Origin of the sequence: Pseudomonas caspiana (assembly GCF_002158995.1) — a bacterium.
Taxonomy (GTDB): domain Bacteria; phylum Pseudomonadota; class Gammaproteobacteria; order Pseudomonadales; family Pseudomonadaceae; genus Aquipseudomonas; species Aquipseudomonas caspiana.
The window spans coordinates 87,658-144,618 of the sequence record NZ_LOHF01000016.1 but is presented as its reverse complement, the minus strand read 5'-3'; the positions used below and the strand labels follow the sequence as shown (position 1 = coordinate 144,618).

General features: G+C 57.1%; 51 protein-coding genes. 25 read left to right on the top strand and 26 right to left on the bottom strand.

Going from position 1 to position 56,961, the window contains the following annotated elements; all coding sequences use genetic code 11:
- Positions 1-169: 169 nt before the first annotated feature.
- Both AUC60_RS18525 and AUC60_RS18520 read right to left on the bottom strand, forming a co-directional pair.
- A complete protein-coding gene (locus AUC60_RS18525) occupies positions 170-850 on the bottom strand; it encodes a COG3650 family protein (protein WP_087270766.1) in 681 nt (226 codons plus the stop codon).
- Positions 851-910: 60 nt separating this feature from the next.
- On the bottom strand, positions 911-1,510 hold the full coding sequence (locus AUC60_RS18520) for a short chain dehydrogenase (RefSeq protein WP_087270763.1): 600 nt from the start codon (positions 1,508-1,510) through the stop codon (positions 911-913).
- A 114-nt stretch (positions 1,511-1,624) separates the two neighbouring features.
- On the opposite strand from AUC60_RS18520, the gene AUC60_RS18515 reads away from it, so the two are divergent.
- A complete protein-coding gene (locus AUC60_RS18515; RefSeq protein ID WP_087270760.1) occupies positions 1,625-2,548 on the top strand; it encodes a LysR family transcriptional regulator in 924 nt (307 codons plus the stop codon).
- A 335-nt stretch (positions 2,549-2,883) separates the two neighbouring features.
- Here AUC60_RS18515 and AUC60_RS18510 read toward each other — a convergent pair whose 3' ends face one another.
- The 5 genes from AUC60_RS18510 to AUC60_RS18490 all read right to left on the bottom strand — a co-directional run bounded on the left by AUC60_RS18510 (position 2,884) and on the right by AUC60_RS18490 (position 7,876).
- Complete coding sequence (locus AUC60_RS18510) at positions 2,884-3,585, bottom strand: ABC transporter ATP-binding protein (RefSeq protein ID WP_087270757.1); 702 nt, start codon at positions 3,583-3,585, stop codon at positions 2,884-2,886.
- A complete protein-coding gene (gene livG / locus AUC60_RS18505; RefSeq protein WP_087270754.1) occupies positions 3,586-4,353 on the bottom strand; it encodes a high-affinity branched-chain amino acid ABC transporter ATP-binding protein LivG in 768 nt (255 codons plus the stop codon).
- Positions 4,350-5,606, bottom strand: coding sequence for a high-affinity branched-chain amino acid ABC transporter permease LivM (locus AUC60_RS18500; RefSeq protein WP_087270751.1), 1,257 nt, complete (start codon positions 5,604-5,606; stop codon positions 4,350-4,352). The genes livG and AUC60_RS18500 overlap by 4 nt, the downstream gene beginning before the upstream one ends.
- Positions 5,603-6,532: a high-affinity branched-chain amino acid ABC transporter permease LivH gene (livH, locus tag AUC60_RS18495; RefSeq protein ID WP_087270748.1), complete on the bottom strand. Its 930-nt coding sequence runs from the start codon at positions 6,530-6,532 to the stop codon at positions 5,603-5,605. Before livH ends, AUC60_RS18500 begins: the two co-directional genes overlap by 4 nt.
- Before the next feature lie 216 nt (positions 6,533-6,748).
- Positions 6,749-7,876 carry a branched-chain amino acid ABC transporter substrate-binding protein gene (locus AUC60_RS18490; protein WP_087270745.1) on the bottom strand — a complete coding sequence of 376 codons (1,128 nt, stop codon included), beginning with the start codon at positions 7,874-7,876 and terminating at the stop codon, positions 6,749-6,751.
- A 326-nt stretch (positions 7,877-8,202) separates the two neighbouring features.
- Here AUC60_RS18490 and AUC60_RS18485 point away from each other — a divergent pair, with 326 nt between their 5' ends.
- Positions 8,203-8,508, top strand: coding sequence for a DUF2288 domain-containing protein (locus AUC60_RS18485; RefSeq protein ID WP_087270742.1), 306 nt, complete (start codon positions 8,203-8,205; stop codon positions 8,506-8,508).
- Positions 8,509-8,645: 137 nt separating this feature from the next.
- Here AUC60_RS18485 and AUC60_RS18480 read toward each other — a convergent pair whose 3' ends face one another.
- Positions 8,646-10,715 (bottom strand): hypothetical protein, encoded by a 2,070-nt coding sequence (locus tag AUC60_RS18480; RefSeq protein WP_405624574.1) that lies wholly within the window; start codon positions 10,713-10,715, stop codon positions 8,646-8,648.
- 371 nt (positions 10,716-11,086) lie between these two features.
- Entirely contained in the window at positions 11,087-13,321 is a 2,235-nt protein-coding gene (locus tag AUC60_RS18475; protein WP_087270735.1) for a bifunctional diguanylate cyclase/phosphodiesterase, read from the bottom strand.
- A gap of 285 nt (positions 13,322-13,606) precedes the next feature.
- Here AUC60_RS18475 and AUC60_RS18470 point away from each other — a divergent pair, with 285 nt between their 5' ends.
- Positions 13,607-14,962: a spinster family MFS transporter gene (locus tag AUC60_RS18470; protein WP_087270732.1), complete on the top strand. Its 1,356-nt coding sequence runs from the start codon at positions 13,607-13,609 to the stop codon at positions 14,960-14,962.
- A 103-nt stretch (positions 14,963-15,065) separates the two neighbouring features.
- Here the strand turns inward: AUC60_RS18470 and rapA are convergent, their stop codons facing one another.
- The gene (gene rapA, locus AUC60_RS18465) at positions 15,066-17,912 is read right to left on the bottom strand and encodes an RNA polymerase-associated protein RapA (RefSeq protein ID WP_087270729.1); all 2,847 of its coding nucleotides are present in this window, start codon (positions 17,910-17,912) and stop codon (positions 15,066-15,068) included.
- 215 nt (positions 17,913-18,127) lie between these two features.
- On the opposite strand from rapA, the gene AUC60_RS18460 reads away from it, so the two are divergent.
- On the top strand, positions 18,128-18,466 hold the full coding sequence (locus AUC60_RS18460) for an aspartate-semialdehyde dehydrogenase (RefSeq protein WP_087270725.1): 339 nt from the start codon (positions 18,128-18,130) through the stop codon (positions 18,464-18,466).
- Here the strand turns inward: AUC60_RS18460 and AUC60_RS18455 are convergent.
- From AUC60_RS18455 to AUC60_RS18445, 3 genes are all read right to left on the bottom strand, one after another.
- The gene (locus AUC60_RS18455; protein ID WP_087270721.1) at positions 18,463-19,677 is read right to left on the bottom strand and encodes an aminotransferase class V-fold PLP-dependent enzyme; all 1,215 of its coding nucleotides are present in this window, start codon (positions 19,675-19,677) and stop codon (positions 18,463-18,465) included. The two genes, AUC60_RS18460 and AUC60_RS18455, sit on opposite strands and share 4 nt — an antisense overlap.
- Entirely contained in the window at positions 19,674-20,144 is a 471-nt protein-coding gene (locus AUC60_RS18450) for a RidA family protein (protein WP_087270716.1), read from the bottom strand. The genes AUC60_RS18455 and AUC60_RS18450 overlap by 4 nt, the downstream gene beginning before the upstream one ends.
- 88 nt (positions 20,145-20,232) lie before the next feature.
- Positions 20,233-21,117, bottom strand: a complete 885-nt coding sequence (locus AUC60_RS18445; RefSeq protein ID WP_087270713.1) for a LysR substrate-binding domain-containing protein — start codon at positions 21,115-21,117, stop codon at positions 20,233-20,235.
- A 220-nt stretch (positions 21,118-21,337) separates the two neighbouring features.
- Between AUC60_RS18445 and AUC60_RS27975 the strand changes: the two genes are divergently transcribed.
- Positions 21,338-21,499, top strand: a complete 162-nt coding sequence (locus AUC60_RS27975; RefSeq protein ID WP_087270709.1) for a hypothetical protein — start codon at positions 21,338-21,340, stop codon at positions 21,497-21,499.
- A gap of 254 nt (positions 21,500-21,753) precedes the next feature.
- Positions 21,754-21,864 carry a cytochrome c oxidase subunit CcoM gene (gene ccoM / locus AUC60_RS28345; protein ID WP_338014036.1) on the top strand — a complete coding sequence of 37 codons (111 nt, stop codon included), beginning with the start codon at positions 21,754-21,756 and terminating at the stop codon, positions 21,862-21,864.
- 190 nt (positions 21,865-22,054) lie between these two features.
- Here the strand turns inward: ccoM and AUC60_RS18435 are convergent, their stop codons facing one another.
- Positions 22,055-22,525, bottom strand: a complete 471-nt coding sequence (locus AUC60_RS18435; protein WP_087270706.1) for a MaoC family dehydratase — start codon at positions 22,523-22,525, stop codon at positions 22,055-22,057.
- Between the two features lie 87 nt (positions 22,526-22,612).
- A complete protein-coding gene (locus AUC60_RS18430; protein ID WP_087270703.1) occupies positions 22,613-23,557 on the bottom strand; it encodes an alpha/beta hydrolase in 945 nt (314 codons plus the stop codon).
- 211 nt (positions 23,558-23,768) lie between these two features.
- Here AUC60_RS18430 and fadD2 point away from each other — a divergent pair, with 211 nt between their 5' ends.
- The 4 genes from fadD2 (at position 23,769) to AUC60_RS18405 (ending at position 33,119) form a co-directional block, all read left to right on the top strand.
- The gene (fadD2, locus tag AUC60_RS18425) at positions 23,769-25,457 is read left to right on the top strand and encodes a long-chain-fatty-acid--CoA ligase FadD2 (protein ID WP_087270699.1); all 1,689 of its coding nucleotides are present in this window, start codon (positions 23,769-23,771) and stop codon (positions 25,455-25,457) included.
- A gap of 404 nt (positions 25,458-25,861) precedes the next feature.
- Positions 25,862-27,553, top strand: coding sequence for a long-chain-fatty-acid--CoA ligase FadD1 (fadD1, locus tag AUC60_RS18415; RefSeq protein ID WP_087270693.1), 1,692 nt, complete (start codon positions 25,862-25,864; stop codon positions 27,551-27,553).
- Positions 27,554-27,785: 232 nt separating this feature from the next.
- Positions 27,786-31,697, top strand: coding sequence for an ATP-dependent RNA helicase HrpA (gene hrpA, locus AUC60_RS18410; protein ID WP_087270690.1), 3,912 nt, complete (start codon positions 27,786-27,788; stop codon positions 31,695-31,697).
- A gap of 300 nt (positions 31,698-31,997) precedes the next feature.
- Positions 31,998-33,119, top strand: coding sequence for a beta-ketoacyl-ACP synthase III (locus AUC60_RS18405; RefSeq protein WP_087270687.1), 1,122 nt, complete (start codon positions 31,998-32,000; stop codon positions 33,117-33,119).
- 272 nt (positions 33,120-33,391) lie between these two features.
- On the opposite strand, the gene AUC60_RS18400 is transcribed toward AUC60_RS18405, so the two are convergent.
- A complete protein-coding gene (locus AUC60_RS18400; protein WP_087270793.1) occupies positions 33,392-34,690 on the bottom strand; it encodes a putative porin in 1,299 nt (432 codons plus the stop codon).
- 270 nt (positions 34,691-34,960) lie between these two features.
- Between AUC60_RS18400 and AUC60_RS18395 the strand changes: the two genes are divergently transcribed.
- On the top strand, positions 34,961-36,082 hold the full coding sequence (locus tag AUC60_RS18395; protein ID WP_087270684.1) for a GNAT family N-acetyltransferase: 1,122 nt from the start codon (positions 34,961-34,963) through the stop codon (positions 36,080-36,082).
- Between the two features lie 344 nt (positions 36,083-36,426).
- Here the strand turns inward: AUC60_RS18395 and AUC60_RS18390 are convergent, their stop codons facing one another.
- The 4 genes from AUC60_RS18390 to AUC60_RS18375 all read right to left on the bottom strand — a co-directional run bounded on the left by AUC60_RS18390 (position 36,427) and on the right by AUC60_RS18375 (position 40,791).
- Positions 36,427-38,259 (bottom strand): ABC transporter ATP-binding protein, encoded by a 1,833-nt coding sequence (locus AUC60_RS18390; protein WP_087270681.1) that lies wholly within the window; start codon positions 38,257-38,259, stop codon positions 36,427-36,429.
- Positions 38,260-38,371: 112 nt separating this feature from the next.
- On the bottom strand, positions 38,372-38,938 hold the full coding sequence (locus AUC60_RS18385) for a peptidylprolyl isomerase (protein ID WP_087270678.1): 567 nt from the start codon (positions 38,936-38,938) through the stop codon (positions 38,372-38,374).
- Between the two features lie 127 nt (positions 38,939-39,065).
- A complete protein-coding gene (locus AUC60_RS18380; RefSeq protein ID WP_087270675.1) occupies positions 39,066-39,854 on the bottom strand; it encodes an alpha/beta fold hydrolase in 789 nt (262 codons plus the stop codon).
- Positions 39,855-39,867: 13 nt separating this feature from the next.
- Positions 39,868-40,791 carry a LysR family transcriptional regulator gene (locus AUC60_RS18375; protein WP_087270672.1) on the bottom strand — a complete coding sequence of 308 codons (924 nt, stop codon included), beginning with the start codon at positions 40,789-40,791 and terminating at the stop codon, positions 39,868-39,870.
- Positions 40,792-40,850: 59 nt separating this feature from the next.
- Between AUC60_RS18375 and AUC60_RS18370 the strand changes: the two genes are divergently transcribed.
- From AUC60_RS18370 to AUC60_RS18345, 6 genes are all read left to right on the top strand, one after another.
- The gene (locus AUC60_RS18370; protein ID WP_087270668.1) at positions 40,851-41,165 is read left to right on the top strand and encodes a 3-phosphoglycerate kinase; all 315 of its coding nucleotides are present in this window, start codon (positions 40,851-40,853) and stop codon (positions 41,163-41,165) included.
- Between the two features lie 275 nt (positions 41,166-41,440).
- Positions 41,441-42,040, top strand: a complete 600-nt coding sequence (locus tag AUC60_RS18365) for an FMN-dependent NADH-azoreductase (RefSeq protein WP_087270665.1) — start codon at positions 41,441-41,443, stop codon at positions 42,038-42,040.
- Positions 42,041-42,294: 254 nt separating this feature from the next.
- Positions 42,295-43,509 (top strand): aldose 1-epimerase family protein, encoded by a 1,215-nt coding sequence (locus AUC60_RS18360; RefSeq protein ID WP_087270662.1) that lies wholly within the window; start codon positions 42,295-42,297, stop codon positions 43,507-43,509.
- A 195-nt stretch (positions 43,510-43,704) separates the two neighbouring features.
- Positions 43,705-44,571: an EamA family transporter gene (locus AUC60_RS18355; RefSeq protein WP_087270660.1), complete on the top strand. Its 867-nt coding sequence runs from the start codon at positions 43,705-43,707 to the stop codon at positions 44,569-44,571.
- 81 nt (positions 44,572-44,652) lie between these two features.
- Positions 44,653-45,222, top strand: coding sequence for a type IV toxin-antitoxin system AbiEi family antitoxin (gene abiEi / locus AUC60_RS18350; protein WP_238599602.1), 570 nt, complete (start codon positions 44,653-44,655; stop codon positions 45,220-45,222).
- A complete protein-coding gene (locus AUC60_RS18345) occupies positions 45,209-46,105 on the top strand; it encodes a nucleotidyl transferase AbiEii/AbiGii toxin family protein (RefSeq protein ID WP_087270657.1) in 897 nt (298 codons plus the stop codon). The genes abiEi and AUC60_RS18345 overlap by 14 nt, the downstream gene beginning before the upstream one ends.
- A gap of 49 nt (positions 46,106-46,154) precedes the next feature.
- Here AUC60_RS18345 and AUC60_RS18340 read toward each other — a convergent pair whose 3' ends face one another.
- Entirely contained in the window at positions 46,155-47,426 is a 1,272-nt protein-coding gene (locus tag AUC60_RS18340) for a mechanosensitive ion channel family protein (protein WP_087270654.1), read from the bottom strand.
- A 180-nt stretch (positions 47,427-47,606) separates the two neighbouring features.
- Between AUC60_RS18340 and AUC60_RS18335 the strand changes: the two genes are divergently transcribed.
- Entirely contained in the window at positions 47,607-48,953 is a 1,347-nt protein-coding gene (locus AUC60_RS18335) for a DEAD/DEAH box helicase (RefSeq protein ID WP_087270651.1), read from the top strand.
- 198 nt (positions 48,954-49,151) lie between these two features.
- Positions 49,152-49,547, top strand: a complete 396-nt coding sequence (locus AUC60_RS18330) for a transcriptional regulator (protein WP_087270648.1) — start codon at positions 49,152-49,154, stop codon at positions 49,545-49,547.
- 164 nt (positions 49,548-49,711) lie between these two features.
- On the opposite strand, the gene AUC60_RS18325 is transcribed toward AUC60_RS18330, so the two are convergent.
- The 4 genes from AUC60_RS18325 to AUC60_RS18310 form a co-directional block, all read right to left on the bottom strand.
- Positions 49,712-50,581 (bottom strand): DUF6279 family lipoprotein, encoded by an 870-nt coding sequence (locus tag AUC60_RS18325; protein WP_087270645.1) that lies wholly within the window; start codon positions 50,579-50,581, stop codon positions 49,712-49,714.
- Between the two features lie 63 nt (positions 50,582-50,644).
- A complete protein-coding gene (locus tag AUC60_RS18320; protein WP_087270643.1) occupies positions 50,645-51,370 on the bottom strand; it encodes a TorF family putative porin in 726 nt (241 codons plus the stop codon).
- Between the two features lie 144 nt (positions 51,371-51,514).
- On the bottom strand, positions 51,515-52,027 hold the full coding sequence (locus AUC60_RS18315; protein WP_087270640.1) for a hypothetical protein: 513 nt from the start codon (positions 52,025-52,027) through the stop codon (positions 51,515-51,517).
- A 171-nt stretch (positions 52,028-52,198) separates the two neighbouring features.
- Positions 52,199-52,387: a hypothetical protein gene (locus AUC60_RS18310; protein ID WP_027898056.1), complete on the bottom strand. Its 189-nt coding sequence runs from the start codon at positions 52,385-52,387 to the stop codon at positions 52,199-52,201.
- Positions 52,388-52,750: 363 nt separating this feature from the next.
- Between AUC60_RS18310 and AUC60_RS18305 the strand changes: the two genes are divergently transcribed.
- Both AUC60_RS18305 and AUC60_RS18300 read left to right on the top strand, forming a co-directional pair.
- The gene (locus AUC60_RS18305; protein WP_087270638.1) at positions 52,751-53,587 is read left to right on the top strand and encodes a CvfB family protein; all 837 of its coding nucleotides are present in this window, start codon (positions 52,751-52,753) and stop codon (positions 53,585-53,587) included.
- Positions 53,588-53,704: 117 nt separating this feature from the next.
- Positions 53,705-54,106, top strand: a complete 402-nt coding sequence (locus AUC60_RS18300; protein WP_087270636.1) for a DUF2177 family protein — start codon at positions 53,705-53,707, stop codon at positions 54,104-54,106.
- Between the two features lie 222 nt (positions 54,107-54,328).
- Here the strand turns inward: AUC60_RS18300 and AUC60_RS18295 are convergent, their stop codons facing one another.
- Complete coding sequence (locus AUC60_RS18295) at positions 54,329-54,709, bottom strand: hypothetical protein (protein WP_087270633.1); 381 nt, start codon at positions 54,707-54,709, stop codon at positions 54,329-54,331.
- A 1-nt stretch (position 54,710) separates the two neighbouring features.
- Here AUC60_RS18295 and AUC60_RS27885 point away from each other — a divergent pair, with 1 nt between their 5' ends.
- The 4 genes from AUC60_RS27885 to def all read left to right on the top strand — a co-directional run bounded on the left by AUC60_RS27885 (position 54,711) and on the right by def (position 56,923).
- The gene (locus AUC60_RS27885) at positions 54,711-54,884 is read left to right on the top strand and encodes a hypothetical protein (protein ID WP_158099139.1); all 174 of its coding nucleotides are present in this window, start codon (positions 54,711-54,713) and stop codon (positions 54,882-54,884) included.
- A gap of 75 nt (positions 54,885-54,959) precedes the next feature.
- The gene (locus AUC60_RS18290) at positions 54,960-55,151 is read left to right on the top strand and encodes a CsbD family protein (RefSeq protein WP_087270630.1); all 192 of its coding nucleotides are present in this window, start codon (positions 54,960-54,962) and stop codon (positions 55,149-55,151) included.
- 221 nt (positions 55,152-55,372) lie between these two features.
- Positions 55,373-56,335, top strand: a complete 963-nt coding sequence (locus AUC60_RS18285; protein ID WP_087270624.1) for a YihY/virulence factor BrkB family protein — start codon at positions 55,373-55,375, stop codon at positions 56,333-56,335.
- A 48-nt stretch (positions 56,336-56,383) separates the two neighbouring features.
- A complete protein-coding gene (gene def / locus AUC60_RS18280) occupies positions 56,384-56,923 on the top strand; it encodes a peptide deformylase (RefSeq protein WP_087270621.1) in 540 nt (179 codons plus the stop codon).
- Positions 56,924-56,961 lie beyond the last annotated feature (38 nt).

The window sequence follows — 56,961 nt, the reverse complement described above, 5'->3', positions numbered from 1 at the left end:
ATGCTTACTTTTGGGCTCCTTTCAAAAGTGAGGCGCCGTAAGGGCGCAACCAATACCAGCCGTAACGCAACAATGGATATGTACAAAAACATCCCTGCATGGAAAAGTTGTGCAGATACCTAGTCCGCGATATGGGAGCAGTAATCCTCGAGTTTTAACTCAACCGAGATCAGTCATCCCGCGAACCACCGTAATACCCGCAACCGCGCACGGTCTCGCCGTTGATCCGCAACTCAGCAGTCAAATGCTGCACCGAGCCATCCACGCTATCGACGCAACGTTGTGGCGCAACCCAGAGCTCCATCTTGTTGCCGTTGGCCTCACTGCTGACGCTGAACCGGCCGTCTGGCAGTTGTTCCTCCACATAAGGGACAGCAATGGAGTCTTTGCCCAGACGCTCAATGACCATGCCTTTGCCACTGACGTTAACGTTCCACGCGGGTTTGTTGCCGTTGACGTGCAAAGTCAGGCGCTTGAAGTTGGGGTCTTCACAGGCCTGGCCGGCACGTTCGACGCGGTACACCTGACGCAGGTCCAGTTGACCATCGCTGTTGACGGCTTTACTGGCAACGAACACACCACGCAGGTCGGCGAAGACCTTGCCGGAACTGTCCGCCAGGGGAGTCGCTTCTTGCAGGATGCCTGTATTGCCACCGTCCTTGACCACGTAACGACGCTGCTCATTGCACGGCTGAAACATCAGCTTGCCGCCATCGCCGGTCAGATTACCCTGCATGCGAATCCAGCCAGCCTTCGAGACAGGGGCTGAACTGGATTGAGAGCCAAGCATCTGGCAGCCAGCGAAGAGGGGCAACAGGGCAACGAGCAGAGCGGAACGAACAGCAAACATTGAGTGGTCTCCAGACAAGTGTCGCCACGTTACTCAGCCTGCGGCGCCATCACAAGAGGATTAACCAACGTGATACGTCTGACCGGTTTGCAGGCCCTCTACACTTTTTGCGTAAGCCAGAGCCACTTCTGCCGCATGAACTGGCTTGAAGCCCCGAAAATAGGGCGCATAGTTGTCCATAGCTTCAACCAGTACGTTAGGGCTGACCGAGTTGACCCGCATGCCGCGTGGCATTTCTATGGCTGCTGCCCGAACAAAGGCGTCGATGGCACCATTGACCAGGCTGGCCGACGCCCCTGCGCGTATCGGGTCGTGACTGAGGATACCGGTGGTAAACGTAAATGACGCGCCGTCGTTGGCGAACTCGCGGCCGATCAGCAGCAGGTTGACCTGGCCCATCAGCTTGTCCTGCAAGCCGAGGGCGAAATCGCTTTCAGTCATTTCGGCCAACGGCGCGAACTTCACATTGCCAGCGGCGCAAACCACTGCATCGAATCGGCCTATCCGTTCGAACAGTTTTCGGATCGATGCACTGTCACTAATATCCACATGCTCTTCTCCACTATTGCGGCCGGCGCGAACAATCTCGTGACGTTGGGCCAGTTCCTGGGCGATGGCCGAGCCAATGGTGCCACTTGCACCAATCAATAAAATTTTCATGCTGTCACTCCGAAGATTCATTCATGGATGTCGAGTGGGCAGTGTAGGGTCGCTATTTGCCGTCGATAAGCGTGCTAATAGGCAACCTTTGGTTCTCATAGGGAAACAATAACAGTGAGCGAAATCGATGACCTTGCAGCCTTTGCGGTCTTGATCGACGCAGGCAGTTTTACTGCAGCAGCAGTTCGCCTGGGTTGCAGCAAAGGTTACCTGTCCAAGCGGATCAGCCAGATGGAGCAGGCTTATGGCGTGATGCTGCTGCACCGCAGCACCCGCAGTCTGAGTCTCACGTCGGCTGGCGCGGCGTTGTTGCCGCAAGGGCAGCAGTTGTTGGCCAGCATGGAGCGGGCGCGCAACATCGTTGAACTGATGCGCGATGACATGGTGGGTCAGGTGCGTGTCACTGCCCCCGTTTCTTTGGGGGAGACATTCTTCGAAGGCCTGCTGATGGAGTTTTCGGCGCAGTACCCGCAGGTGAAAGTCGAGCTGGAGCTCAACAACGCCTTTCGTGACTTGCGCCGTGACGGCTTTGATCTGGCCATTCGTTCCCATGTGGCCAGTGATGAGCGACTCGTTGCCAAGCCGTTGCTCGCCATGCAGGAGCTGACCTGTGCCAGCAACGCCTATTTACAACTTCATGGACAGCCGAACAGCCCCCATGAATTGATTGCCCACAGTTGCCTGCTCAATAGTCATTACAGTGGCCGCAACGAATGGCTTTATCACCAGAACCATGAGCTGACCCGTGTTCAGGTCAACGGTACGTTCGCCAGTAACCATTACGGGTTGCTGAAGAAGGCAGCGCTTGTCGGCGCGGGAATCGCCCGATTACCGTCGTACATGGTGCATGCGGAAATCAACGACGGTCGGCTGCACTGGCTGTTCCGTGACTACCAGACGAGTATTTCGCCGCTGTTTCTGGTGCATCCGTACGAAGGGGAATTACCCAAGCGTATGCAGGTGCTGGCCGATTATCTGTTGGGCTGGTTTCAGCGCAGCAGTGCGGCGCTGGAGCGGTTGGGGGTGAGAGAAGAGTAAGTGATCGTGCTGTAGGAGATTGCCCTGTGACACTGACACCGTGCTGTCTCGCGGCGAACACTGATCTGTAGGAGCGCACGAGCAACGCGAGGCCGCGATAGCGATGTGTCTGACAGGACGCTATCGCTGCCTCGCGTTGCTCGTGAGCTCCTACGGAAAAGCATTCCAATTCAGGCGGCTATGTTTTTTTTTGATGAGCGCCAGCTTGTTTGGGAGACGGCATTGCTGATTACGCAGGACCATCGGCTCGCCAACAAGTTGGCTCCTACAGGTCCTTTGCAGGCTGTGCTCAAAAGAAAACGGCCCGAAGGCCGTTTTCTTATTGCAGCGAAGCATCAACCACCCAGATAAGCATCACGCACTTTCGGGTCGACCAGCAACTCTTCACCGGTGCCTTGCATGACCACGCGGCCGTTTTCCAGTACGTAGGCGCGGTCAGCGATTTTCAAGGCCTGGTTAGCGTTTTGCTCGACCAGGAACACCGTTACCCCATCGCGACGCAGTTGTTCGACGATCTCGAAAATCTGCTGGATGATGATCGGCGCCAGACCCAGCGACGGTTCGTCGAGCAACAACAGCTTGGGCTTGCTCATCAGCGCACGGCCGATTGCGAGCATTTGCTGCTCGCCGCCGGACATGGTGCCGCCGCGTTGGTTGAAGCGTTCTTTCAGGCGGGGGAACAGGTGCAGGACTTTGTCCATTTGCTCCTGATAATCGCCTTTGTCGGTGAAGAAACCACCCATGGCGAGGTTTTCTTCCACGGTCAGGCGGGCAAACACGCGACGGCCTTCCGGGACTACGGCAATGCTTTTACGCATGATCATCGAGGATTCCAGACCGACCAGTTCTTCACCCATGTAACGGATGCTGCCACTGTGAGCCCGAGGCGAACCGCACAAGGTCATCAACAGTGTGGATTTCCCTGCGCCGTTGGCACCGATCAGCGTCACGATTTCGCCCTGACGCACGTCAACGTTGACGCCGTGCAAGGCCTGAATCTTGCCGTAGAAGGTGGAAACGTTTTCGAATTGCAGCATTTACGCTTCCCCCAGGTAGGCTTTGATCACGTCAGGATTGTCGCGGATTTGTTCCGGCGTACCGTCGGCCAGTGGTGTGCCCTGGTTGATCACGACGATGTGGTCGGAAATGCTCATGACCAGCTTCATGTCGTGTTCGATCAACAGCACAGTCGCGTTGTGGTCGTTACGCAGTACGCCGATCAAGGCCTTGAGGTCTTCGGTTTCTTTCGGGTTCAGACCGGCAGCTGGCTCGTCGAGCATCAGAATGCGCGGGCGAGTCATCATGCAGCGGGCGATTTCCAGGCGGCGTTGCTGACCGTAAGCCAGCGTGCCAGCGGTACGGTTGGCGAATTCCTTGAGGTTGACCGCTTCCAGCCAGTGCGCCGCGTATTCCATGGCCTCTTGCTCACTGCGACGGAACGCCGGTGTACGGAACAGCCCCGACAGGAAGTTGGTGTTCAAGTGACGATGCTGGGCAACCAACAGGTTTTCCAGGGCAGTCATTTCTTTGAACAGGCGCACGTTCTGGAAAGTCCGCACCACGCCTTTGCGGGCGATCTCGTGACCGGCCAGCCCTTGAATCGGCTCGCCATCCAACAGGATGGTGCCCGCTGTCGGCTTGTAGAAACCGGTCAGGCAGTTGAACACCGTGGTCTTGCCAGCGCCGTTGGGGCCGATCATCGACACGACTTGTTTCTCATTGACGGTCAGGCCTACGCCGTTGACCGCCAGCAGACCGCCAAAGCGCATGCTCAGGCCGCTGACTTCGAGGATTGGGCGGCTCATTTGCGCAGCTCCATGTGTGGACGTTGCATGGGCAGCAGACCTTGAGGGCGCCAGATCATCATCAGCACCATCATGGCGCCGAACATCAACATGCGGTATTCGCTGAATTCACGCATCAGTTCAGGCAGCAGGATCATGACGATGGCTGCAAGGATGACGCCCAGTTGCGAGCCCATGCCACCCAATACGACGATAGCGAGAATGATTGCCGACTCGATGAAGGTGAACGACTCCGGCGTGATCAGCCCTTGGCGAGCGGCGAAGAAGCTGCCTGCGAAGCCAGCGAATGCAGCACCCAGTGTAAAGGCCGACAGCTTGATGATGGTCGGGTTCAGACCCAGCGCACGGCAGGCGATTTCGTCTTCACGCAATGCTTCCCAGGCGCGGCCAATTGGCATCCGCAGCAGACGGTTGATCACGAACAGCGCAGCCAGGGCCAGCAGCAGTGCAACCAGATACAGGAAGATCACCTTGTTGATCGAGTTGTATGGCAGCCCGAAATATTCGTGGAAGGTCTGCATGCCTTCAGCCGCTTTACGCTCGAAGGACAGGCCGAACAGGGTCGGTTTCTCGATGTTGCTGATGCCGTTCGGGCCGCCGGTGAGGTCGGTCATGTTGCGCAGCAGCAAGCGAATGATTTCGCCGAAGCCCAAGGTCACGATGGCCAGATAGTCGCCGCGCAGACGCAGTACCGGGAAGCCCAGCAGGAAGCCGAACAGCGCCGCCATCATTCCGGCAATTGGCAGACAGATCCAGAAACCCAGGCCGAAGTAATGGGAGAGCAGGGCGTAGCTGTACGCACCTACGGCATAGAAGCCGACATAACCCAGATCGAGCAGACCGGCCAGGCCGACCACAATGTTCAAGCCCAGGCCGAGCATCACGTAGATCAGGATCAGGGTGGCGATATCCACCGCGCCTCGTGAGCCGAAGAACGGCCAGACCAGCGCGACCAGCACCAGGCCGAGAATGATCCAGCGCTGGGTCGACGGCAGGCTCAGGAAGTTGCTGGCCTTGGCTGGCACCAGTGGCATGTTTGGTGAGGAGCGCCAGGCGGCGGTGATCTGTTCATTGAACAGCACGCGCAGGAACATCGCGATGGCGCCAGCGATGATCACGCTGACGGTGGTCGTGCTGGCACCAATGACGGCCAGTTTGACGCCGACGATTTCCAGCTTCAGGCCGAACACCGGGTAGGCGACGGCCAGCACCAACAAGGCGCTGAAAAATGCCGATTTGAGATTCCTGATCATACTTTTTCAACCTCCGGACGGCCAAGCAGGCCGGTCGGCCGGAACAACAGCACCAATACGAGAAGACCGAACGCCACCACATCCTTGTACTGGTCGCCGAAGATATCGGCACCAAACGCTTCTGCCACGCCGAGCACCAGACCGCCGAGCATTGCGCCAGGGATACTGCCGATACCGCCCAGTACCGCCGCGGTGAAGGCTTTGATGCCGACCAGGAAACCTGCGTTGGGGTTGATCACGCCGTATTGCATGCTCAGCAAGACGGCAGCAACTGCCGCCAGCGCAGCGCCGATGACGAAGGTCAGGGCGATGATGTTGTTGGTGTTGATGCCCAAAAGATTGGCCATCTTGATGTCTTCCGCACAGGCGCGGCAGGCGCGACCCAGACGGGAGCGGGAGATGAACCAGGTCAGGCCGAGCATCGCGATCAGTGTCACGACGAAAATCAGCACCTGCATATAGGAAATCACGACTTCATGAGTGCTGGCCGAGCCAAACACGAAGTTGCCGGGAATCAGGTTGGGGATCGATTTGTCTTTGGAGTCCTGAGACAACAGAACCGAGTTTTGCAGGAAGATCGACATACCGATGGCAGAAATCAGCGGGATCAGACGGTTACTGCCACGCAGCGGTCGATAAGCCACGCGTTCGATGGAATAACCGTAGGCGCTGGTCACTACGATACTGGCGACAAACGCTGCGGTGATGACCAGTGGCAGGCTGTCCAGCCCCAGCATGGTCAAACCGGCAATGGCGATGAACGCGACGTAGGAACCGATCATGTACACCTCGCCGTGGGCGAAGTTGATCATGCCGATAATGCCGTAGACCATCGTGTAACCGATGGCGATCAAGGCATAGGTGCTGCCAATGGTCAGACCATTAACCAGCTGTTGGAAGAAGTGATAGATGTCTATCTCGGGCATTACAGCGTGCTCCTAAAAACCTGCTCAATGTTTCACTGGTGAAGTCTTTGGCCGCTTGCACGTCGTGGTATGTGTCCACGTTGGATACAAGCCCAGTGAATCACTGGTAACGGTTTCAAGATGTTCAGCGTCAGGTAGTCTTGTGGATCACCTGCGCTCGTAAAACAAAGCCCACTGCGGTTGCAGTGGGCTTTGGGTTCAACTTATAGCGAATGCTTACTTCACAGGCGCTTCAGTCTTGGTGCCGTCTTTGTGCCAGGTGTAGACCACGAATTTGAAGTCTTTCAGGTCACCTTTGGCGTCGAACGACAGCTCGCCGGTTGGCGTCTTGAAGGTGCCGGCGTGGATAGCTGCTGCTACTTTGTTAGTGTCTTCGCTTTTTGCAGCGGTGATGCCATCAGCGATCACTTGAACAGCTGCGTATGCCGGGAACACGAACGGGCCGCTTGGATCCTCTTTCTTGGCCTTGAAAGCTTCAACCAGAGCCTTGTTGGCTGGATCCTGGTCGAACGAAGCAGGCAAGGTGACCAGCAGGCCTTCGGACGCATCCTGAGCGATTTGCGAGATCGACGCGTTACCCACGCCTTCCGGACCCATGAAGCCAGCTTTCAGGCCTTTTTCCTGTGCCTGACGCAAGATCAGACCCAGTTCCGGGTGGTAGCCGCCGTAGTAAACGAAATCGACGTTGGCTTGCTTCATTTTGGCAATCAGCGACGAGAAGTCTTTGTCGCCAGCGTTGATGCCTTCGAACAGAGCGACTTTCACGCCGTCTTTTTCAAGCGTCTGCTTGACTGCAGTGGCGATACCTTCACCGTACTGTTGCTTGTCGTGGATGACGGCGACGGTTTTAGGTTTGACCTGCTTGGCGATGTACTCGCCAGCTGCCGGGCCCTGAGCGCTGTCCAGACCGATGGTGCGGAAGATCAACTTGTAGCCACGTGCAGTGATTTCCGGGCTGGTAGCAGCCGGAGTCACCATGATGATGCCTTCGTCTTCGTAGATGTCCGAAGCCGGCTGAGTGGAGCTGGAGCACAGGTGGCCAATCACGAACTTGACGCCGTCGTTAACCACTTTGTTGGCTACCGCGACCGCTTGTTTAGGATCGCAAGCGTCATCGTATTCAACGGCTTCGAGTTTCTTGCCATCGACGCCGCCTTTGGCATTGATCTGCTCAATGGCCATTTTTGCGCCGCTGAACTGCATGTCACCGTACTGGGCAACTGCGCCGGTCTTTGGACCTGCGATGCCGATCTTGATGGTGTCTGCTGCGAACGAATGGCTGGCAACCCCCGCCATAACCAATGCGGCAAACAGCTTGGAAAGCTTCTTGGTACCCTTAGTCATGATGCTCCACTCTTGTGTTTTAATTTTTATAATCCTGATGCCTAGGCAGCGGGACCGGATTTTAAACACCGATCATGCCCCCGGCAAACTGTACCGGAACAGTTTAGAGCGCCGGTCATTAGCTTGAATAGCTAGCCACAGGGGACAAAAACGATCGATGTCGCTTAATTGAAAGAAAGATACATAATCATGCGGTTCGACCTGTCGAATCGACCTCTAAACCCCTGGATTTACTCATCTTCCCTGCAATCAATTACTTGTTTCTGGGTTTGTCTTGAGCGGACTCGGCGCTATTATTCGCGTCGATTTTCTTTTCGGTGAAACCCATGAGTGAAGAACCAAGCACCCTCTATGCCAAATTGCTCGGCGAGACGGCATCTATTACCTGGACGGAGCTACAGCCGTTCTTCGCCAAGGGTGCCCTGTTGTGGGTCGAACCCTCTCTGGATTTAATCGAAGTCGCCCAGGCTGTTGCTCAAAACGAGGCCGATAAAGTCAGCGCATGGCTTGCCAATGGGGAGGTCGGCAAGGTTGCTGAAGCCAAGGCGCTAGAGCTTGTGGAGCGCGATCCGGTGCTTTGGGCAGTCGTAGTGGCACCTTGGGTGTTGATCCAGGACAGGGCGCCAGCTTAGTTAGTGATCTTTTTTAGTGCGTGACGTGGGCTTTAGGTGGGAAGTCTGGTAACCGAGCGGGTGCTGGGGTAGCGAAATCTCTCACAGGGTCGCACCGCTCCCAGAGGGACCGGTGCTCGCCTAAAAGTCACTGCGTATTACTTAATGCTGTAATCCGTCTTGCCCGTATGCTGGTTCAGTGAAATGACCCGGGTTTTGCCGATGCGATGACGATAGATTTCGCGCAGGTATTTGACGGCCTTTTTCACGCTCTCGCGGGAAATACGAATGTCATTGATAGAGACAAACTTGGATTTGTCTTCGATCAACTCGCGGTACTTCTTCTCATACATCGGTTTGATCGCATACCAGTTGGTATCGAGGATCTTGGCCGGGTTTTCGTATTCATTCAGCAATTCATCAATACGGTCTTCGTCGAACTCATCGCTGATGATGAAGTCCAGAATCGCGTTGTCCAGTGTGTCGTCGAAACGGTACTGGTTTTTCGCGAAGCAGCGTTTGATGAACGCCACGATCAAGGTCAGGAAGTCGTCCGACAGGCACGGGCTTTTCGCGATCAGGGTGGTCAGCGACAGGTTGGCCGACGCGCCGATCACCAATGCATAGCGCTTGAGTGTCGTATTGGGGAACAGGCTGTTCAGGTGCGTCTTGAGGCGGTTCAGGTCCATGTAGGACAGCTTGTAGTCCTTGGGCAACGAGACGATGGACACCACCGACGAGCAGTTCTTGAAGAAGTGCAGGTCATGCAACGCCGCCGCGTCGTAGCCGGAGGTCTTGTACTGGTCCAGTGCTGCGCGATAGCGCTTGGACTCGATCGGCAACAGACTGATGCCTTCAATGGCCTGGGTCACTTTGTTGAAGTGCGGCAGGTCAATCGAACGGAAGAACAAATCGTCAATGTTCAGGCGTGCCGGTTCTTTCTCGAACACCTTGAATTTGTCTGAGCCGGGAACCGGACTTTCCGGAACCACGGATTCGGCGTATGCAATCGCTACCGGGCCGGCCAGACTCATGAACAAGTCGTTGGCATCCAGACGAATCGTCTCGCCGATATCGATGCCTGCGCGTCGGAAGTAGTTCTGATCGTAGTCAGTCGTTACCGCCTGAGCGGTGAGAATGTTGAAGATCTGCTGCGAGATGTACTGGTTGGCGTGACGCTCCATGGCGTTCACGTCGATGTTGTCGATGTTGCCGTCGTCGCTTGCTTCGGCATAACGCATGATGTCGTTGGAGATCAGCATCATGGCGTTCCATGGGCGAATGCGGCCCATGACGCTGGCTTCGCTACTGTCTTCGTTCTCGAAGTTGTACGAGAAGTCCCACTCTTCCGACAGGTACTTGCACAACAAGCGACCGGCGTTGATGTGCAGGGCTTCGGACATTTCGCTGCGGTGATCGGAAATGTTCGGCAGCACGCAGATGCCGCTGGTGAAGATCGGTTCGAACACGAAGGACCGGCCACGCTTGCTGTCGTTTTCGTCAGTAGGCTTGGTGTCGAAGGTCTTGTTCATGTACGAGAATTGCTGCGCCAGACCGAACTCCGAAGCCATGCCCGAACCGGTGCCGCCGCCCGCACTGAAAATGTAGAAGTACAGACGCGACTGGTTGGCTTTGATGCCGCACGAATCGATCAGGTACGAGTGGATCAGCTTCCAGTCAGCGCTGGAGAAGTGGTTGGTGTCCTTGTTCAGGATGATCTTGGCCAGGTATTGACCAAGGATCGGGGCATTACCCGCACCACCGGCATGAACTTCAGAGAGGTCCATGATTTTCATTTTGCTGTAGTCGTTGATGAACCCGCTTTTCTCGCCTTTGCGCGAGAAGCGGATACGACCTGCGATGTCCTTGTCCAGGTCGCCGAGCATGACCAATGGCTCAACCAGAAAGACAGGCTTGCTCGCTTTGTTCTGCACCAGCCGCAGGTTGTTACGGATCCAGCGACCAGGGCTGTAGCGTTTGTCTTCGCTCAGGCGATCTTCGTTCTCGAACTGGTTTAGATAGAACTTGCGCGCGTTATAGACCAGTTCAGCGACGTCCAGCGCAATGTTCGAACCGCAGCGACCCAGACCGATCAGGCATACCGACGGGAACTGCTGTTCACTGCGCAGGACGTTGTCTTCGATATGAATGGATTGCGGAAAGACTGTATCGCGCAGACCGTCAAGGTTGTCCAGGATGCGATCAGTGTCGGTTTCGGTGAAATACATGTACTGCTGAGCGGGGATTGGCTTGGGCTGATAGTAGGTGCCGGGGAGGCCTGCGGCCTTCTCTGCAGCGGCTGCGTTCAACGGTCCGGATATCACGCCAGCAGCATCATTTTTATTGGTCATCGTGCGCCATTTGCCTGGGGGAGGCAGCGATGGAGTGAGTCTCATCGCGCCATCACGGAAAGAGAAATTACGACTTTACAGTGCACTTTTCCCAAGGGCGATAGGGGAAAACCCCTACACGTGAGCCGGGGCACTTTCTGTCTGGTCCAGAAAATGGATCGGCGGATAAACGGTAAACTTTAATCGTTTAGCTATCACGGGTTGAACCGGGGCTCGATTTTGTTGTCGTGCTGCGGAGGATCACTGACCTAGCGTGCGGGTCCATGACTCCATTTTTCCGGTAAGGAGCCGTGCTGAAGAGGCTTCGCGGATGCCGAAGTGACTGCTTTACGCTGGTTGAGTTTTTGCACCAGCGGTACCAGTTGCTCCAGAGGCTGTGGCCTGCTGACCAGATAACCCTGAATGTAATCGCAGCCATAGCGCGTGAGAAACTCCTTCTGCTGCGAGGTCTCGACGCCTTCGGTCACGACCTTTAGCCGCAACGTATGAGCCATCACGATGATTGCCTGAACGATCTCCATGTCCTGAGAAGAGCCGGGGATATCGGCAATGAACGAGCGGTCGATCTTCACTGTGTCCAGCGGCAGGCGTTTTAGATACGCCAGGGATGAATAGCCGGTGCCGAAATCATCGATGGAAAGGGAGACACCCAGGCAGCGTATTTGCTTGAGCAGACCAATGGTGTTGCTGATGTTGCCCATCAGCGCATTTTCGGTGACTTCCAGCTCCAGGCGTCGTGCTGGAACGTTGGTTTGCCTCAGGGTGCGCTGGATATCATCGATCAGATCATCCCGGGTCAGGTTCAGCGCCGAGCAATTGACGGCAATGATCAGATCGTCAAGACCATCACCGGACAGGCGGCTCAGGTCGAGACACGCACGGCGTAATACCCAATTATCGAGATCTGCAATCAAGCCGTTGGTCTCGGCGATTTCAATGAAACGTTCCGGGGTCAGCAGGCCATGTTGTGGATGTTGCCAGCGCACCAGCGCTTCGAGCTTCGCCACACGGCCGGTACTGAGGTCGACGATCGGTTGGTAGAAGACCTGCAGACCGTTTTCTTCCAGCAGCGCGTTGCGCAGCTCTTCTTCCAGTTGCAGCTCCAGGCTGGCCTTGGTCTTGAGGTTTGGGCTGAAAAAGTGCAGTCGGTTGCGACCATTGCCTTTGGATTGATAAAGCGCGAGGTCAGCGTGCTTGAGCAGCTCGTCGCAGGTCTGGCCGTCCTGAGGAAAAATACTGATGCCAATACTGGTGGTCATGACCATATGCCGTCCGGCCAGCGCGATGGGCTCCTTCATTTTCAGCATGATGCGACTGGCTAACTGCTCGGCCTCTTCATAGTTATGCAGGCTGATGAGCACACAGAACTCATCACCGCCGAAGCGAGATACCACGTCGTCGCCACGTGTCGCACTGCGAATGCGGTCTGCAATGGCCTTGAGCAGATCGTCGCCAGCGTCATGGCCAAGGCTGTCATTGATGCGCTTGAAGTGATCAATGTCGAGAAACATCACTGCCAGCATGCCACCGTTGGCGCTATGTTCGCTCAGCTTCTCCGTAAAGGTCTGATTGAAGCCGCGACGGTTGATCAGGTTGGTCAGCGGATCGTAATGCGCAACCTGCTGCAAAGACATCCGCGCCTGGTCTAGCTGACTGAGCAGTGCATTCACGCGACGCAGGTCGTGTTCCTTGCTTTGCAGCTTTTTGTCTGCCATCGAAGCGCTGAGGCTGCCCGCGATGATCAACAGGGCGATGATTGCGATGGTCAGACCCAGCTGCATGGCGTTTTCCGGGGGCGCCGATTGCAGAGGGGCACCTTCCGGCAGGACCAGGTTAAGCGACCACATGCCGATCATGTGGGTACCCAGCAAACCTGCGCCGAGCAGCATGCTCGCACCGTACTTGAGCATCTGGTGGAACATGCCGCTGCCCTGACGCAGATACCCGGGCATGAGCAAGAACACTGCGCCACACAGAATGGCCATCAGAATCGACAGGCCAAAGGGGCCGGGCTGGTAATACTGGATGGCAGGCGAGCGCAATGCCGACATGCCGACGTAATGCATGATGACCACGCCAAGACCAATGCCGATAGCGCTAAGCAGCCATTGGCCTGGCCCTAGCACTTCCTGGCTAATGGCTTTGATCGCGAACGCGCCGGCAATCGCTGCGATAAACAAAGAGGCAATGGTCGTGGGGAGGTCGTAACTGGCCTTTATCGGCGTTTCAAAGGCGAGCATGCCGATGAAATGCATGGCCCAGGCACCACCCGCCAGACACAAGGCGCCGAGCACTTGCCAGCGCTGCCGACTCAGGTGGTTTTCCGAATGGATGATGCGCTCGCCGATATCCAGCGTGGCCAGGCATGCGGCTGAAATGACGCCGAATGACAGCGCCATGAGAAACAGGTTGTGAGTACAGTCCAGTAACAGCATCCCGTCGTGAGATTGACCGGACATCAAGTGCAAACCAAGCCATTCCATAGCGGGCCCCATGTGTTCAATACCAGGGTCGCCAAGATCCAAAGGTGGTGGCGATTTGCTTCGAGTATAGGAGCTGAGACGGGTGTGCCAACTGGAAAGCGGCGAGGGGTCCAATCAATTTGGAATTAACCAGATAGCTAAAAGTTATATAGGTCTGACTTCGTAACGATGCCGGGTCATTTCTTCCGCGAATGTTGGCAGACACTCAGTGGCAGTCCGCCTAGATTGACTAGCGCCGGTTTGACCGCCATATGCACCGCATAACAATAAAAAGGGAGCATTACCATGCAAGGCACCTCGCAGCCTCTGTCCCCACAGGCGTCCAACGCCTGGCGCGTTTTGTTTCTGTTGTTTCTGGCCAATCTGTTCAATTTTTTTGATCGGACCATTCCGGCGATCATCATTGAGCCCATCCGCATGGAATGGCACTTGAGTGATTTCCAGTTGGGCATCATCGGCACCGCGTTCACGCTGGTCTATGCCATCGCCGGGCTGCCGCTCGGACGCATGGCTGATAATGGCTCGCGCAAGAAAATCATGGGCTGGGGGTTGGCCGTGTGGAGCGGGCTGACAGCGGTCAACGGGTTGGCGGGCAGTTTTTGGACCTTCCTGTTGGTACGAATGGGCGTCGGCATTGGCGAGGCCAGCTATGCGCCAGCGGCCAACTCATTGATCGGTGACCTGTTCCCTGCTCACCGGCGTGCACGAGCCATGGGGATTTTCATGCTGGGGCTGCCGTTGGGATTGCTCCTGGCGTTCTTCACCATCGGTGCGATGGTCACCGCTTTCGACAGCTGGCGGGCGCCGTTTTTCATTGCTGCCGTGCCGGGTTTGGTGCTGGCGGTGTTCATGTTTTTCATTCGCGAGCCAAAACGTGGCGCGGCAGAAAGCGTGCGCATGTCAGAGGAGAAAATCGACAAACCGATCCGGCGCGTGCTGTCGGTGCCGACCTTTGGTTGGCTGGTGTTAGCCGGACTAACCTTCAACTTTGCGACTTATGCCTGCAATTCGTTCATGGTACCAATGCTGCAGCGTTATTTTCTGCTGCCTTTACATGACGCTGCGGTGGCGACCGGGGTTATCGTCGGTGTCACCGGGCTTGTTGGCTTGACGCTGGGTGGTTGGGTCGCGGACAAGCTGCATCAGCGCTTTGCCAATGGTCGTTTGTTGTTCGCTGCCGGCAGCATGCTGATTGCGACCCTTGCGACAGGGTACGCCTTGCACGCGGGGCGAATTGAAATCGGTGTATTTGTCGGTGTGTTCAGTCTGGGATGGTTGTTTGCCTACAACTTCTATACCTGCGTCTATACCGCGATTCAGGACGTGGTCGAGCCTCGCTTGCGCGCTACGGCGATGGCGTTGTTCTTTGCCGGGCTGTATTTGTTGGGTGGTGGATTGGGGCCGGTGGTTGTCGGCTTACTGTCTGACCATTTCGCGCATTCGGCCATGGCTGCCGCCGGGGCTGAGCAAATGAGTGAGGCATACAAGGCGGTTGGTCTGCACGATGCGATGTACCTGATCCCGATGGCGCTATTCATGACGCTGGTGTTTTTGTACCTGGCGTCGCGGTGTTTCAGTCGGGATGCGGCGAGGATGAAGGCGGGGATGGCGGCGGATGAGCCGGTAGCTTCTATTGCTTAAAGACCGCAGCGCTTCAATCGCGGGCAAGCACCGCCCCCACAGGAAATCGCGTTCTTCCTGTGGGAGCTGAGCTTGCTCGCGATAAGATCGCGGTGATTTAAGGTCAGCCCGCCACCAATACCCGAATCGCCTCAAGGCGCAACGCCGCCTTGTCCAGCATGGCCAGCCCTTGTTCGCGCTGTTCGCGCAACGCAACCAGTTCGCTGTCGCGTACGGTTGGGTTGACGGCTTGCAGGGCGGTCAGGCGAGCCAGTTCTTCTTCGGTGTCCGCCGCCAGACGACGCTGTGCTTCGGCGACGCGTTCGGCGTGTTTCGGGGCGATCTTCGCTTCACCGGCGTTGATGCGCGGGTTGAGCGCGTCACGCTGCGCCTGGATGAACTTGTTGGCGCTGGCCCGAGGCACGCTTTCCAGTTGATCATTCAGAGTCGTGAAGGAAACCCGACCCGACAGGTCGTTGCCGTTGCTGTCGAGCAGGCAGCGCAGGGCGGCCGGTGGCAAGTAGCGACCCAATTGCAGCGAGCGCGGCGCAACCACTTCACTCACATACAACAGTTCCAGCAACACGGTGCCGGGCTTGAGCGCCTTGTTCTTGATCAGTGCCACTGCGGTATTGCCCATGGAGCCGGACAACACCAGATCCATGCCGCCTTGCACCATCGGGTGCTCCCAGGTGATGAACTGCATGTCTTCACGAGACAGCGCCTGGTTGCGGTCGTAGGTGATGGTCACGGCTTCGTCGTCACCCAGCGGGAAGCTGGCGTCGAGCATTTTTTCGCTTGGACGCAGGATCAGGGCGTTTTCCGAATGGTCTTCGCTGTCGATGCCGAACGCATTGAACAGGGTTTCCATGTAGATCGGCAGGGTGAACTGATCATCCTGCTCCAGAATCGCCTCGACCAACGCTTCGCCTTCGCCAGCGCCGCCAGAGTTGAGTTCCAGCAGACGGTCGCGACCGGTGTGCAGTTCGCTTTCCAGGCGCTCGCGCTCGGTACGTGCCTCGTTGATCAGCTCTTGCCATTCATCGTCATCACCGCTTTCCAGCAACGGCAGCAGGCGTGGGCCGAACTGGTGTTGCAGGGCGTTACCGGTCGGACAAGTGTTCAGGAACGCGTTCAGCGCTTCGTGATACCACTGGAACAGTCGCGCCTGCGGGCTGGTTTCCAGGAACGGTACGTGCAGCTCGATGGTGTGTTTCTGGCCGATCCGGTCCAGACGACCGATACGCTGCTCAAGCAGGTCCGGGTGCGCTGGCAGATCGAACAGCACCAAGTGGTGAGCGAACTGGAAGTTACGACCTTCACTGCCGATTTCCGAACAGATCAGGACCTGAGCACCGAACTCTTCATCAGCGAAGTACGCAGCCGCGCGGTCGCGTTCGAGAATGTTCATGCCTTCATGGAAGACGGTGGCCGGAATGCCGGAGCGCACGCGCAGGGCGTCCTCCAGATCCATGGCCGTTTCGGCGTGGGCGCAGATCACCAGCACCTTGACGCGCTTGAGCATTTTCAGGGTATCGATCAGCCAGTCGACACGCGGATCAAACTTCCACCAGCGCTCTTCTTCACTGGCGTCCGGTTGCGCCTGGAAGCTGACTTCCGGGTACAGGTCGGCGTGTTCGCCAAGCGGCAGCTCCAGGTATTCAGCCGGGCAGGGCAGTGGATATTGATGCAGCTTGCGTTCCGGGAAACCTTGCACGGCGGCACGGGTATTACGGAACAGCACGCGGCCAGTGCCGTGGCGGTCGAGCAATTCGCGGATCAGACGCGCACTGGCTTCTTCGTCGCCGTCGTTGACGGCTGCCAGCAGGGTGTCGCCTTCAGCGCCCAGGAAACCGTGAATGGTCTTGTGCGCTTCAGGTGAGAGACGACCTTTGTCGAGCAGCTCCTGCACGGCCTCTGCAACCGGGCGATAGTTTTCGCTTTCGGCGCGGAATGCATGCAGGTCGTGGAAACGGTTCGGGTCAAGCAGGCGCAGGCGCGCGAAGTGGCTGTCCTGGCCCAGTTGTTCCGGGGTTGCGGTCAGCAGCAGCACGCCGGGGATGACCTCAGCGAGTTGCTCGACCAGCGAGTATTCAGGGCTTGCCTTGTCTTCGTGCCAGACCAGATGGTGAGCTTCGTCCACCACCAGCAGATCCCAGCCCGCGGCAAACAGTGCGTCCTGAGCTTTCTCGTCATCAACCAGCCATTCCAGCGCAACCAGCGCCAGTTGGGTGTCTTCGAACGGGTTGCTGGCATCGCTTTCGATGAAGCGCTCTGCATCGAACAGTGCGACCTGAAGGTTGAAGCGGCGGCGCATTTCCACCAGCCATTGGTGCTGCAGGTTCTCCGGAACCAGAATCAGGATGCGGTTGGCGCGGCCCGAAAGCAGTTGGCGGTGGATGACCAGACCGGCTTCGATGGTCTTGCCCAGACCTACTTCGTCCGCCAGCAAAACCCGTGGCGCAATGCGGTCGGCCACTTCGCGGGCGATGTGCAACTGGTGCGCAATCGGCTGCGCACGCACGCCACCCAGGCCCCAGAGAGAGGACTGCAACTGGCGGCTGGTGTGTTCCAGGGTGTGATAACGCAGGGAGAACCAGGACAGCGGGTCGATTTGCCCGGCGAACAGGCGGTCAGTCGCCAAGCGGAACTGGATGAAGTTCGACAGCTGGGTTTCCGGCAGGGTGACGGCTTCGTTCTGCGCGTTGAGGCCGTGGTAAACCAGCAGGCCATCGACGTCATCGACTTCACGAACGGTCATCTTCCAGTTTTCGAAGTGAGTGATCACATCGCCTGGGGAAAAGCGCACACGAGTCAGTGGTGCATTTCGCAGTGCGTACTGGCGTGTGTCGCCAGTGGCCGGGTAGAGCACGGTCAACAAGCGGCCGTCCTGTGCCAGAACGGTGCCCAAACCCAGCTCGGCTTCGCTGTCGCTAATCCAGCGTTGCCCCGGTTGATACTGCTGCGCCATGCTGCCTGTCTCCCGCTTTGAAAAAGCCGACTATGTTAACGGAACGCGCTGCCGAGGCCAAAGGTGCAGTGACAAAACACCTGTATTTAAACGCTCTTGCAACAATTTAAGCCTGTTAAAGGCACTAGTTGCCAAAAACAGAGTCGAAAGTTTCTCATTTAGGGGGTCAAGTCGGTAGGCACTTGGCCGACATCCACTCAAAAGGAGAACTAATAATGCTGCAACCGATGCTTCCCCTGAGTGTGGTACCCGTGACTTCGCAACTGGATCCGGCCCGGCAGGTACCTGACATTCCTCCTGTGGCACCGGTACAGCCAAGTTCCAGCGAAACCAACATCGACTTGCGCAATGAGGAAGAAGAGCGCAACGCCTGGTTGCTGCGCGAAGAACACGCCCGCCATGAAGAGCAGCAACGTCGTCGCGAAGAAGGGGCCGATGAGCCTGAGCATCTGGCAATCCCTGGTGTTGCCCTGAACGCGGACAACACCGTGCCAGTAGTGCCACTGATTGATGATGAGCCGCGTCAGGGGCTTTGGGTCGACGTGCAGGTCTAGGTTGTTTTCCGCTGTCGTTTGCTCATTGCGCGCAATGCCGTGAGCAACGTGTCTATCTCGCTTTCAGTATTCAGATGACTCACGGATATCCGTGCGATGTTGCCCAGTCCTCTGGCCTGCATATCCAGCGGCGTGTAAGCCACGCCATTGGCGCCGATGTTTATCCCTTTCGTTGCTAACTCCTTTTTAATCTCCAAGGCGTCCCAGCCTTCCAGTGTGAAAGACACCAGTCCTGATTGCTCGGGCGCTGCGCCACAATCCTGTAGCTTGAGTCCTACGACTTCTGTCATCCGCTCGCGCAGCAACGATGCCAAGTGCTGAATGCGTTGTCGGACAGGCGCTACGCCCAATGCTTCCACTTCGCTCAATGCGTTATTCAAACCGGCGATCAGCGTCAGCGACATTTCGCTGGTTTCAAAGCGTCGAGCGTCGTTGCGGGGCGTAAAGCTTTCGCCTTTTCTGGGCGCAGAAAGAACGTCAACGAACGGTGGCTGAAGCGTTTCGACGAACCCCTCGCGGATGTACAGCAAGGCCGTGCCCCGAGGGCCGCGCAGGAATTTGCGGCAGGCCCCTTTGAGCACGTCGCAACCCAGCGTCTGAACATCGACGCCGATTTGCCCCAATGCCTGGCCTGCATCGATGAAGTAAGGAATGCCGTACCGCTTTGCCACTGCGCCGATGGCTGCAGCCGGGTTGATCAGGCCGCCGTTGGCTGGTAGCCATGTCAGAGAGATCAAACGCACACGTTCATCGATCATGGCCTCCAGCGCGGACACCGACACCGCACCGTTCTCGTCGCAGGGGATAACTTCCAGGCTCGCTCCGGCGGCGAAGGCCTGGGCCATGCAAGCCAGGTTGCCGCCCCATTCGTGACGCCCGACCAGAATGCGGTCTCCGCGCCGCCAGGGGCCCAGTGCGCTGAAGGCCATGCCCCAGGCAGCAGAGCCGCTGCCCAGAAAAGCAATGGAGGAGGGGGTGCAGTTGATCAGCCGCGCAGCAGTGTTGCGGGCGTTTTCCAGAAGAGTCTCGCCCTGCGCGGCGGCTTCCATCGGACCTTGACTGGCTTCGAGGTTCATTTGCGTGATCATGGCCGTCACAGTCGCCTGGCTGGGTAACGAGGCGCCGGAATGATTGAAGTGGATCACTCGCTGGCAACCCGGTGTCGCGGCCCGTAGCGCCTGAACCTGCGTCTCGGTCAACAGCCCGGTCATGAACGTAGCTCGAAGATGGCATCCGTCTCAACGGCAACACCAGCGGGCAGGCTGGAAACACCAACCGATGTGCGAACGTGCCGAGCGGCTTTGCCAAGCACGCTGACCAGCAGGTTCGAGGCACCGTTGCCCACTGCTCCCTGGCGTGTGAAATCACTGGGGCAGGCAACAAATACGCCCAGCCTCACCAGCCGAACCAATTTTGACAGGTCATCGCCAATCACTGAGTCCAGTTGGGCCAGCAAACCCAGCGCTGCCAGTTCCGCCGCGGCCATGCCTTGCTCTTCGGTCAGTGTTTCACCTACACGGCCGATGAAGGCGGGCTGGCCGTTGAGCATGGGGATTTGTCCCGACACATACAGCATGTTCTGGCTGACTACTGTGCTGACGTAGTTGCCAGCGGGGTTGTCCGGGGCAGGAAGTTGCAAGTCCAGTTTTGCGAGTTGTTCGCGCAAGCTGTTAGTCATCGGGCGTTCTCCTTAAAGGTGAGCGCACAATGAAAGGCGGCGATCAGTCCGACAAACTGAAAGATTTCACCCTACGTATCGATATCGCTCAATCATCCTCGCGGCACACTGCAATCAACCAGTTGGCGAAGCGTTGCGCCGTCTCTCCCAACGGCTGGTCGCCGGTTACCAGCCAGTAACCGATTTCCCCGTCGTAGACAGCGTCGGGCAGCAGTTGCACCAGACAGCCGTCCTGCAAACGCCGCTTGATCAAGCGATCACGGCCCATGGCGATGCCTTGTCCGGCGACCGCAGCTTCCACCACGATGTTGTAGTCATGCAGCATCAGGCTTGGCAGTTGGCTGATATCCACGCGCAGTTGTTTCGCCCAGTCCAGCCATTCGAACGGAATGGTCGCTTGCGCGGTGAGCAGCGGGCCGGGTGCAAGCGCTGGTTGTTTGAGGTCGCGTTGCGTTTCGAGCCAACGGGTTTTGTATTGCGGGCTGCACACAGGGGAAAGGCGTTCATTCATCAAGCGCATTGCGTTGACGTTGGGCCAGCCACCTTTGCCGTAGCGGATCGCGATCGCAACCTCGCCGCCTGCCACGTCGGCCAGGTCATAGGACGGCACCAGCTCGACGCGGATATCGGGATTGGCCGAGATGAAACCGGAAAGCCGCGGTGCCAGCCACATCGTTGCAAACGAAGCGAGCAGGCCGATGCGCAGTACGCTGGGGGCCGGGGCGGTATGGCGAATAACGCGAGTCGCTGCGGCAATGCCTTCCAGTGCTTGTCGAACCTGTAGCTGATAAGCGCGTCCGGCTTCGGTCAGTTCAATAGCGCGAGTGCGACGGATAAACAGACGGCATTCGAGAAACGCCTCCAGCTTGTGCACCTGATGGCTCAAAGCGCTTTGCGTCACTGACAATTCGCGTGCGGCATTGACGAAACTCAGATGCCGCGCCACGGCTTCGAAGGCGCGCAGCGTCAGCATCGGCGGTAAATCGCCATGCAGGGCTGGTTGTGGCGAAGACTCTGTAAGGGGCGGTTGCACGGATATCCGGTCCTTTGATAAGCAGCGCTGAGTGCAATTGTGCCGTCAAAAATGGGGCAAACGTGAATCAATGCGGTTTTCTCGTCAGATAGCCACTGGTCATGGTCACTGCGATTGCGCATTATTGACCCCACTTCCCAGTGTTCGAGAGTTGTTGGTCATGAGCGCAGATGAAAACCTGATCGACCTGGGCGCCGAGCGCGCCAAGCGTGTACACGATCTGAACGACAAACGCCTCAACGAAATGCGCAATGCATTCGAACAGGCGATGCCCTTGGCTAAGGCTAAGAAAAAGTCGAAAAGCAAACCCAAGAAACGCTAGGCATCCGCACCGAAGTGCATTTCCTGCAGGAGCTGCCGAAGGCTGCGAAGGCGTTGTACCTGACACCGCGCCATTCTCAGCCTTCGGCGGCTCCTACAGCTTTCCGTCGAATCTCTTTATAGCCTTGACCCGGATCAGTTTCCGCACGCTCGTGAAGAGAGTGTGGTGCTATTGATTTGGGTCAATTCCTATTCGTGCGCCACTGGTTAATCTAGCCCCATCGAACAGGGACATTCAGCGCAGGAGGCACGGTTATGTTTTTCGACAATGTGGTAGTGGCCGGAGTCGTAACCGTGGGCCTGATGCTGGTGTTCTTCGCAGGCTTCGGACTATTCATCTGGAAGGACTCGAAAAAACGCAAATAAGGCAGAGGCCTTCCAATAAAAAGAGCACGCAAGGCATTTTGGGCGACTTCGGTCGCCTTTTTTTTGTGTTCAATTTGTGAACGTATTTTCTTTTGTAGGAGCTCACGAGCAGCGCGAGGCAGCGATAGCGATACATCAGGTAAACCGCTATCGCTGCCTCGCGCTGCTCGTGAGCTCCTACAGGTTTGAGTCAGCCGATGCTGATCGCTGGCAGTGTCGTCAACGTCACGGTCTGCTGCTTACGTGGCGCGAGAATTTCCGCTTCGCCATCCACCACCAGCTCATCACGCTGATTGAAGACACGTGTCGCGATGCGCACGCGGAATTTAGGCATTTTTTCCAGAATTTCCAAACGCACGGTCAACGTGTCACCCAATTTGACCGGCTTTTGAAAGCTCATCTGCTGACCCAGATAAATAGTGCCCGGCCCAGGCAGCTCGCAAGCGACGGCAGCGCTGATCAATGCCCCGCTGAACATACCGTGGGCGATACGCTCTTTGAACATGGTTGAGGCTGCGTACTCAGCGTCCAGGTGAACCGGGTTGTGGTCGCCGGACATTGCCGCGAACAGCTGGATGTCGCGTTCTTCAACGGTCTTGCTGTAACTGGCGGTCTGGCCGACTTCAAGGGCTTCGTAAGGTGTATTGGTTACCTGGGTCATGGGTGATCCTGAAAATTGAATATTGATGTCAAACGCAGTTTTGCCAGCCTGGCGTGGCGCATTTCAGTGCGGCTCGGCGCACTTCGTTTACTCTGCCCGACGCGGTCTTGGCTGTAGCAGCGCTTGTTTCAGCCAGTCGATTACATCACGGGTGACTTCATCACGGTTGGTTTCGTTGAGCACTTCATGCCGCGCTTGCGGGTAGATCTTCAGTTGTAACATCTGATGGCCTGCCGCGACCAATGCGTCGGCAAGATCTTTCAGACGCTTGCCATCACTCACCGGATCACATTCGCCGCCAATTACCAGCAACGGCAAGCCCGGGTCGATTTGCGCCAGGTTCGATGCCTTACTGATTTGCTGCAGGCCGCCGAGCATATCCAGCCAGAGCTGATTGGTGCAGCGAAATCCACAAAGCGGGTCGAGCGCATATTTGTCGACCTCCTGCGCATCGCGGCTGAGCCAGTCAAAACAGGTGCGTACCGGTTTGAACGCTTTGTTGAATGAACCGAACGACAGCCATTCGATCAGTGCACTGCGTCCCTTGGCGCCCTGGCGAAAGCGCTCCATTCGGGCAATCAGGCGAGCCGCGCGATAAAAGGTGGCTGGCTGAAAATTGGACCCACTGAGAATCGCGCCCTGCAAGCCAGCGCCGTGATGCTGCAAATACGCCTGAGCGACATAGCTGCCCATACTGTGGCCGAGCAAGAAGACCGGCACTCCCGGATAGCGTTGGCTGATGGCCTGAGCGACGCTGGCCAGATCGCCAACCACCTTCGCCCAGCCTTGTTCATCGGCATAATGCCCAAGGAGGCCCTGATCCGCTGTCTTGCCATGACCGCGCTGGTCATGGGCGTACAAGGCAAATCCGGCCTCGGCCAATGCGAGACCAAAGCGTGCATATCTGCTGCTGTGTTCGGCCATGCCATGGGACAGCATGACCACCGCTTCAGGCTCGCCGTCAGGTAGCCATACATTGACGTAAACGCGGCTTTGGTCACTGGCGTCGAGCCAGAACGGCTGATGTTTCATGACAACTCCCAAGGCTGAATGGACAGCGTTAAAACGTCCTGTTCAGGGAGTGTAGAGTGGCTGATGAATCGCAGACCGACCAGCTCTGTAATTCATGGTAATGATGTCGCCCCCTTCTATATTTGCCTTCCGTGTTTTAGCTGCTAACGTCCGGCAAGTTCCCGCGTCATGGCCGCGGGCCAGACAATCTCAGGTAAGAGGACAAAAACAAATGCAACCTGATTTCTGGAACGACAAGCGACCGGCAGGCGTCATTTCCGAAGTAGACGTGCACGCGTACACGTCGGTCGTTGAGGTTTTCGAGCGCAGCTGTCGCAAATTTGCCGACCGCCCGGCATTCAGCAACATGGGGGTAACCCTGACCTACGCCGAGCTGGATCGCCACTCGGCCGCCTTTGCGGCGTGGTTGCAGCAGCACACCGAACTCAAACCGGGTGATCGCATCGCCGTCCAGATGCCCAACCTCCTGCAATACCCCATCGCTGTTTTCGGTGCGTTGCGGGCCGGTTTGATCGTGGTCAATACCAACCCGCTGTACACCGCTCGGGAAATGCGCCACCAGTTCAAGGATTCTGGCGCTCGCGCGCTGGTGTATCTGAACATGTTCGGCAAGCTGGTTCAGGAAGTGCTGCCGGACACCGACATCCAGTACCTGATCGAAGTGAAAATGGGCGACATGCAGTCGACAGCCAAGGGCTGGCTGATCAATACCATTGTCGACAAGGTCAAGAAACTGGTCCCGGCCTATCACTTGCCGCAAGCCACCCGCTTCAAGGCGGCGTTACATCTGGGCCGTGGTCATCAATTGAACCCGGTGCCGCTGCAACTCAGTGACGTTGCGGTGCTGCAATACACCGGCGGCACGACTGGCCTGGCCAAGGGCGCGATGCTCAGTCATGGCAATCTCGTCGCAAACATGCAGCAAGTCCACGCTTGCATGTCCCAGCACGGCAGCGACGGCCAACCGGTTTTTCAGGAAGGCAAGGAGATCATGATCGCGCCGCTGCCGCTGTACCACATCTATGCCTTCACAGCGAACTGCATGTGCATGATGGTCAGCGGTAATCACAACATTCTGATCACCAATCCCCGAGACATCAGTGGTTTCATCAAGGAGCTTGGCCAGTGGCGGTTCACGGCGATGATCGGCCTCAATACGCTGTTCGTTGCGCTGATGAATCACCCTGATTTCAAGTCGCTGGATTTCTCCAGCCTGAAAAGCACCAACTCCGGTGGCACGGCACTGGTCAAGGCGACGGCCGAGCGCTGGGAGCAGCTCACCGGTTGCCGGATCGTCGAGGGTTATGGTCTGACCGAAACCTCACCGGTGGCCAGCGCCAATCCTTATGGCGAGCTTGCGCGACTCGGAACGGTCGGCATTCCGGTGCCAAGCACGTTGATGAAGGTTATCGATGACGAGGGCAACGATCTACCGTTGGGCGAGCGTGGTGAGCTGTGTGTCAAAGGCCCGCAAGTGATGCTCGGTTACTGGCAACGTCCGGAGGCGACCGCCGAAGCGCTGGACGCCGAAGGCTGGTTCAAGACCGGTGACATCGCGGTGATTGAAGCGGATGGCTTTGTCAGCATCGTCGATCGCAAGAAGGACCTGATCATCGTATCCGGTTTCAACGTGTACCCCAACGAGATCGAAGACGTCGTCATGGGACACCCCGGCGTAGCCAACTGCGCGGTGATCGGCGTACCGGATGAGCGCTCGGGGGAAGCGGTGAAACTGTTTGTGGTGCCTCGCGAAGGCGGCGTCAGCATTGAAGAACTGAAACTGTTCTGCAAAGAAAATTTCACCGGCTACAAAGTGCCCAAACAGATCGTGCTGCGCGACTCGTTGCCAATGACGCCGGTGGGCAAAATTCTCAGGAGGGAGTTACGGGATATCGCCTGATTTTCTGTAAGTACATTTTTATGTGGGCGCAGAGCTTGCTCGCGATAAGACTGGATGCGGTTTGCTATGGATCGCATCCTGCCTTATCGCGAGCAAGCTCTGCTCTCACAGAATTGTATTTCAGCGCAGGATTTCTTTTGGGTGCTCTAGATCAGTCATTTCAGCCAGATTCGCGACAAATAGTATTAAAGCTCTAAACGTGACCGCTGTTAATTCTTGAGTCATTTTTGTGACTGTAGGGGCCTTCTTTGCCCCTAGGCGGCCTATTGCAAAGCTGCTACTCTCGGCCCGCTTTTGACCTGTCATAAAGCAACGAAGCGTTAACCGCAAAATTCCAAAACACAAGAAAATCATCGCATTCAAGCGGTGTGAAGAATTCGCTGTCGCTGAGGAGCCCGGCTTCCATGATTGAAAACTTCTGGAAGGACAAGTATCCGTCTGGCATTCCTGCCGAGATCAATCCTGACGAATACCCCAACGTCCAGGCCGTATTGAAGCAGTCTTGCGAACGTTTCGCCAGCAAGCCGGCTTTCACCAATCTGGGCCAGACCCTCACCTATGGTGAGCTGTATGAGCAGTCCGGCGCGTTTGCCGCCTGGATTCAGCACCATACCGACCTGCAACCCGGCGATCGCATTGCCGTGCAGTTGCCCAACGTTCTGCAATACCCCATCGCTGTATTCGGTGCCATGCGCGCCGGTCTGATCGTGGTCAATACCAACCCGCTGTATACCGCGCGGGAAATGGAACACCAGTTCAAGGATTCCGGTGCCAAGGCGCTGGTGTGTCTGGCGAACATGGCGCACCTGGCCGAAAAGGTCGTGCCCAAGACTGGCGTCAAACATGTGATCGTCACCGAAGTGGCGGACATGCTGCCGCCGCTCAAGCGCCTGTTGATCAACAGTGTCATCAAATACGTGAAGAAGATGGTCCCGGCTTACCACTTGCCGGCGGCGATCAAATTCAATGAGGTGCTCAGCAAAGGCCGCGGCCGTTCGTTCACCGAGGCCGCTCCGGCCAGCAACGACGTCGCAGTGCTGCAATACACTGGCGGCACCACCGGCGTGGCTAAAGGTGCGATGCTCACCCACCGCAACCTGATCGCCAACATGCTGCAGTGCAAGGCCTTGATGGGTTCGAACATGAACGAAGGCAGCGAAGTGGTCATCACGCCGCTGCCGCTGTATCACATCTACGCCTTCACCTTTCACTGCATGTCGATGATGTTGATCGGCAATCACAACATCCTGATCAGCAACCCGCGCGACCTGCCCGCGATGGTCAAGGAGCTGTCGAAGTGGAAATTCAGTGGGTTTGTCGGCCTCAACACGTTGTTCGTGGCGCTTTGCAATAGCCCGGAATTCCGCAACCTGGACTTCTCGGCCCTGAAAGTCACGCTGTCCGGTGGCATGGCCTTGCAACTGGCCGCTGCCGAGCGCTGGAAAGAAGTGACCGGCTGCGCTATTTGCGAAGGCTATGGCATGACCGAAACCAGTCCGGTAGCCAGCTGTAACCCTAACCAGAAAATCCAGATCGGCACCATCGGTATTCCGGCACCTTCGACGCTGTGCAAGGTTATCGACGACGCAGGCAATGAACTGCCGCTGGGTGAAATCGGCGAGCTGTGCATCAAAGGCCCGCAGGTGATGAAGGGCTATTGGGAGCGTCAGGACGCGACCGATGAAATGATCGACGCGGATGGCTGGCTCAAGACCGGCGACATCGCCTTGATTCAGCCGGACGGCTACATGCGGATTGTCGATCGCAAGAAAGACATGATCCTCATCTCCGGCTTCAACGTGTACCCGAACGAGCTCGAAGACGTGCTGGCAACCTTGCCCGGTGTGCTGCAGTGCGCGGCCATTGGCGTTCCGGACGATAAGTCCGGCGAAGCGATCAAGGTGTTCGTCGTGGTCAAACCGGGCATGACCCTGACCAAGGATCAAGTCATGGAACACATGCGCGCCAACCTGACCGGCTACAAAGTCCCGCGCAGCGTCGAATTCCGCGACTCACTGCCTACCACTAACGTCGGCAAGATCCTGCGCCGTGAATTGCGCGATGAGGAATTGAAGAAGTTGGGGTTGAAGAAGTAAAAGCTCGCCTGCTGCCAAGCCCCGCCCCAACAGACAACACCGAACCTGTGGGAGCCGAGCTTGCCCGCGATACGAACACCGCTGATATCAGGTCAATCGCGTACAGTCTTATCGCGGGCAAGCCCGGCTCCCACAGGGATCTGACGCGATCCAAAAACACCGCACCTGCATCATCCCCGCCAAATCTGCGACAATCCCGCCTTTGCACCCATCAAAAGACCCTGCGCACCTGATGACCGATCAAACGCCCTCGATTGACCAACTTCTGAAGAACCTCGACCACGCGATGATCAGCGATCGTCATCGCTTGCGCCGCCAGTTGCATGAACTGCGCAAGAAGCCCGATGAGGCGAAGCTGGCGCAGTGGGTGGCGAAGGTGCAGGCGTCGTGTGCTCAGGTGACAGCGCGGCGTGACAGTGTGCCGCTGATTCGTTACGACGACAGCCTGCCGATTGCTGCCAAGCGTGACGAAATCAAAGAGGCGCTGCTCAAACACCAGGTGCTGATCATTGCCGGTGAGACCGGGTCGGGTAAAACCACTCAGTTGCCAAAGATCTGTCTGGAAATCGGTCGTGGGCAACACGGTTTGATTGGCCATACCCAGCCACGTCGAATCGCGGCGCGCAGTGTCGGCAGCCGCGTTGCGGAAGAATTGGGTACACCACTGGGCGCGCTGGTCGGTTATCAGGTGCGTTTCGAAGACCAGAGCGACAGCAGCACCCTGATCAAGCTGATGACCGACGGCATTCTGTTGGCCGAAACCCAACACGACCGCTTTCTTGAGCGCTACGACACGATCATCGTCGACGAAGCCCACGAGCGCAGCCTCAACATCGACTTCCTGCTCGGTTACCTGAAAACCCTGCTGCCACGTCGCCCGGACCTGAAAGTCATCATCACGTCGGCGACCATCGACTTGCAGCGCTTTTCCGAGCACTTCAATGACGCGCCTATCGTCGAAGTTTCCGGCCGGACCTTCCCGGTGGAAACCTGGTATCGCCCGCTGACCTCCCAGCAGGACGAAGAGGGCAACAGCGTCGAAGATGACTTGACGGTTGATCAGGCGATTCTGGCGACGCTGGATGAGCTGGCCGCTTTTGAACGCAGCGAGCGCAAGAGCCCGGGCGATGTACTGGTGTTCCTGCCCGGCGAGCGTGAAATTCGTGACGCGGCCGAAATGCTGCGCAAGGCGCAACTCAAGCACACCGAGATCCTGCCGCTGTATGCGCGCCTGTCGCCTGCCGAGCAACAGCGTATTTTCCAGTCGCATCCGGGACGGCGCGTGGTACTGGCGACCAACGTCGCGGAAACCTCGTTGACCGTGCCGGGCATCCGTTACGTGATCGACACCGGGACCGCGCGCATCAGCCGTTACAGCTATCGCGCCAAGGTTCAGCGTTTGCCCATCGAGGCGGTCTCCCAGGCCAGCGCCAACCAGCGTAAAGGCCGTTGTGGCCGGGTTGAGCCGGGCCTCTGCGTGCGGCTTTACAGCGAAGAAGATTTCAATGGGCGACCGGAATTTACCGATCCGGAAATCCTGCGGACCAACCTCGCCGCGGTGATCCTGCAGATGCTGCATCTGCGCCTGGGCGAGATCACTGACTTCCCGTTCATCGAGCCGCCAGACGGCAAAGCGATCAGCGATGGTTTCAACCTGTTGCAGGAGCTGTCGGCGGTGAACCGCGAGAACCAGCTCACGCCGTTGGGCCGACAGTTGGCGCGTTTGCCGGTGGACCCGCGTATGGGGCGCATGTTGCTCGAAGCGGCGAAGCAGGGCAGTTTGCAGGAAGTGTTGATCGTCGCCAGCGCCATGTCCGTGCAGGACGTGCGCGAACGTCCGCCAGAGCGTCAACAAGCGGCGGATCAGGCTCACGCCCAATGGAAAGACGCCGATTCGGATTTTGCCGGGCTGGTCAATCTGTGGCGTGGTTTCGAAGAACAGCGCCAGGCCCTGACCGCCAGCCCGCTGCGCAATTGGTGCCGTCGTAACTTCCTCAATTACCTGCGGCTGCGTGAATGGCGCGACGCCCATCGGCAATTGGGCCTGATCTGTCGCGACCTGCAACTGACGATCAACAAAGAGCCTGCCGACTACCCGAAATTCCACAAGGCGATTCTTTCCGGTTTGCTCAGCCAGATTGGCCAGAAAGCCGACGAAGGCGATTACCTCGGCGCGCGGCAACGACGTTTCTGGATTCACCCGTCGTCGGGGCTGGGCAAGAAGCGTCCGCAATGGCTGATGACCGCTGAGCTGGTGGAAACTACCAAGCTTTATGCGCGGATGGTCGCCAAGATTGATTCCGACTGGATCGAGCCGCTGGCCGGGCACTTGATCAAGAAGAATCACTTCGAGCCGCATTGGGAGAAAAAGCGCGGCCAGGTCGTAGCGTTCGAGCAGATCACCCTGTTTGGTCTGATCGTGGTCGGCCGTCGGCCGGTGCACTACGGGCCGATTGATCCAGTGGTCTCCCGCGAGCTGTTCATCCGCGAAGGGCTTGTCCGTGGTGAGATCAACTCTCGCGCCAAGTGCCTGAGCGCCAATACCAAACTGCTGGAAACCCTCGACGAGCTGGAAGCCAAAGCGCGCCGCCGTGACATTCTGGCAGACGAAGACACGCTTTACGGTTTCTACGAAGCACGGATCCCCGCCGAAATTCATCAGGCTGCGACCTTCGAGCATTGGTACAAAACCGAAAGTCAGAAGAACCCGCAATTGTTGATCATGCGCGAAGAGGACGTGCTGGCCCGCGAGGCCAATGAAGTCACCGCGGCGTATTACCCGGACACCCTCAAACTGGGCGATCTGACCCTGCCGCTGACCTATCACTTCGAGCCCAATCATCCTCGCGATGGCGTGACGGTGCGTGTACCTGCGCCCTTGCTGTTGTCTTTGCCCGCCGAGCGCCTGGAGTGGCTGGTGCCGGGTTTGCTGGAAACCAAATGCATCGCACTGGTCCGTAACCTGCCCAAGGCGATTCGCAAGAATTTCGTGCCAGTGCCGGACTTCATCAAGGCTGCGTTGCAGCGCATCACGTTTGGCGAAGGCTCGCTGCCGCAGGCGCTGGGCCGTGAATTGCTGCGCATGACCGGCGCGCGAGTCAGCGACGAGGCTTGGGCTGAAGCCGCGCAGCAGCTCGAAAGTCACCTGAAAATGAATCTGGAGATCGTCGACGGTAACGGCAAGTTTCTTGGCGAAGGTCGCGAGCTGGACGAATTGACCGCGCGTTTTGCAGAAGCCAGTCAGGCTGCCCTGGCGGTGCCGCAGTCCGCGAAAGGTCAGCAGCCGGTCGAGGCGAAAGTCTTCGCACCTGTGGCGGAAAAAACCCAGCAGAACATCGCCGGGCTTTCCATGACGGTTTATCCGGCGCTGGTAGAAGAGTCGGGCACCGTCAAGGAAGGGCGCTTCTCGACGTCCGCCGAAGCCGAATATCAGCATCGCCGTGCCTTGCAGCGCCTGTTGTTACAGCAACTGGCAGAACCGGCCAAGTTCCTGCGCAGTAAGCTGCCGGGGCAAACCGAACTGGCCTTGTTGCATCGCGAATTGGGCCGCATCGACGCGTTGGTTGAAGACATCCTGCTGGCCAGCCTCGACAGCTGCGTGCTGGAAGGCGAGGAGAGTTTGCCGCGTGACGGCGCCGGGCTGCTGGCATTGGCCGAACGCAAGCGTGGCGCATGGACAGAACACGCCGAGCGTCTGGCGAAGCTGACGCTGGACATTCTCAAGCTCTGGCACGGCCTGCAAAAGCGTTTCAAGGGCAAGATCAATCTGGCCGAAGCGGTGGCGCTCAACGACATCAAGTCGCAGCTGGCGCAGTTGGTCTATCCGGGCTTCGTCCGCGAAACCCCGGCGCAGTGGCTTAAAGAGTTGCCGCGCTATTTGAAAGCCATCGAAATGCGTCTTGAAAAACTGCCCGGTCAGGTTCAGAAAGACCGGGTCTGGAGCATCGAACTTGCCGGGCTTTGGGCCCAATACCAGGCGCGCGCCAGCAAACACGCGCAGGAAGGCAAGCGCGACCCGGAGTTGACCGCCTATCGCTGGTGGCTGGAGGAATACCGTGTGTCGCTGTTCGCTCAACAACTGGGGACCAAAATGCCGGTTTCCGACAAGCGCCTGAGTAAACAGTGGGCGCAGGTGGAGGGATAGGCCGTTCAAACGGATATCTATAGGAGCTCACGAGCACCGCGAGGCAGCGATCGCGATTTGCCTGACACACCGTCATCGCTGCCTCGCGGTGCTCGTGAGCTCCTACAGGTCTTCTGTTCAAACTCCCAAATATAGGGGCCGATATGGCACACTTCGCCCCTTGCCCCCCTGAGTGTTGCCCAAGCTTGTTCGCACCAAGGGTGTTTTACAGTTTTGCATTGGTACGTTGGTCCCAAAAAAGGGCCGCCACCATGCGCGAGCAGGTCGTTACCTGCATTGATCAATAAGAGAGGAACGACCGTGCACAACGTCGTCATCAGCGGCACAGGCCTGTACACCCCGGCCAACAGCATTTCCAATGAAGAGCTGGTGCAGTCTTTCAATACTTACGTTGCTCAATTCAACAGCGAGAATGCTGCCGCCATTGAGCGTGGCGAAGTTCAGGCGCTGACTGAGTCCAACGCTGCCTTCATCGAAAAAGCTTCGGGTATCAAAAGCCGTTTTGTCATGGATAAAGACGGCATTCTCGACCCGCAACGCATGAAGCCTCGCTTGCCCGAGCGCTCCAACGATGAATGGTCGATCCTCTGCCAGATGGGTGTCGCTGCCGCTGAGCAAGCCTTGCAACGTGCGGGTAAAACCGCTGCCGATGTCGACGGTGTGATCGTCGCCTGCTCGAATCTGCAACGCGCTTATCCGGCGATTTCCATCGAAATTCAGGCTGCATTGGGCGTTCAGGGTTTCGGCTTTGACATGAACGTCGCTTGCTCGTCGGCAACCTTCGGTATCCAGGCGGCAAGCAACAGCGTGCAACTGGGGCAGGCTCGCTCCGTGCTCGTTGTCAGCCCGGAAATCTGTACTGCGCACCTGAATTTCCGTGACCGCGACAGCCACTTCATCTTCGGCGATGCCGCCACTGCTGTGCTGGTTGAGCGTGCTGATCTGGCCACCTCGGCGCATCAGTTCGATATCCTCGGCACCAAATTGCTGACCAGCTTTTCCAACAACATTCGCAATAACTTCGGCTTCCTCAATCGCACGGCCGAAGAGGGCGAAGGCGCGCCGGACAAACTGTTCGTGCAGGAAGGTCGCAAAGTGTTCCGCGAAGTGTGCCCGATGGTCGCCGAACTGGTGGGCGCGCATTTGCAGGAGAACAGCCTGAATGTCAGCGACGTACAGCGTTTCTGGCTGCACCAGGCCAACCTCAGCATGAATCACCTGATCGTCAAAAAGCTCTTGGGCCGCGACGCGTCTGTCGAAGAAGCGCCGGTGATTCTCGATACGTATGCGAACACCAGTTCGGCGGGCTCGGTGATCGCGTTTCACACCTATCAGGATGATTTGCCAAGCGGCGCGCTTGGCGTGCTGAGTTCGTTTGGTGCGGGTTATTCGATTGGTAGCGTGATTTTGCGTAAGCGCTGATGTAATTCTGGTACCGGGTTTCGAATCTGCAGGGGCCAATTTGTTGGCTAGACGGAGTTGCTGATTCGGCAGGTCCGACGCCTCGTCAAACATTTGGCTCCTTCCGGTGCTTAGGCCGCTCATAAGCGTGTGCCGCATAAAAAAAACAGCCCGACTCTGACCTGGCGAACGGATGATGGGGATCGCCAGGGCAGTGTCGAGCTGTAAGGTCTTTGCGGCTTCAAGCGGCGGGAGCTGTGCCGCTTGGAGCTTGGATCGTGTTTCGGCGGTGCTTAGAACTTCGCTTCGGCGTCCAGCTGCAGGGTTTTGACGTCGCGATCAGTCGGGCCGCGAACCAGGCGGGTGCTGGCGGTGTTATCCGCATCAGCCAGGAAGTAAGTGGCACCGAGCGAGAAGTTCTTGTCGATTTCGTAACTGACCTTCAGCTTGTGGCCGCGTGCGCCTGTGGTGCCGTTGGCGAAGTCCGAGTCGGTGAAGGCACCGACTACAGCGTTACGCTGAACGTCGCGGTAGTTGTAGTCGATACCGAAACCAAACACTTTGGTTTTCACGCCGGTCAACCAGGCAGTGTCTTCGCCATCGGCGCTCTTGTCGTTGACGACGTATTGGCCGTACAGACCCAATGGAACGCCCAGGCCGCTGATATCAACCTGACCGAAACCTTCGTACAGCTGGAATTCGGTGGTGGTATTACCGTTTACCGCCAGAGCGTTCTGGGCAGCCACGCTGCTGTCGCCGTCGTAACCGTAGACGCTGCCGCCCAAGGTAACTTTCAGGTTATCGGTCGGTGCGAATTTGGCACCCAGCTGACCCGCGTACAGACGAAGGTCATGACGGAACTGGTAGCCGTCGCCGTCAATGTTGTCTTTGAGGGTGTAATGTCCGGCGCTGCCGAACAGTTCGGTCTTGCCACCCAACGGGAAGCTGTAGGTTGCAGCCAGACCTTCCGGGTTGAGGTCGCCGTCCCAGATCACATCGCCCATGTTTACCCACGGCTGGTTCATCTTGCCGCCGATGAGGTGCAGGTTTTTGATGGCGGTAGGGGCGTAATCGACGTAGCCCAGGTCCAGCCACAGCGTTTTCTTGGTGAAGTAGTTGTCCAGGTCCACGTTGGTGGAGCGCCCGTCGCCATTGCCGCCCGGGTTGCCACCGGTGGCAATACGAATGCCGGTGCTCACTTGCGGATTGATTTCGGTGTAAGCACCCAAGCGAGCGCGCAGACGCTGGCGACTTCTGTCTGTCGAACTGGCCTGGTCTTCGACTTCAATGTTCTCCTGACGGACCCGAACATCACCTTTGAATTGGGTCTTGGTGGCCCAGGCGACTTTCTTCTCGAACTCGGCCTGAGAGGCTGACTTGGTGTTTTGCACATCTGCGAGTGCTTGTTTCTGCGCTGCCTGGTCTTTGGCCAGTTCCGTCTGCAGTTCAGCATACTGGGCTGCGTTGATAGAGCCGTTAGCCTTGAGCATGTCCAGCAATTTAGCGTCGACTGCGGCATTGGCAGGAACCGCCATCGCCAATATCAGGCCACCACACAGGGCCGAAGCAGTACGTGTAGAAACAAGACGCATGTTGATCTCCATAGAGTGAGTAAGGACGACGTCAGGTCATCCTGAAGAAACCGCCCCATAGGCAGGGCGTGTGGGGTTAGTACCCCCGGTTCTAAAAACAGGCGCCAGTATCGCGACGGGTTATTACAGAAAGGTGGCATAACGATGGCATGTCAGTGACATTTAAAAGTCTGTAACCCGCGAGATAGAGCCTTCGCCACGGAGATGGATGAACATTGTTGATTGATGAGGGATACTGCCGCGTCGTCCGACTCAGTTGGGGAAGTCCGCATGCCCGTCCAGATCGCTAACCTTGAAAACGTCGTGCCTGCTCAATGGGACGCACTGGTTCCGGGTGGTCAGCCGTTCGTTCGCCATGCCTTTCTCAGTGCGCTGGAAGACAGCGGCAGCCTTGGACCGCGCTCGGGTTGGCAGGCGCAACACTTGCTCAATTACCAGAACGGTGAGCTGGTTGCGGCAATGCCTGCTTACCGCAAGTGGCATTCCTACGGCGAGTATGTGTTCGATCACAGCTGGGCTGACGCATGCCGCCGTGCAGGTATCGCGTATTACCCCAAGTTGCTGGTGGCGGTGCCGTTCAGCCCGGTGAGTGGCGCAAGGATTTTGTCGGCCTCGCCTGAGGCTGGCATCGAATTGCTCAATGCTGTGCCGGGCTATCTTCAGGATCAGCAACTTTCCAGCGCTCACGTTAACTTCACGGATTCACTGGCTGATGCGTTTCTGGACGAGCAACCCGGTTGGCTGCAGCGTTATGGCTGCCAGTTTCATTGGCAAAACCGTGGCTATCGGGACTTTCAGGACTTCCTCGACGCGCTGAGTTCGCGCAAGCGCAAGCAGATGCGCAAAGAGCGCGAACAGGTGGCGGGGCAGGGCATCGAGTTCGACTGGCTGGAGGGCCATCAGCTTAGTGAGCTGTTGTGGGATTTCGTCTACGCCTGCTACTCCAATACCTATGAGATTCGTGGGCAGTCGCCTTATCTGACCCGTGAGTTCTTCAGTCTGTTGGCCGAGCGGATGCCCGAGGCCATTCGGGTGGTGCTGGCGCGACAAGGCACACGGCCGGTGGCCATGGCGTTCAGCCTGTTGGGCGGTGACAGTTTTTATGGGCGCTATTGGGGATGTCTGGCGGAGTTTGACCGCCTGCATTTCGAAACATGTTTCTATCAGGGCATGGACTACGCTATCGCCCACGGTCTGAAGCGCTTCGATGCAGGCGCGCAGGGTGAGCACAAATTGATTCGCGGCTTCGAACCGGTGATCACTCGCTCATGGCACTACTTGACCCATGCCGGGCTCAAGGAGGCGGTGAGTGATTTTCTTGATCAGGAAAGGGTTGGCATCCTGGCCTATGCCGAAGATGCCAAAGGCGCATTGCCGTATCGGCAGGCTTGATACGCCAAACCTGTGCCAGCCGAGCTTGTGTTGTCCGCAAAGTGACGTGGGACCGGCTTTAGCCGGGAAAGCGATGTTTCTGACGACACATTTCAGTGACTGTACGGGCCTCTTCCCGGCTAAAGCCGGTCCCACGTCATAGCACCAATACCTGAGATTGCGCAGACCAAACTCGGCTCCCATCAAACAGAATGCAACCTGCTGGATTGAAATGCATTTTCTGTAGGAGCTGCCGGAGGCTGCGAAGCATCCATCCTGACGCACCGCGATCGCAGCCTTTCGGCGGCTCCTACAGGTCGATGTTTGCCGCGAGACAGCGCGGTGCCATGGGCACCGTGCCAGCCTCAATCAATCCCGACAAATCCGCCCGTCTGGTGCTGCCACAGCCGCGCATACAACCCACCGTGCGCCAGCAGTTCGGCATGAGTACCGCTTTCAGCAATGCGGCCGTTTTCCAGTACGACCAGCCGGTCCATTCGGGCGATCGTCGATAGGCGGTGGGCGATGGCGATCACGGTCTTGCCCTGCATCAGCGTTTCCAGACTTTCCTGAATGGCCGCTTCGACTTCCGAATCCAGCGCAGAAGTGGCCTCGTCCATGATCAGAATCGGCGCATCCTTGAGCAGTACCCGAGCGATAGCGATGCGTTGGCGTTGGCCACCTGACAGCTTCACTCCACGTTCCCCCACCTGCGCATCAAAGCCCACACGTCCTTCGGAATCCGTCAGCAACGGGATGAACTCATCCGCTCGAGCCTTGCGTACCGCTTCCCAGAGTTGCTCATCAGTCGCTTCAGGTCTGCCGTACAACAAGTTGTCGCGAATCGAGCGATGCAGCAGCGACGTGTCTTGAGTGATCATGCCGATCTGTTCGCGCAGGCTCTCTTGAGACACGTGAGAAATGTCCTGGTCGTCGATCAGAATTCGCCCATCCTGCACGTCATACATGCGCAGCAGCAGGTTGACCAGCGTTGACTTGCCTGCACCCGACGGGCCGATCAAGCCGATTTTTTCGCCCGGTTTAATGTCCAGGTTCAGGCCATGGATGATCCCGTTACCATTGCCATAGTGGAAATCCACGCCGTCAAATTTCACGCCGCCTTTGTCTACGTTCAAGCGCGGTGCAGGCTTGCGATCGGTGACGCTGACCGGCTGGGAAATGCTCGCCAGACCGTCCTGCACCATGCCGATATTTTCGAAGATGCCGTTTACAACCCACATGATCCAGCCGGACATGTTGACGATTCGAATCGCCAGACCGGTGGCCAGCGCAATGGCGCCGACCGAGATCAGCGACTGCGTCCACAGCCACAACGCCAGGCCGGTGGTCGTAACGATCAGCACGCCGTTCATGCTGGTGATCACGGTATCCATGGCGGTCACCACGCGACCGGCCAATTGGGTTTTTTCGGTCTGCTCGACGATGGCTTCCCGGGCGTACTGTTGTTCGTAATTGGTATGAGCGAACAGCTTCAGGGTGGTGATGTTGGTGTAGCCGTCAACGATGCGGCCCATGAGTTTGGAGCGTGCGTCGGAGGACACCACCGAGCGTTCTTTCACGCGCGGGACGAAGTAGCAAAGCGCGGCAATATACGCAGCAATCCACAGCAACAGCGGGATCATCAGGCGCCAGTCTGCTTCGGCGAACAACACCAGGGCGCTGATGGCGTAGATCAACACGTGCCAAAGCGCATCCACGGCCTGAACGGCAGAGTCGCGCAATGAGTTGCCGGTTTGCATGATGCGTTGAGCGATGCGCCCCGCGAAGTCATTCTGGAAGAACCTCACGCTTTGCTTGAGTACATAGCTGTGGTTCTGCCAGCGAATCATGCTGGTCATGCCGGGGCTGATGGTTTGATGCACGAGCAGGTCGTGCAGGCCGACGAAAATCGGGCGTAACACCAGGGCAACCACGGCCATCCAGATGAGCTCGTTGGCGTGAATGCTGAAGAAATCTTTGTCGGGCGTGCCTTGGGCCAGATCGATGATGCGGCTCAGATAACTGAACATCGCGACTTCGATCAACGCGCCAATCAAGCCGACGACTAACAGTGCGGCGAAACTTGGCCAGACCTGACGCAGGTAGTAGATGTAAAAGGCCAGGACTTTGTTGGGTGGTGCGTCGGTGGGGGCGTCTCGGAAGATATCGATCAGTTTTTCAAAACGACGATAGAACATTGGCAATGATGCCCACGAGTTAGGCGGGCTCTCCTTACTGAGCGGATATTCCCCTCATCGGACCGCACGAAATCAGGAATGCTTAAACTGATTTCATGCGGTGCGCCTGAGATTATTCGACGCGCTTGGCAGACTTGATATAGATCGGGTCGAGAGGGACGTTCTGCATGCCTTGCTTGTTGCCGGACTGGGCGTTGACGATCTGGTCGACGACGTCCATGCCCTTGACCACTTTGCCGAACACCGCGTAACCGAAATCGCGCACGCCGTTGTCGAGCATGGCGTTGTCCGCAGTATTGATGAAGAACTGGCTGGTGGCCGAATTGACCTGCGAGGTGCGGGCCATGGCTACGGTGCCACGGACGTTATGCAGGCCGTTATTGGCTTCGTTCTTGATCGGGTCTTTGGTTTGTTTCTGCATCATTTGTGCAGTGAAGCCGCCGCCCTGAGCCATGAAGCCCGGGATCACACGGTGGAAAATCGTGTTGTTGTAGAAACCGCTGTCGACATAGCCGAGGAAGTTCGCGGTGCTGATCGGCGCTTTCTGGTCTTCGAGCTGGATTTCAATCGCGCCGAAGCTGGTGTCGAGCACGACGTGGGTCGGCTTGGCAGGTGTTGCAGCCATGAGGTTAGCGGCGAACAGCACGGAGCAGGCGGCGATGGCGATTTTTTTCAGCATGGGTCAGTTGATCCTGATTGATGGTTTCGACTGCGATCGATAATGCAGACACATGAAGCGATGCAGGCTGCAAGGTAATCACGTTTGGCTTTTTTTGCCCAGCGTGAATGCTCTTCAGGCATTCACGTCAGGCCTGTGCCGCATCGATGAACTCCAGCGCGATGCGATTGAATTCCTCGGGGTGCTCCAGCGGTGTTGCATGGCGCGAGTTATTGATCACCACCAGACGCGCATTGGGGATCAACCTCACATAAGCCTCCTTGAGCGAGACGGGCGTGTAATCCCGGTCTGCGCTGATGACCAGCGTCGGGCAGGTGATCCGCGACAGTTTGTGCTCGACACCCCAGCCGACAATGGCATTGAAGCTGGCCAGATAAGCGCGCTTGTCGTTCTGCGCAAAACGTTCGGCCATGCGCTGGCGTAATTGTGCATGCTCGGGCTTGGGGAACAGGTTCTGGCCCACCGCGTTGCCCAGTGTCTGCATGCCCAGCAAGCGCGCCAGTGCCCAGCGTTTGCTGTACTGCCATACGTCGTTGGCGCTGCGTACTTTGACCTGTGGTGCGCTATTGACGATGCATAAGCTTTTCAGCAGATGGGGATGATCCACCGCCAGCTGGAAGCCGATCATTCCACCCATGGACAAACCGAGTACATGCACCGGCCCCAGATTCAGGTGTTCGATCAGCGCTTCGACATCGGCGCTGAACCCACGAATGCTGTAGCGCTCGCGCGGTTTGTCGGAGCGCCCGTGACCTCGCATGTCCATGGCAATGACGCGATAACGGGCGGCAAACGCCGGGATCTGATATTCCCAGTCTCGGCAGCTTGAGCCCAGGCCATGTAACAGCAGCAGCGGTGGGCCCTGGCCATACTCTTCGTAATGCAGCGAGCAGCCATCATGTGCGAAATGAGCCATGGACCGTTCCTTGTCAGGCTTGTTGTGGTGCGGCGAACGCGGCGGTCAGCGGCGCAGTGTCAAAGGTGCGGATCAATTCGATAAGAATTTGCGTCGCTGGCCCCAGTGGTTTGTCCTTGCTGGAGTAAAGATAGAAGATCGGGTTGCGACTGCCACCTTTGTCCATCGGCAAGGCCTTGAGTACACCCTCGCGCAGTTCGCGTTCGATCAGGTGACGCGGCAACCAGGCAAAGCCTAGACCACTGCTGACAAAAGTCGCGGCGGTTGCGAGGCTACCCACTGTCCAGCGCTGTTCAGCACCCAGCCAGCCAACGTCCCGCGGTTGTTGGCGGCCAGAGTCACGGATGACGACCTGCAGTTGGGTTTCCAGGTCCTGGAAGTTCAGCTCCCGATGCAGTTGATGCAGTGCATGTTCCGGGTGCGCGACGGCGACGAACTCCACGTTACTCATTTCAGTACCCAGATAGCCGGGGATACTGAAACTGCTGATTGCCAGATCGGCCACGCCTTCAAGCAATACTTCTTCTACCCCGGACAACACCTCTTCGCGCAGCCTGACGCGGCAACCGCGGCTTTGCGGCATGAAGGCCGTCAACGCCCGGACCAGTCTTGCGTTGGGGTAAGCGGCGTCTACTACCAATCGCACTTCGGCTTCCCAGCCTTGCTCCATGTGGTGTGCCAGGTCTTCGAGCTGACTGGCTTGTTTGACCAACTGCCGCGAGCGGCGCAGCAGTACGCCACCGGCTTCGGTCAGCACCGCTTTGCGCCCGTCAATACGCAACAGCGGCACGCCAAGCTGCTCCTGCATCCGCGCGACGGTGTAGCTGACGGACGATTGCGAGCGGTGCAGCACTTCGGCTGCCTGGGCAAAGCCACCATGATCGACCACGGCCTGCAAGGTTCGCCATTGATCGAGGGTGACGCGGGGGGCTTTCATGTGGTGCTCCTCTTTTGTAGCGCTTTATCCTAATCTGCAATCCCTTCTGGAGACTGCCGATGAACAGAATCTGTTGTGTATTGCTGGCGCTGCTGCCTTTGACGGCCTGGGCTTATCCCATCGAAGTGGAGAAAAGCTACGAGGGCGTTCAAGTCGACTACACCGCCCACGATACTTTTTACGACACCGGCTCCATCACCGTGAACAACTACGGCGATGTCGATGCCAAGTGCAGTGTGGTGTTTCGCAATGGCCCCGAAGCGCCTCGCACCCGACGCATTACCGTGGCCGCAAAAAAAAGTGCGGACGTCACCGCCAAGTTCAACCGCAGCATCATCAAGCTGCGCATCAGTCTTACCTGTAAAGCCGAATAACCGCCAACACCCGATTTGTGGATTGGGATGCATCCCCTTGTGGGAGCCGAGCTTGCTCGCGATAAGGCTGGACGCGATCTAAAGTGAGCCGTGTCCAGCCTTATCGCGAGCAAGCTCGGCTCCCACAGAGATTTGGCGCGATTCCAGAGTAAACGAGCTTTAGAACAAAACAAATTATTAGATGTTTTGAAGCAGATTTTTACGCTTTTTAATCGATATGGTCCTGTTTAACCTTCACTCCATCGAACACGTATTTCTCGTTGAAGCTACAGATCATGTCCCGCGTCCTCATCATCGAAAGCAGCGCCCGTCAGCAAGATTCGGTTTCCCGCCAATTGACTCAGCAGTTCATCGGCCAATGGCGAGCAGCGCATCCGGCTGATCAGGTGACGGTTCGCGATCTGGCTCAGGACCCGGTGCCGCATCTGGATTCCACGTTGCTGGGCGGCTGGATGAAGCCCGTCGATCAGCGCTCTGCCACCGAACAAGCCGCGCTGGAGCGCTCCAATCTGCTGACGGATGAATTGGTCGCAGCGGATGTTCTGGTGCTCGCCGCGCCGATGTACAACTTTGCAATCCCGAGCACGCTCAAAGCCTGGCTCGACCATGTGCTGCGTGCCGGTGTGACGTTCAAATATGGCGAAACCGGTCCGCAGGGCCTGTTGGTCGGCAAACGCGCCATCGTCCTCACCGCTCGCGGCGGTATCTACGCCGGTAGCAGCCTGGATCATCAAGAACCGTACTTGCGTCAGGTGCTGGGTTTCATCGGTATCCACGACGTCACCTTCATTCACGCTGAAGGCTTGAACATGGGCGGTGACTTCGTCGAGAAGGGCATGAACCAGGCCGTCGCCAAGCTGGCTCAAGTGGCCTGATCTGAAGTACTGCTGCACGCTTTATTGAATCGACTTCCCCTTGGCACCGCCCGCTCCTGGGTGCATGGCCCGATAGATCCCCGTTTTGGGAGGTCATCGGGCTTTTTTCTTTTGCGCGTTTCTCAGCGGCGACTTTGTCTGAATTGCGTTTCTTGTTTTTGCTGTTTTGACTAGACTCGTTCGTTAGCTGAATCGATTAACCCGATTCAGCCTTATGCTGCAGCGAATCCAATAATTCCAATAAGGACTACCCCATGAAACCTCTTGCCTGGCTTTTCGGCCTCAGCGCAATTGCCGTCGCTACACAGGCTGCCGCCTGGGACTATGTGCTGCTCGACACCGACAAACCCGCTCAGCATCAGCAAATCACCAGCGCTCAGCTTGGCCTGAAAATCGACAAGCCCTTTTCGATCACGATGCGCACCCTGCACGGCGGTCGGCAGGAAGGCGTCAGTGTGATTGATATTGATAACGGCACGATGAAGCTTTCGGTGGTGCCCACTCGCGGCATGAACGTTTTGCAAGCGTCCGTGGGTGACGTGCGCATGGGTTGGGATTCGCCGGTGAAAGACATCGTCAATCCAGCCTTTATCGAGCTTAACGGTCGTGGCGGGCTGGGCTGGCTGGAGGGGTTCAACGAGTTGGTGACCCGCTGCGGTTATGAATGGGTCGGGCATCCGGGGATGGATAACGGCGAATTGCTGACCCTTCACGGCCGTGCCGCGAACATTCCGGCGAGTAAGGTGACGTTGCACATCGACGAAAAACCGCCCTATGCGATCCGTCTCAAAGGTGAGCTGAAGGAACAGGCGTTCAAGAAAGTCGATTTCTCGGTTCAGACCGAACTGGTCACTGACGCTGGCAGCACCCGCTTCACCCTCAATGACACGTTGACCAATAACGGGGACTACCCGAAGGAATATCAGGCGCTGTATCACAGTAACTTCAGCACGCCGTTCCTCGAGCAGGGCGCTCGTTTCGAGGCGCCGGTGAAGCAGGTGTCGCCGTTCAACGAGAAGGCCAAGGGTGATCTTGCCGACTGGCAAACCTACCGTGCGCCAACCCCCGACTACGATGAAACCGTTTATAACGTTGTGCCTTATGGCGATGCCAAGGGCGAGACCCTTGCGGTCCTGCACAACAAGGGCGGTAGCCTGGGCGTGTCGCTGGGCTTCAATACCCAGCAGTTGCCGGTGTTCTCACTGTGGAAAAACACCGACACCAAAGGGCAGGGTTACGTGACAGGGCTGGAGCCGGGCACAAGCTTCTCCTACAACCGCCGCTACCAACGGCCCTTGAATCTGGTGCCGACGATTGGTCCCAAGGAGCAACGCCAGTTTGAGATCAGCTACAGCTTGTTAGCCGACAAAGCAGCAGTCGATACCGCGCTGGGCAAGGTCAAGGATATCCTGGCGGGACGTGCGACTGAGGTGCGTCAGGAACCGTTGGTGGATTTATCCAAGGAGTAAGCCTCGTCAGGCGGGCAGATGTGTTTTCTGCAGCGGCGCACGAACAACGCGAGGCCGCGATAGCGTTTTCCTGATACACCGCCATCGCGGCCTCGCGTTGCTCGTGCGCTCCTGCATGGATGGGATTTGCCCGGGCTTTGTGGACACCGCTGACACCAACCCGTTAAGGTCGCCGCCTTCAACGGGGGAGCATTCATGGGTTATCTACTTATCGTGACGCTGATTCAGGCGTTTTCATTCAGCCTGATCGGCGTTTTTCTGGCAGGGCACGTCGACAGCTACTTCGCCGTGTTGATCCGCGTGGTACTGGCCGGGCTGGTCTTTATCCCGCTGACTCAGTGGCGTCGGGTGGAACCGGGTTTCATGCGCGGTATGCTGGTCATCGGCGCGCTGCAATTCGGCATCACTTATGTGTGCCTGTATCTGAGCTTCCGGGTGCTGACCGTGCCGGAAGTCCTGCTGTTTACCATCCTCACCCCATTACACGTCACGCTGATCGAAGATGCCCTCAATCGACGTTTCAACCCGTGGGCCTTGGTGGCCGCACTGGTTGCTGTGCTGGGCGCAGGCGTGATTCGTTGGGACGGCATCGACGGCAACTTCCTGGGCGGTTTCCTGTTGCTGCAAGTGGCCAACTTTACTTACGCCGCAGGCCAGGTGCTGTACAAACACCTGGTCGCCCGTTACCCCAGCGACCTGCCGCATTACCGGCGCTTCGGCTACTTCTACCTTGGCGCATTGATCATCGCCTTGCCCGCGTTCCTGATGTTCGGCAACCCGCAACGGTTGCCAGACGCAGCGGATCAATGGGCAGTGCTGCTGTTCCTCGGATTTTGCTCCACGGCGCTGGGCATGTATTGGTGGAACAAAGGAGCGTGCCTGGTCAACGGCGGCACTCTGGCAGTGTTCAACGTTCTGCATGTGCCGGTCGGGCTGCTGATCAACCTGCTGATCTGGAATCAGGACGAACCCCTGGGGCGTCTGGCTTTTGGCGGGGTACTGATTCTGGTGTCGTTGTGGGTGAGTCGGTTAGGGCTTGCACGCAGGCATGTTTTGAGCTGATGCATGTCTGAGGGGCTGAGATCATTGCCGCTGACTCAACGGTAAGTTACATTTGTTGAAACCTTCTGTTGAGTCCGTAGCATGGCTACTCCCTTCGATGCGCTTCAACCCATGCGACGATTGATCCAGCGTCTGACTCAATTCGCGACTCCCGAGCGCTATCTTTTTACGCCCGATGATCTGAGGGCAATAGTCCCCGACATTTCTTTGGGAGCGTATAAAACCCTATTAAGCCGGGCTTCCTCAGATGGATACCTGTCCCGCGTCTGCCGCGGGCTGTATCTGTTTGAACCTGCCAAACCCGACTCTGGTCTTGTTTTATTTCATGCAGCCGCCAGGATTCGGGCCCAGCAGTTTAATTACATCAGCCTGGAAACAGTGCTGAGCGACGTCGGGGTCATCTCACAAATCCCGATCCAGTGGATCACGCTGATGTCTTCGGGGCGTAGCAGCACGATCTCATGTGGCAAGTGGGGCAGCATTGAGTTTGTACATACCCGCCAAACGCCACAGACCCTCGTAGGCCATATTCATTACGACGCAGCCTGCCGATTATGGCGAGCGTCGCCAAGGCAGGCGCTGCGCGACATGAAAGCCGCGAAACGGAAAATGGATCTGATCGACTGGAGTGTCGCTGATGAGCTTATTTGACGAGCTGGTGAACGAAGCGCTCAAGAACAGGCAGGACCTCGCACCGTTGCGCGTGGTGGTTGAAAAAGAATTATTGCATCACGACATCATGCTGGCACTGAGCTCCGCCGGGATGCTCGCCACGTTGACCTTTATTGGCGGGACCTGCCTTCGCGCCTGTTATGGTTCGAATCGTTTAAGTGAGGACCTGGACTTTACTGGCGGTGCCGATTTCAGCCGCCAAAGTCTGGCCGAGCTGGCGCGGGTACTTATCTCAAGCCTTGAGACCAAATATGGACTTGAGGTCCAGATCAGCGAGCCTGTTCGCGAGGAGGGCAATGTTGATACCTGGAAGCTGAAAATCCAGACAAGGCCTGGGCGCAGGGATTTGCCCGCGCAGCGAATCAACATTGATGTGTGCTCAATCCCCAGCTACCAGCCTCAGCCAATGCTGTTGCTCAATCCGTACGGCGTCGATATGGGCACCAGCGGTTTGATACTTCAGGCCGAGACACGCGAAGAAATTTACTCTGACAAAATCGTGGCTTTTGCTCTACGTCCCAACAAGATCAAAAATCGTGACCTGTGGGATATGGTCTGGTTGCGTCAGCAGAACGTAATCCCGGCATTCCCACTGCTAGCCAGTAAGCTGCGTGACCATAAGTGCGAAGTAGCGGCTTTTTTGACCTTGCTGAAAGAGCGTATCGATTTGCTGGATAGCGATCCGGTTGTGGCAACGGATTTTCGCAAGGAGATGACCCGCTTTCTGCCCTCTCAGTTGGTCTTGCAAACGGTAAATGATCCTGCCTTTTGGGCTTTTCTTGTGACGCATATTCGCAGTCTATATGTACCCGTAGAGCAGGCCTTGATCGGGGATGCCTCCTCCGCCAGTTTTAAAATGTAATCCCGGTGGCAAAAGTGGTCAGCTGTGGAGCTGACCACTTTAACGGTTGTCATGGCGTCTGCGCTTCTGCGTGTCCCGCCAAACCCACCCGCATATCCGACCCGCTCGGCTGCTGATAAACGCCAAGCCCGAACTCCGGCAGCACCGCCAGCAGATAATCGAAGACATCACCCTGAATGCGTTCGTAATCGGCCCACACGGTGGTGCGGGTGAAGCAGTAGATTTCCAGCGGCACGCCTTGGGAGGTGGCTTCGAGCTGGCGGACCATGCAGGTCATGTCCGGGTGAATGTCGGGATGGCTTTTCAGGTACGCCAGTGCGTAAGCGCGGAAGGTGCCGATGTTGGTCATGCGTCGGCGGTTGGCAGATAGCGCTGCGACGTTGCCCTGAGCCTGATTCCAGGCGAGTAGTTCGGCCTGTTTGCGGCTGATGTAATCAGTCAGCAGGTGCACCTGGCTGAGCTGCAACTCCTCATCGTCACGCACGAAGCGCACGCCGCTGGCGTCGATGAACAGGCTGCGCTTGATACGTCGCCCGCCGGATTGCTGCATGCCGCGCCAGTTTCTGAACGACTCGGACATCAGGCGCCAGGTCGGAATGGAAACGATGGTCTTGTCGAAGTTCTGCACCTTGACCGTGTGCAAGGTGATGTCCACCACATCGCCATCGGCGCCGACCTGAGGCATTTCGATCCAGTCACCGACCCGCAGCATGTCATTGCTGGTCAGTTGCACGCTGGCCACGAACGACAGCAACGTGTCTTTGTAGACCAACAAAATCACTGCCGACATGGCACCCAGACCGGAAAGCAGCAATAGCGGCGAACGGTCGATCAAGGTCGCGACGATGATGATCGCGGCAAAGATATACAGAATCATCTTCGCCAGTTGCACATAGCCTTTGATCGAGCGGGTGCGGGCGTGAGTTGTGCGGGCATAAATATCGAGCAGGGCGTTCAGCAGCGTACCGATGGCCAGCGTCATGAACAGAATGGTGAACGCCAGAGCGATGTTACCGATGACGTTTTGACCCGTTTTGCTGAGGTCAGGTACCAGATTCAGGCCGAACTGGATGACCAGCGAGGGGACCATTTGGGCCAGGCGATGGAAGACCTTGTTGTGGCGTAAGTCATTGATCCAGTGCAATGCGGGTTGGCGGCCCAGTATTTTCGTGGCGTGAAGGACCAGAAAGCGCGCCAGCCGCCCGGCGACCAGTGCGACGATCAATAGCAACAACAGCCCGAGGCTGGCATGCAGGACGGGATGCTGATCCAGGACGGCCCAGAGTTCCTGGGCACGGCGCCATAACGATTGAATATCCATGGGGTGTCTGAAAATCCTCAAGAAAAAAGCGCGGCAATTAGAACATTCATGGGCCTGATAAAGGGCTACGTTGGTAAATTGCGTAACAAAATCGGCCGTTGGTAGTAAAGAAACTCGGCTCGGGCGCGCGAAACCGTTACGCTATGCGCCGTATTTTTGTATTTCGTCGAGGTAACACCCGTGTTTTCCCAATTCGCCCTGCATGAACGCCTGCTTAAAGCCGTGGCCGAGCTTAACTTTGTCGAGCCGACGCCAGTGCAAGCTGCGGCCATACCTCTGGCGCTGGAAGGGCGTGATCTGCGGGTGACGGCGCAAACCGGTAGCGGCAAGACTGCTGCATTCGTATTACCAATCCTCAATCGTCTGATGGGCCCGGCCAAGGTTCGCGTCGACATCCGTGCCGTGATCCTGCTGCCGACTCGTGAGCTGGCGCAGCAGACCCTCAAGGAAGTTGAGCGTTTCTCGCAATTCACTTTCATCAAGTCCGGCCTGATCACCGGCGGTGAAGACTTCAAGGTGCAGGCTGCCATGCTGCGCAAGGTGCCGGATATTCTGATCGGTACCCCAGGCCGTTTGCTGGAGCAACTGAACGCCGGCAACCTGGACCTGAAAAACGTTGAAGTACTGGTTCTCGACGAAGCCGACCGCATGCTGGACATGGGTTTCTCCGAAGACGTCGAGCGTCTGGCGAATGAGTGCGCCAACCGTCAACAGACCCTGTTGTTCTCGGCCACCACCGGTGGTGCCGGCCTGCGCGAAATGATCAGCAAAGTGCTGAACAATCCGCAGCACTTGCAAGTCAACAGCGTCAGCGAGCTGGCTTCCGGTACGCGTCAGCAGATCATCACCGCGGATCACAATAGCCACAAAGAGCAGATCGTGCACTGGCTGCTGGCCAACGAGACGTATCAGAAGGCGATTATCTTCACCAATACCAAAGCCCTGGCTGACCGCCTTTATGGTCGTCTGGTGGCGTTGGACTACAAAGCCTTCGTGTTGCACGGCGACAAGGATCAGAAAGACCGCAAGGCCGCTATCGACCGTCTGAAACAGGGCGGCACCAAGGTGCTGGTGGCGACCGACGTCGCAGCGCGTGGTCTGGATGTGGAAGGTCTGGATCTGGTGATCAACTTCGACATGCCACGCAGTGGTGATGATTATGTGCACCGTATCGGCCGAACCGGTCGTGCGGGTGCAGAAGGCCTGGCGATCTCCTTGATCTGCCACGGCGACTGGAACCTGATGTCCAGTGTCGAGCGTTACCTCAAGCAGAGCTTCGAGCGTCGTACCATCAAGGAAGTCAAAGGCAGCTATGGCGGGCCGAAAAAGGTCAAGGCTTCAGGCAAGGCAGTTGGTGTGAAGAAGAAAAAGACCGACGCCAAGGGCGACAAGAAAAAAACCGGCGCCAAGGCACCGACCAAACGCAAAATAGCCAACCGCCCGAAGACCGATGCCCTGTCGCTGGTCAGCAAAGACGGCATGGCCCCGCTGAAAAAGCGCAAGACGGAAACGCCTGCGGCTGAGTAAACCCCGCCCGCAATTCTCGCGCAGGAGCGGCTTGAGCTGGTCCTGCGCTGAGAGTCCTGATCCATACTCTCCTCCATCCAATCACCACCGGGCGGCTTCGGCTGAACGGGGCGCGTCAGCACCTGTCACACGTTCAGCTGCAAGCCTGATGACGAGATGTCACAGGCGGCTCACCCACGTTGACTGGAGGTAATAACAATGGACAAGCCTTATGACTGGGATCTCGTTGAACGCCTGTTGCATGAAGTGCAGAACAGCGCCGACGACACCTTCAAGCCCCGCAAATACGCAGAAGAACATGCGGCCGCGTCTGCCGCGGCAGGTGAGCCAGTAGGTAATCTGGATCACCTGAAAGCAATTGCCGGTGAATACGAGAAACTGCTGCTGGATCGTGGATTTATCGAATCGCGTCCGGAAAAAGAGGGCGGTAACGGCGAAAACTTCGTCCTGACCCCGCTTGGTGCCCGGTTGCTGGCGCTGATCGACAGCAGCATCCCCGGCAATGATCACCCGCGTCAGGTGCTGGACGAGCAGCACGACGCCCTTGATCCCGCGACCTTTGAAGAGGTTGCTGCCAAAGCGCAGATTGCTTGAGGCATGCCTGCAAGCCGCTGAATTGAAACGCACCCCTGTAGGAGTGAGCTTGCTCGCGATAGCGGTTCGCCTGTCATGTATTTCGTGACTACCTGACCACGATCGCGAGCAAGCTCACTCCTACAGGGCCCAAGTATGGCGAATAGAGTGCATGCTCGACAGATTCAGCTCGCTTGAGCCGCCTTCAAACAGCTCAAATCGGTAAAGTCTTTTCTGGTGTCGGCGATCTTGCTCAACAGGCGTTGGCGCTGTTCTGGCGTGCTTTGCGCCATCAGGTCCACCAGCAACGAGATTGCCGCTTGCTCGGTCCGGTCGTAGGCTTCGCGGTACTCAGGTGTCCAGAAGGTCTCGCGGTCCTGCAGCAGTTTGGCAATTCTGTCGGGGAAATCCGGCGCTTTGCGGTTCTGCACTGTGGCCACAAACAGCTTTTGCCAATTGGCCCGGTTATCAAGCCAGGCCCGATTCTGTTCGCCCAGTGATGCCGACCAGCTCTGGATGCGCTGCAGCTGAGCCTGGTTAAGTTTCCCCATCCACGGGCTCAAGCGTTTCTCCATGCGTTCGGCGCGATCACTGATCTGCCTGGGCAGCGGTTCTTTGAGGAATTCATTCTCGCGTTTACGCTGGTCCTTGGCGAAGGCGTTCTGCATCTCCAGGACTTGCTTGTCATCCAGTTGGGCAAGCAGCTCGACGGCCGAAGGGGTGATCTGTCGTGATATCTGCCCGATCGCCAGCTTGGCCTCATCAGTGCGCGCTTGCAGTTGATCTGACGTGACCTGATTGGTCTCTACCATCCGTTGCAGGCGGTCCAGCCATCCCAGATAGCCTGGCAACTGAGTCGTGCAGTGCCAGCTCAAATGCTCTTTGAGGCGCTCATCAAACCAGTCTTTTTGCGAAGCATTCATCTCCAGATAATCGCTGAGCGACCATGGAATGATGATGTCCAGATTACGATAAGCCAACCCGATTCGGGTGCAGCCACCGAGGATGAACAGCGCCATCAACAATGAAATGAAGGCTTTGTACGGGGTGCGCATAACGACTCCTCAGTGGACCTGCCTGTTTGTGTAGAGCGGGTCCAAGAGTAGCAGTTCACTGAATCAGAAAAATGAGCGCACGGCCTTGAGGGTGAAGGTGCCTTCGCAGTTGGCATTGTGCCCGCTGTAGGCGCTGCAATCATTGCCGGTCAGGCTGGAGCCGCTGTAGATCAGGTTCATGTCGACACCCAGCCATGGCCGCGACAGGTTCAGCGACCAGTCATTGAAGCTGGTGACCATGCTGCCGTCCGATATTTGCTGCGGAGCATCGTATTGGTGATTGGCGTACTGCATGCGGATGCCCAACCCCAGTTGTTCGATGCCGCCCAGATCGACGATCAGGGTGCTGTCGCGGCGGCCGATGTCATTGCTGAAAGCTGCGCCGATGCGGCTGTCGAGGATTCGCAGACCTGCATAAAACTCGTGGGTGTCTATCTGGCTGGTGTCTGGGTAGCTGTAGCGGATCATGCCCAACTCATAACCGAGTGTCTGATCGAACGGCTTCTTGAAACCCATGTAGGAGTCGACTTCCAGCGTGCTGTCTTCGGTGACACCGGCGTTGGGTGACCATTGGCCAAAGTAAAAGCCGCTTTCGTGGGTCAGATCGAGCCCGCCGTGGAATGAACCCGAGCCACTCTGCGTGACCAGACCCTGGGCCATGCTACGCGTCGGCGAAGTGCCCAATTTAAGGCTGAAGTCTCCCAACTCCCGCTCAATCACTTGGGCAGATGCGTGCGGACAAACAATCAGGGCGCTTACGGCAAGCGCGCAATGGCGAAAATTGAGCATCGTGCTCACTCCTTCATGTTACGGAGGGGGCAGGTTGAAATGGCCATAGGCCCAGTAGGAACAGCAGGGGAACCGCGATCTAGAGCCTCGCAGCATACCTACGAAAGTCGTAGAGCGAAGACCGTTCGTCGATCCGCAGGGGAATCAGTTCGAAGCAGTCGCCTGAGCTGACGGGATGATCAAGCTGCGAATGACCACCAACGCCTGATCAAACGAGGGGTAGCCGCTTTTCGCAACATCCAGCTCTGCGTACTCGGCGCGGTACGCTTCGGATTTCTTTTGATCGGTCATGCTGAGTTGCTGTGAGAGCAGCGCAATGGCCAGCGGATGCTTGTGGCTTGCGGCGTCTTCGAGCAATTCGATTACACGGGGTTGGTCCGATTGCTGGCGAATCAATAGCACCGCCAGGTAAAACTCGGCTTCACCCGATGCATCATTCATCCCTGCCCGGCGAAGCATGGCTTCGGCCAGTTCATAGTTCTCCCGGTCGGCTTCACTGATCAACAGTTTGGCTTGCAGCATATCGTTCTGATAGAGCAATTGCTCTGCGCGACAGTCGCTACCCGCAGGGTGGCCGTCGTCAGAAACGGTATTGCAGTTGTGAGATGCACAACCCGTCAGGTAAATCAGTGCGCCGAACAGCATCCAGTTCTTCATTCGTGCATTCCGCAAAGGCTGGCTTCAAGACATCATCCTGCCCGTCGTCGAGCCACTAGGCAATGGGGTCTTGCAGTCAGGTTGAAACGGTTGTGTGCAACGAAGATTAGCAAGCTCTGGCGCCTTGGGAGTCAAGACGCATAGAGATCGACAACTGGAGCGGGGAGAGGATTACTTTTTGCCGAGGGTGATCTGTTTGGACGGGCCGAAGGTCTGGCCGCTGACGCCTTTTGCAATTTGCTGAATTTCGCCGCCGGACTTAAGGAAAGCAGCAATCTGGGCGTTGATCGAGTCGCTCGTTTCAACGGCTGGAGCTGGCTTTGCTTTCGAGTTGGATGCTTTTACGCGCATGGCTGCCATTAACCTATATAAACTTGATACGGCCAGCAATGGTACACGAATGGCTTGACAATTGCTTGGGAAATATCCCCTTAAACCTTGGGCGTAATTATCCGGAATCTGCCGCTAAATAATTATTAATGTCGGGCTAAGCGGTTGTTTTAATTGATAAGTTATTTCTGTAATTATTTTTCGCTGGCTGGAAAAACAGCTTTTAAATCCCCCGTGCATCTGACGAATGGAGCGCATGGCGGGCTCATCGCCATCAGGCAAATATCTGATTTTTCTGACCTTTTCGAATGCGGGGTGCAGCGACATTCTGCGTCAGCATCATTGCCCGCAAACTCGGGTAGAATGCCGCCCACGTAATGAGGGTATTTGCACATGGCTTTAATCGGGCGTTACAACAGCTTGCAAGTGGTTAAACACACTAACTTCGGTCTGTATCTGGATGGTGGGGCGGACGGCGAAATTCTGCTGCCTAACCGTTATATCCCCAAAGACATTCCCAGCGAAGATGAAGACTGGCTCAACGTTTTCATTTATCTGGACAGCGAAGACAAGCTGCTGGCCACCACAGAAAAACCCAAGGTTCAGGTCGGTGAGTTCGCCAGTCTGAAGGTGGTTGAAGTCAACAGCATCGGCGTTTTCCTCGATTGGGGCCTGCCCAAAGACTTGCTGCTGCCTTACTCCGAAGAGAAACGCACGTTGCAGGCCGGTGATTACTGCGTGGTGCATGTCTATCTGGACAAACACACCCGCCGCATCACCGCGACGGCACGTCTGGATCGCTATCTGGACAAGACACCGGCCAGCTACAGCGTGGGTCAGGAGGTTGACCTGCTGGTGGCAGAAGCGACCGACATGGGCTTCAAGGCGATCATCAACAATAAGCACTGGGGCCTGATTCACAAGAATGAGGTCTTCAAGTTCATGCGCGCCGGCAAGCAAGAGAAGGGCTACATCAAGGAAATCCGCACTGACGGCAACATCAGCCTGAGCCTGCAGCCCGTGGGCGAGCAAGCGGCCAGCAGCCTGAACAGCAAGATTCTCGGCAAGCTGAAAGAAAACAACGGTGTGTTGCCGGTCAGTGACAAGAGCGATCCGCAGGTCATCAGCAACCTGTTTGGCGTCAGCAAAGGCAATTTCAAGAAAGCCATTGGCGCGCTGTACAAACAAGGCCAGATCGTGATCCACGCAGACCGCATCGAGCTGGTCTGACGTTCATCGGTTAAAGCGGGAGCGACGGATCGTTCCTGCTCCGCATGAGGTCCAACCGGTCAGCGCTCATCAGGGCGTTGCGCTCAATGCGGATCAACTCAGACAAGGACGCCCTTCATGAAAAGAACCCTCACGGCTTACTTCAGCATCTTGCTGACCTTTCTGATTGTGGACGGTATATGGCTGGGCTTGCTGATGGGGCCGACTTATCGGGCATGGCTGGGGCCGTTGATGCTCGACAAGCCGGTGATTGCTCCCGCCGTGGTTTTTTACCTTCTGTACGCAGCCGGGTTGCTGGTGTTGGCGGTTCAGTCAGGGCTGCGAAGAAACAGTATCAGCCATGTCGCAAAGCGCAGCGCCTTTCTTGGACTGGTGGCTTACGGCACCTATGACCTGACCAACTGGGCCACGCTGCAAGGCTGGCCTGCGCAGTTGGCACTGGTGGATCTGGCGTGGGGAACGTTTGCGTCGGCGGTGGCGGGGACGGTCGGTTTTTTGGTTGCTCGACGGGTAGCTTGATTCCTGGCGTAGAAACCCGACTGAAATGCTATTGCTGTAGACGCACTCCACTCGTCCAGACGCCGCGCTGTCGCGTAGCAGACACAGGTTCTGTAGGAGCGCACGAGCACCGCGAGGCCGCGATAGCGGTGGATCAGGCAGAACGCTATCGCGGCCTCGCGGTGCTCGTGCGCTCCTACTAGACAATGTTTGTTGCGCGACAGCTTTATGCAGCTCAAAGCATCAGGGCTGCAGAAAACCCGAAAAACTCAATCCCGCACCCAGCGGCCGTACATCCTTCAAATACGAATCCTTATCGGCGCTCAGTTCCAGGCTGACAGTGGATTTGCGCTGGCCTTTATTGCGGATCACCAGACCTTCCATGTGATCACGCAAAAATACCGTCGTGACTTTCAAGTGCAGCAGTTGATCGCTGCTCGGCGTGTACAGCAGCAGGTGCATCCATTCGTACTGACCCACCGCCAGACGCGGTACCGGCAGGTCGAACCACCAGATGTTCTTGTTGGTGTTCAACGTGGCGAAGTGGGTGTTGTTGGTACCCAGCACGGCACCGCCCAGTTCCTGGTTGCGGCGTGCGATGGCCTGCTTTTTATCGAGTTTCATAATGTTCCTGCGGATCGTTGTCTTCAGCGCGACGAGCGTTGCCCGGCGCAGCCGGATTGCGTTGCGCATTCTCGTGGGTTGCCGCGCAAACTTAAAGGCAAAGTTTTTCTGCTCCCGTTTTTATGCGCCAGCAGGCAAGCAGACGAACGGCTATGACGCTGGTGAAAATAGTTGAAACTCCCCGCAAATGAGTCGGGTCAATCATTACGTCGAGGCGATGACCTCTCATTGATTCTGCGGAGTAAAACCTATGAGCAGCACTGGCGATAAAGTTAAAGGCATGGCTAACGAAGCAGTCGGTAACGTCAAGCAAGGCGTGGGTAAGGCGACTGACAACTCCAAGCTGAAAGCTGAAGGCAAGGCGCAGGAAATCAAAGGCGAAGCCCAGCAAGCCAAAGGCAAAGCCAAAGACGCTGTGAAAAAAGGCGTTGATAAGGCGTAAGCCGATTATCCAGGTTAATCCTGGCGTTGAGTCACGGCCATCTTCGGATGGCCGTTGTCATTTTTACCCTTCCAGAATCGAGGTTTTGAAACCTTTTTCAGGCGCTCCAGTCCACTCAATTAAGGTAAAACGCCATTATCTGCGAACAGCTTGTGTCAGAGGCGCAGTACCCATCAATGTGAATGTGTAAGCTGCGTCAGTTATGTAGCGAAGGAGACGCCATGATTTTCCCGGAATTGCGCCAACTGCCACTGGGCAAGGTGATGGTTCGTACGGTCAGCGAGTTTCTCGATGACGAGATGTCCACCTACGCGTCGGCGTTGGCCTACCAGATGTTGTTTTCGCTGTTTCCTTTCTTGCTGTTCTTGATCGCGCTTATTGGCTTTCTGCATCTGCCCGACTTCTTCTCCTGGCTGCGCCTGCAGTCGGAACTGGTCCTGCCGCCTCAGGCGCTGGAGCAAGTCAATCCGGTCATTGATCAATTGCAGCAATCCAAAGGTGGACTGCTTTCGATTGGTATCGTCATCGCGCTGTGGACTGCCTCGGCGGGCGTGCGCTTGATGATGAGCGCCATGAACGCTGCGTACGATGTGGTCGAAGCGCGCCCGGTCTGGAAACGCATTCCGCTGTCGGTGGCGTACACCATCGGCATCGCCATGATGATGCTGGCGGTTGCTGCATTGATGGTGACAGGGCCGCAAGTGATGAACTGGATCGCCGCACAAATCGGCATGGAAGAGTTCATCGTGACGCTCTGGACCATCCTGCGCTGGCCGCTGATCGTCATCCTGCTGATGGTGGCTGTGGCGTTGATTTACTACGTCATGCCGGACGTGAAGCAGGAGTTTCGCTTCATCACCCCCGGCTCTGTGCTGGCGGTGGTGGTTTGGATACTCGCTTCGCTGGGGTTCGGCTATTACGTCAAGACGTTTGCTGACTACAACGCCATGTACGGCAGCATCGGGGCGATCATTGTCCTGCTGCTGTATTTCTACATCTCGGCAGCGGTGCTGTTGCTGGGTGCTGAGATGAATGCAGTGGTCGAGCACATGTCCGCTGAAGGCAAGGACAAGGGTGAAAAAGTAGAAGGTGATGGTGCTATTGAGTCCACTGAGAAACAGCACGTTTCCGGTCTGGGTCGTGATCATTCCCTTCCACTGCCTGCCAAGGCGGGGGAATCCTGAACACGACTGTGGCAGGATGACGTTTTTCCAACACGGAGCCCGGCCCGCATGATCCGCCCTATTTTGAAAATGGGCGATGAGCGTCTCTTGCGCATCGCCCCACCTGTGCCTCAATCGATGTTCGGCAGCGCCGAGCTCAAGACCCTCATCGCCGACATGTTTGAAACCATGGAAAGTGTGGGTGGTGTTGGCCTGGCAGCGCCGCAGATAGGCGTTGACCTGCAATTAGTGATTTTCGGGTTTGAGCGCAGCGAGCGGTATCCGGACGCTGAAGCCGTGCCCCAGACGATCCTGCTTAATCCTGTGATTACGCCTTTGCATCCTGCCGTTGAAGAGGGGTGGGAAGGGTGCCTGTCCGTGCCGGGTTTGCGTGGCGTGGTCAATCGCTTTCAAAGCATTCGCTACGAAGGCTTTGACCCGGACGGCCAACCGATCCAGCGCGAAGCCTTTGGCTTTCACGCCCGGGTGGTTCAGCACGAATGTGATCACCTGATTGGCCGCCTTTATCCCTCGCGCATTACCGATTTCAGCAAGTTCGGCTTCATGGACGTGATGTTCCCGGATATGGACCCGAATGCGGATGAGTGAGTCTTCGGTAGAGTGGATTCGCTTTCTGTAGGAGCGCA

Coding starts and splice junctions, on each gene's coding strand:
- AUC60_RS18360 (WP_087270662.1), top strand. CDS start 42,295: ATGAAACCTCTTGCCTGGCTTTTCGGCCTCAGCGCAATTGCCGTCGCT.
- AUC60_RS18395 (WP_087270684.1), top strand. CDS start 34,961: ATGCCCGTCCAGATCGCTAACCTTGAAAACGTCGTGCCTGCTCAATGG.
- livG (WP_087270754.1), bottom strand. CDS start 4,353: ATGAGCCGCCCAATCCTCGAAGTCAGCGGCCTGAGCATGCGCTTTGGC.
- def (WP_087270621.1), top strand. CDS start 56,384: ATGATCCGCCCTATTTTGAAAATGGGCGATGAGCGTCTCTTGCGCATC.
- AUC60_RS18490 (WP_087270745.1), bottom strand. CDS start 7,876: ATGACTAAGGGTACCAAGAAGCTTTCCAAGCTGTTTGCCGCATTGGTT.
- AUC60_RS18380 (WP_087270675.1), bottom strand. CDS start 39,854: ATGGCTCATTTCGCACATGATGGCTGCTCGCTGCATTACGAAGAGTAT.
- AUC60_RS18385 (WP_087270678.1), bottom strand. CDS start 38,938: ATGCTGAAAAAAATCGCCATCGCCGCCTGCTCCGTGCTGTTCGCCGCT.
- AUC60_RS18520 (WP_087270763.1), bottom strand. CDS start 1,510: ATGAAAATTTTATTGATTGGTGCAAGTGGCACCATTGGCTCGGCCATC.
- AUC60_RS18285 (WP_087270624.1), top strand. CDS start 55,373: ATGATTTTCCCGGAATTGCGCCAACTGCCACTGGGCAAGGTGATGGTT.
- AUC60_RS18470 (WP_087270732.1), top strand. CDS start 13,607: ATGCAAGGCACCTCGCAGCCTCTGTCCCCACAGGCGTCCAACGCCTGG.
- fadD1 (WP_087270693.1), top strand. CDS start 25,862: ATGATTGAAAACTTCTGGAAGGACAAGTATCCGTCTGGCATTCCTGCC.
- AUC60_RS18320 (WP_087270643.1), bottom strand. CDS start 51,370: ATGCTCAATTTTCGCCATTGCGCGCTTGCCGTAAGCGCCCTGATTGTT.
- AUC60_RS18355 (WP_087270660.1), top strand. CDS start 43,705: ATGGGTTATCTACTTATCGTGACGCTGATTCAGGCGTTTTCATTCAGC.
- AUC60_RS18510 (WP_087270757.1), bottom strand. CDS start 3,585: ATGCTGCAATTCGAAAACGTTTCCACCTTCTACGGCAAGATTCAGGCC.
- AUC60_RS18375 (WP_087270672.1), bottom strand. CDS start 40,791: ATGAAAGCCCCCCGCGTCACCCTCGATCAATGGCGAACCTTGCAGGCC.
- AUC60_RS18295 (WP_087270633.1), bottom strand. CDS start 54,709: ATGAAACTCGATAAAAAGCAGGCCATCGCACGCCGCAACCAGGAACTG.
- AUC60_RS27975 (WP_087270709.1), top strand. CDS start 21,338: ATGAGCGCAGATGAAAACCTGATCGACCTGGGCGCCGAGCGCGCCAAG.
- AUC60_RS18455 (WP_087270721.1), bottom strand. CDS start 19,677: ATGACCGGGCTGTTGACCGAGACGCAGGTTCAGGCGCTACGGGCCGCG.
- AUC60_RS18290 (WP_087270630.1), top strand. CDS start 54,960: ATGAGCAGCACTGGCGATAAAGTTAAAGGCATGGCTAACGAAGCAGTC.
- abiEi (WP_238599602.1), top strand. CDS start 44,653: ATGGCTACTCCCTTCGATGCGCTTCAACCCATGCGACGATTGATCCAG.
- AUC60_RS18345 (WP_087270657.1), top strand. CDS start 45,209: ATGAGCTTATTTGACGAGCTGGTGAACGAAGCGCTCAAGAACAGGCAG.
- AUC60_RS18370 (WP_087270668.1), top strand. CDS start 40,851: ATGAACAGAATCTGTTGTGTATTGCTGGCGCTGCTGCCTTTGACGGCC.
- AUC60_RS18480 (WP_405624574.1), bottom strand. CDS start 10,715: ATGTATTTCACCGAAACCGACACTGATCGCATCCTGGACAACCTTGAC.
- AUC60_RS18340 (WP_087270654.1), bottom strand. CDS start 47,426: ATGGATATTCAATCGTTATGGCGCCGTGCCCAGGAACTCTGGGCCGTC.
- AUC60_RS18310 (WP_027898056.1), bottom strand. CDS start 52,387: ATGGCAGCCATGCGCGTAAAAGCATCCAACTCGAAAGCAAAGCCAGCT.
- AUC60_RS18525 (WP_087270766.1), bottom strand. CDS start 850: ATGTTTGCTGTTCGTTCCGCTCTGCTCGTTGCCCTGTTGCCCCTCTTC.
- AUC60_RS18330 (WP_087270648.1), top strand. CDS start 49,152: ATGGACAAGCCTTATGACTGGGATCTCGTTGAACGCCTGTTGCATGAA.
- hrpA (WP_087270690.1), top strand. CDS start 27,786: ATGACCGATCAAACGCCCTCGATTGACCAACTTCTGAAGAACCTCGAC.
- AUC60_RS18500 (WP_087270751.1), bottom strand. CDS start 5,606: ATGATCAGGAATCTCAAATCGGCATTTTTCAGCGCCTTGTTGGTGCTG.
- livH (WP_087270748.1), bottom strand. CDS start 6,532: ATGCCCGAGATAGACATCTATCACTTCTTCCAACAGCTGGTTAATGGT.
- AUC60_RS18390 (WP_087270681.1), bottom strand. CDS start 38,259: ATGTTCTATCGTCGTTTTGAAAAACTGATCGATATCTTCCGAGACGCC.
- AUC60_RS18430 (WP_087270703.1), bottom strand. CDS start 23,557: ATGAAACATCAGCCGTTCTGGCTCGACGCCAGTGACCAAAGCCGCGTT.
- AUC60_RS18365 (WP_087270665.1), top strand. CDS start 41,441: ATGTCCCGCGTCCTCATCATCGAAAGCAGCGCCCGTCAGCAAGATTCG.
- AUC60_RS18460 (WP_087270725.1), top strand. CDS start 18,128: ATGCTGCAACCGATGCTTCCCCTGAGTGTGGTACCCGTGACTTCGCAA.
- AUC60_RS18435 (WP_087270706.1), bottom strand. CDS start 22,525: ATGACCCAGGTAACCAATACACCTTACGAAGCCCTTGAAGTCGGCCAG.
- AUC60_RS18325 (WP_087270645.1), bottom strand. CDS start 50,581: ATGCGCACCCCGTACAAAGCCTTCATTTCATTGTTGATGGCGCTGTTC.
- AUC60_RS18300 (WP_087270636.1), top strand. CDS start 53,705: ATGAAAAGAACCCTCACGGCTTACTTCAGCATCTTGCTGACCTTTCTG.
- AUC60_RS18445 (WP_087270713.1), bottom strand. CDS start 21,117: ATGCTGACGCTGCGCGCCTTCGAAGCCGTGGCGCGGCATCTGAGTTTC.
- AUC60_RS27885 (WP_158099139.1), top strand. CDS start 54,711: ATGTTCCTGCGGATCGTTGTCTTCAGCGCGACGAGCGTTGCCCGGCGC.
- fadD2 (WP_087270699.1), top strand. CDS start 23,769: ATGCAACCTGATTTCTGGAACGACAAGCGACCGGCAGGCGTCATTTCC.
- AUC60_RS18485 (WP_087270742.1), top strand. CDS start 8,203: ATGAGTGAAGAACCAAGCACCCTCTATGCCAAATTGCTCGGCGAGACG.
- AUC60_RS18400 (WP_087270793.1), bottom strand. CDS start 34,690: ATGCGTCTTGTTTCTACACGTACTGCTTCGGCCCTGTGTGGTGGCCTG.
- rapA (WP_087270729.1), bottom strand. CDS start 17,912: ATGGCGCAGCAGTATCAACCGGGGCAACGCTGGATTAGCGACAGCGAA.
- AUC60_RS18450 (WP_087270716.1), bottom strand. CDS start 20,144: ATGACTAACAGCTTGCGCGAACAACTCGCAAAACTGGACTTGCAACTT.
- ccoM (WP_338014036.1), top strand. CDS start 21,754: ATGTTTTTCGACAATGTGGTAGTGGCCGGAGTCGTAACCGTGGGCCTG.
- AUC60_RS18475 (WP_087270735.1), bottom strand. CDS start 13,321: ATGGAATGGCTTGGTTTGCACTTGATGTCCGGTCAATCTCACGACGGG.
- AUC60_RS18315 (WP_087270640.1), bottom strand. CDS start 52,027: ATGAAGAACTGGATGCTGTTCGGCGCACTGATTTACCTGACGGGTTGT.
- AUC60_RS18305 (WP_087270638.1), top strand. CDS start 52,751: ATGGCTTTAATCGGGCGTTACAACAGCTTGCAAGTGGTTAAACACACT.